We start from the raw sequence: 56,435 nt of genomic DNA on the forward strand, positions 1-56,435 counted from the left end.
CGAGTGCGTCGACGAGCGCGGGCTGCCAGGGCTCAACGCGGCGCTGACGTTCGGCGCGGAGTCGCTGCGCACTCCCTCGGGCACTGTCGGTGCGCTGCAGGCCGACCTGCCCGCGCTGCGCCCCGCCGACCTGTCCGCCGCCATCGAGGAGGCCGGCGGGCGGCGCGCCTTCTGCGCGGACCGGCAGGGCACCGGGACCACACTGCTGCTCGCCGCGCGCGGCGAGCAGCTCGACCCGCGTTTCGGACCGGGTTCGGCCGGCGCGCACGCGGCCACCGGCGCGGTCCGCGTCGGCGCGTCCCGCCCGTCGCTGCGCTGCGATGTGGACACCGGACACGATCTCGGCGTCGCCGCCGAACTCGGTCTTGGTGTGGCCACGGGAAAGTTCACCGGCTCGTTCGACCTGCGGTGCACCACGTCGCCATAAATGCTGGACAATGGCACTGTGAGCACCGAGACCAGCCCTGAGCAGTCGTCCGAGCCGGAGCAGGCGGAGCACGTGCCGGAAACCCGCCCGGTGCCGTCCTCGCCACCCGCCGTGACACCGGCCGAGGCGATCACGGACCTGCCGGACGACCGGTACCTCAACCGGGAGCTGTCCTGGCTGGACTTCAACGCCAGGGTGCTCGCACTCGCGGAGGACGCGTCGCAGCCGCTGCTGGAGCGCGCGAAGTTCCTGGCGATCTTCGCGTCCAACCTCGACGAGTTCTACATGGTGCGGGTCGCGGGGCTGAAGCGGCGCGACGAAACCGGCCTTTCCGTGCGCAGCGCGGACGGCCTGACCCCGAGGGAACAGCTCGCCTACATCGCCAAGCGCAACCAGGAGCTCGTCGCGCAGCACGCGAGCGCGTGGGAGAAGCGGCTGCGGCCTGCGCTCGCCGAACAGAACATCCGGATCGCGGGCTGGGCCGACCTGACCGACGACCAGCGGGAGCGGCTCGCCAGGTACTTCCGCGAGCAGATCTTCCCCGTGCTCACCCCGCTCGCGGTCGACCCGGCGCACCCGTTCCCCTACATCTCCGGGTTGTCGCTGAACCTCGCGGTGACCGTGCGGGACCCGAACGGCGGCGGCGAACGGTTCGCCCGCGTCAAGGTGCCGGACAACGTGTCCCGGCTCGTGCCGGTCGACCTGAGGCGCGAGGAGCGCAGCGCGCTGTTCCTGCCACTGGAGACGCTGATCGCGGCACACCTCGACAACCTCTTCGCGGGCATGCAGGTCACCGAGGTGCACGCCTTCCGCGTCACCCGCAACGCCGACCTGGAGGTCGAGGAGGACCAGGACGAGGACCTGTTGAAGGCACTCGAACGTGAGCTGGCGCAGCGCCGGTTCGGCCCGCCGGTGCGGCTCGAGGTCGCCGACGACATGAGCGAGCACATGATGGAGCTCCTGCTGCGGGAGCTGGAGGTCGACCCGCACGACGTGGTCGTCGTGCCAGGGCTGCTGGACCTGTCGTGCCTGTGGCAGCTCCACGGTGTCGATCGGACAGACCTCAAGGACCCGCCGTTCGTGCCGGCGACGCACCCCGCGTTCGGTGAGCGGGAGACGCCCAAGAGCGTGTTCGCGACGCTGCGCGAGGGCGACGTGCTGGTGCACCACCCGTACGACTCGTTCTCCACGAGCGTGCAACGGTTCATCGAGCAGGCCGCCGCGGATCCACGCGTGCTCGCGATCAAACAGACGCTGTACCGGACCTCCGGCGACTCCCCCATCGTCGAGGCGCTCATCGACGCGGCCGAGGCAGGCAAGCAGGTCGTGGCGCTGGTGGAGATCAAGGCGCGGTTCGACGAGCAGGCGAACATCAAGTGGGCGCGGGCGCTGGAGAAGGCGGGCGTGCACGTCGTGTACGGCATGGTGGGGTTGAAGACCCACTGCAAGACCGCGCTGGTGGTGCGGCAGGAGGGGTCGGTGATCAGGCGTTACTGCCACATCGGCACCGGCAACTACAACCCGAAGACCGCGCGCCTGTACGAGGACGTCGGCCTGCTGACGGCGGAACCGTCGATCGGCGCGGACCTCACGGACCTGTTCAACGTGCTGACCGGGTACGCGCGGCAGGACACATACCGCTCGCTGATGGTGGCGCCCTACGGGATCCGGCGCGGCATCGTGGACCTGATCGAGCGGGAGACCGAGCACCTGCGGGCGGGCCGCCCGGCCGGGATCCGCGTGAAAATCAACAGCCTGGTGGACGAGCAGGTCATCGACGCGCTGTACCGGGCGTCGCAGACCGGGGTGCGGGTCGACATCGTCGTGCGCGGCATCTGCGCGCTGAAGCCGGGCATCGAGGGGCTGTCGGACAACATCCGCGTCCGGTCGATCCTGGGGCGGTTCCTCGAGCACTCCAGGGTGTTCCACTTCCTCGGCTCGGACGAGCACTGGTTCGGCAGCGCGGACCTGATGCACCGCAACCTGGACCGGCGCGTCGAGGTGCAGGTGCGGATCACCGACCCGAAGCTCACCGCGCAGCTGGACGGCATGTTCGAGTCCGCACTGGACCCCGCGACCCGCTGCTGGGTCCTCGAGCAGAACGGCGACTGGACCGCGTCACCGGCGGAAGGATCGTCCGTGAGAGACCACCAGGCGCAGATGCTCGCCCGGCACCGTGCGCTTGGCTAGTCGCATGCCGGGAAACGTGGCCGCGGCGGGCGCCGTCGTGTGGCGACCGCGGGACGGGGCCGTCGAGGTCGCGCTGGTGCACCGGCTGCGGTACGACGACTGGACGCTCCCCAAGGGAAAGCTCGAAGCCGGTGAGTCCGTGCGGGCCGCCGCGTACCGGGAGGTGCGGGAGGAGACCGGTGCGCGGGTGTCGCTGGGCCGGTTCCTGGGCCGCACGCGGTACCGCGTGGGGACCGACCACAAGGTGGTGGACTACTTCGCCGCCCGCTACCTCGACGGTGCGTTCGTGCCTTCGGAGGAAGTGGCGGAGCTGCGGTGGATGCCGGTGGCGGACGCGGCCGGGCAGCTGTCCCACGACCGCGACCGCCCGGTCCTGGCGGCGTTCTCCGCGCTGCCTGCCGACCTGACCACGTTGTTGCTGGTGCGGCACGCGAAGGCGGGCAGCAGGGCGCAGTGGGAGGACGCGGACGAGCTGCGCCCGCTGTCCCGCAACGGGGAGAAGCAGTTGCCGCCGCTGCGCGCGCTGGCGGCGATGTACGGGGCGGAACGGGTGCACTCGGCACCGCTGGTGCGGTGTGTGGAGACGGTGCGGCCGATGGCGGTCGACGCCGGTGTGCCCGTGGTGGAGGAGGAACTGCTGACGGAGCGGAAGTACGAGGGCATGGCGGAGGCCGCGCGGGACCGCCTCGCGGAGATCGCGGCGGCGGGCGGGGTTTCCGTGTTGTGCAGCCAGGGCGGGGTCATCCCGGACCTGGTGTCGCGCGTCGCGGCCGGATCAGGGCTGGCCGTGCCCCGGCGGGTGGAAAGCAAGAAGGGCAGCGTATGGGCCCTCTTCTTTACCGGAACCCGCCTCGTGGCCGCGGACTACATCCGGGTCCCGTAAATCCACCCCAAGCAACGCTTTCGCACACCTGTCCGATGTGGCCAAACCGTTTCCCCCTCCGCGAGTCCCCCTTTCAGAACCCGCGAGTCCCCGGTTCAGAACCCGCGAGTCCCCGGTTCAGAACCCGCGAGTTCCCCTTTCGGGACCCGTGAGTTCCCCTTTCGGGACCCATGAGTCGCCGTTTCGAGATCGTCACGAACGGGTTCCGAAAGGGCTACGTCGAACCGTTCTGTTCCCGCCCCGGAACGGCGAACCAGGCGGCCGAACGGGGTGATTCGCGCTCTCGCACGCGACGGGACCGACGGGGGTGCCGCCGCCACACGCGGCGCGAAAGTCCTGCTCACGCCCACCTCAGGGCGTTCAAGCGATCCTGTGTGTCCGGTCCGGAACGGCCGAAGGCCGCCACCCACGGATGGGCGGCGGCCTTCGGCTTCTTGCTCTGTCGTTACTTCTTCTTCGCGGCGGTGGTCCGCTTGGCGGCCGTGGTCTTCTTCGCGGCAGTCGCCTTCGCCGGGGTCGCCTTGGCAGCCGTGGTCCGCTTGGCAGCCGTCGCCTTGGCCGGAGCGGCCTTCTTGGCGGTGGTGGCCTTCGCGGTCGACTTGGCAGCCGTCGCCTTCGCAGGCGCCTTGGCCGTCGTCTTGGCGGCGGCGGCGCGAGTGGCCGGCTTGGCGGCGGCGGTCCGCGTGCTGCGCGTGGTGGTGGCAGCGGCGCGGGACGCCGGGCGGGAAGCCGCGGTACGCGTGGTGGCAGCAGCGCTACGCGCGGTGGACGCCGCGGCGGTCTTGCGCGGTGCGGCCACCTTCGGCAGCTTCTTCGCGCCGCTCACCACGTCCTTGAAGGTCGTGCCGGCACGGAAGGCAGGCACGTTGGTCTTCTTGACCTTCACCGTCTCACCCGTGCGCGGGTTGCGCGCGGTCCGAGCGGCGCGGGCACGCTTCTCGAACACACCGAAGCCGGTGATGTTCACCTTCTCGCCCTTGTTGACCGTGCGGACGATCACATCGACGAGACCATCGACCGCAGCGCCTGCGGCCTTCTTGTCGCCGAGGCGATCCGAGAGCGCCTCGATGAGTTGGGCCTTGTTCACCCTTCAGTCCTCCGTTGACCACAGTTGCGTTCTCGGCCAAACCGGCCGACTTCTGGCCACCGTATGCCTAACTCGGCACAATTTCCACGCGACTCGCCCATTTTCCCCATCCGGGGGGTCGGATTTCGTTGCGTGGCTGCTTATTCGACGGCCTCAGGACGGGAGTGTAGAGGTGGTCGGCTTCCACGGTTCCCTTGACTCCTCGAAAGACCCGATCTCCCCTTCGTGCCGCAGCGTGAGGGCGATGTCGTCGAGCCCTTCCAGCAGGCGCCAGCGGGTGTAGTCGTCGATCTGGAACGGGGCCGTGAAGTCCTTGGCGCGCACCGTCTTGTCCCGCAGATCGACGGTCACCTCGGTGCCCGGCTCGTTCTCCAGGAGCTTCCACAGCAGCTCCACGTCCGCCTGTTCGCACTCGGCCGCGACCAGCCCCTGCTTGCCGGCGTTGCCGCGGAAGATGTCCGCGAACCGGGAGGAGACCACCGCCCGGAACCCGTAGTCGGACAAGGCCCAGACGGCGTGCTCCCTGGAGGACCCGGTGCCGAAGTCCGGCCCGGCCACCAGGACGCTGCCGGCCCGGAAGGGTTCCAGGTTGAGCACGAACTGGTCGTCCTGGCGCCAGGCTGAGAACAGACCGTCCTCGAAACCGGTCCGGCTCACCCGCTTGAGGTACACGGCGGGGATGATCTGGTCGGTGTCCACGTTGGACCTGCGCAGCGGCACCCCGACCCCGGTGTGCGTGATGAACGGTTCCATCGTCGTTTGCCCCTTTCAGGCCAGGTCTTCGGGCGAGGAGAGGGTGCCGCGGACCGCCGTGGCGGCGGCGACGAGCGGCGAGACCAGGTGGGTCCGCCCGCCCTTGCCCTGCCGTCCCTCGAAGTTGCGGTTCGATGTGGACGCGCTGCGTTCACCGGGCTTGAGCTGGTCGGGGTTCATGCCAAGGCACATGGAGCAACCGGCCTGCCGCCACTCGGCCCCCGCGTCGAGGAAGACCTGGTGCAGACCCTCGGACTCGGCGGCCGCGCGCACCCGCATCGACCCCGGCACCACGAGCATCCGCACGCTGTCGGCGACCTTGCGGCCCCGCAACACGTCCGCGGCGGCCCGCAGGTCCTCGATCCGGCCGTTGGTGCACGAGCCGAGGAAGACCGTGTCGACGTGGATGTCGCGCAGCGGCGTGCCCGGCTCCAGGTCCATGTACGAGAGCGCCTTCTCCGCGGCGAACCGCTCGTTCTCGTCGCCGATCGCCGCCGGGTCGGGCACCCGCCCGGAAAGCGGGAGGCCCTGACCGGGGTTGGTGCCCCACGTCACGTAGGGGGTCAGCGCGCTCGCGTCGATGCGCACCTCGGCGTCGAACTCCGCGTCGTCGTCGGTGCGCAGCGCGCGCCACGCCCGCACCGCGGCGTCCCACAGCTCCCCCTCCGGCGCGTGCGGGCGGTCCTTCAGGTAGGCGAACGTGGTCTCGTCCGGTGCGATCATCCCGGCGCGGGCGCCTGCCTCGATGGACATGTTGCACACGGTCATCCGCGCTTCCATCGACAGCTTCTCGATCGCCGCGCCCCGGTACTCGAGCACGTAGCCCTGCCCGCCGCCGGTGCCGATCCTCGCGATGACCGCGAGGATCACGTCCTTCGCGGTGACGCCGGGGCGCAGTTCCCCGTCCACGGTGATCGCCATCGTCCTGAAGGGCCGCAGCGGCAGCGTCTGGGTGGCGAGCACGTGCTCGACCTCCGAGGTGCCGATGCCGAACGCCAGCGCGCCGAACGCGCCGTGGGTGGAGGTGTGGCTGTCACCGCACACCACCGTCGTCCCCGGCTGCGTCAGGCCGAGCTGCGGGCCCACGACGTGCACGATGCCCTGCTCCGCGTCGCCCATCGGGTGCAGCCGGACGCCGAACTCCGCGCAGTTCTTGCGGAGTGTGTCGACCTGCGTGCGGGACACCGGGTCCGCGATCGGCAGGTCGATGTCGATCGTCGGGACGTTGTGGTCCTCCGTGGCGATGGTGAGATCGGGCCTGCGCACGCGACGACCGGACAGCCGCAGACCGTCGAACGCCTGCGGGCTCGTCACCTCGTGGACGAGGTGGAGGTCGATGTACAGCAGGTCCGGCTCCGCGCCGCTGCCCCGCCGTACGACGTGTTGATCCCATACCTTCTCGGCAAGCGTCTTTCCCATGCCTTCTCACCCATCGAGTTCACAAGTTGGGTTCCCACGTTCTGAAATACTGGACATCCCATATAGCGGGAACATAATATCGAGACGTGGGACAGCATAGCGGCATCGGCGTACTGGACAAGGCAATGGCGGTCCTGCAGGCGGTCGCCAAGGAGCCTTGTGGACTGGCCGAACTCTGCACGCGCACCGGCCTCCCCCGCGCGACCGCGCACCGGCTCGCGGTGGGCCTGGAGGTGCATCGCTTGCTGCGCAGAGGAAGCGACGGCCGGTGGCGGCCGGGTGCCGCACTGGCCGAACTGGCGGGCGGCGCGGTGGACCCGTTGCTGGACGCGGCGAGCAGCGTCCTGCCGAGGCTCCGCGACCGCACGGGCGAGAGCGTGCAGCTCTACCGCCGCGACGGCGTGCACCGGATCTGCATCTCCACCGCGGAGCCGCCGAGTGGCCTGCGCGACACCGTTCCCGTCGGCGCCAGGCTCCCGATGACCGCGGGCTCCGGCGCGAAGGTCCTTGCGGCGTGGACGGACCCGGCCACCCAGCGCGCGCTGCTCGCGGAGGCGGTGTTCGGCGAGCGCGCGCTGCTCGAGGTGCGGCGGCGCGGCTGGGCGCAGAGCGTGGCGGAGCGGGAACCAGGCGTGGCAAGCGTGTCCGCGCCGGTACGCGACGCGGCGGGCCAGGTCGTGGCCGCGGTGTCGGTGTCCGGTCCCATCGACCGCATGGGCAGGCGCCCCGGCGCGCGCTGGGCCGCCGACCTCCTCGCCGCCGCGGACGCGCTGCAGACCCGCCTCTAGATCGTCCACACCGATCATCTCCAGTGGACGGTCCGGCGCCGCGCTGCGCGACCGTCCGGGCACGGTACGCGACGTACCGCCCGTTCTTTCGTCAAGCAGCAAGAGTCTCTGTTGGTGGTTCGTCCTCGCCGCCGGGCAGGTCTCGGGGTGGCAGGGAACCCCTTGTGATGGGCTTGCGCCACCATCGGGGTTGCGAAGGGCTCGGCGTTGACGAAGAACGTCACGACGGGGCGGAACCCGGGGAACTCCTCGGCCCCGCTGCGCGGGCCAGGGCGCGTAGCGCCCTGGCTTTGGCGGGACATCAGCGACGTCTTGGACCGTGGCCCAGGCTCCGCGGGGCAGACCGCAAGACCAGTGCTACTGCTGGCGGCGGGCGAAGGCGGGGGCGTGTTCCGGGCGGAAGCCGCGGCCGACGACGTAGGCCGGGATCCGGCGCAGCTTCGGGAAGCGGGTCAGCATCCGTATCGGCAGTGGGAGCTTCGTAGCGCGGGCGATCTCGATCTCGCCCGCAAGGGCAGGCTTGAGCACCCGCGCGTGCAGGAACCGCTGCCCGCCCTGTGTGATGACCGTCGGCAGGAACCTGCGGCGCTGCACCTTCGCCAGGTCGCCGGTCGCCACCGTGCCCTCGCGAAGAGGTGTGGCCAACAGGGTGGCCGCCGCGACCGCGTCCTGGACCGCCAGATTGATACCGACGCCACCGACGGGTGACATCGCGTGTGCGGCGTCACCGATGCACAGCAGGCCCTCGGTGTACCAGCGGGTGAGCCGGTCGACGCGGACGTCGAGGAGCTTCACGTCGTCCCAGGAGGACACCGCGTCCACCCGGTCGGTCAGCCACGGCGCCACCGCCGCGATGCTCTCGACCATCGCCGACACCGGCACGGTGCGCTCCTGCGCGTCGGTGCCCTTGCGGATCAACACCGCGGTCTGCCAGTAGTCGTTGCGGTCCAACATGACCACCGCGCGCTGTCTGCTCATCACGCCGACGCCGCCGCGGGGGTCGTCGTCGTGCCTCGGCAGCCGGAACCACCAGACGTCCAGTGGTGTCGGGTAGTCCCTGACCTTCATGCCCGCCGCGGAGCGCAGCACCGAGCGGCGGCCGTCGGCCGCGACGGTGAGGTCCGCGAGGATCCGGCCGGTCTCGCCGGCCGCCGTGCGGTACTCGACGCCTGCCACCCGTCCGTGTTCCCGTACGAGGTCGACAGCCTCGGTCTCCATGCGGAGCGTGAACCCCGGTTCCTGCTTCGCCGCGTCCGCCAGCAGGTCCAGCAGGTCCCACTGCGGCACCATCGCGATGTAGTTGTGCTTGCCGGGCAGCTGGGTGAAGTCGCCGAACTGCACCATCCCCCGCGGTGTCGGCAGCTGCGCCTGCTCCAGCTTGCTGTACGGCAGCTTCGCGAACTCCTCCCCCAGCCCGAGTTCGTCGAGCAGGTCGAGTGTCGTCGGGTGGACGGTGTCGCCCCGGAAGTCGCGCAGGAAGTCGGCGTGCTTCTCCAGCACGGTCACCGCGATGCCCGCGCGGGCGAGCAGGAGGCCCAGCACCATCCCCGCGGGGCCGCCACCGACGACCAGGCACGTGGTCCGTTCGGTCTTCGTCATGACCCCTCCCAGCTCAATTCATCTCATGTTGAATAACTTCAGGATGCACCCGTCGGCACCGGACGTCAAGGCGGATACGCTGATCGGGCCATGGCTACCGCAAACGCCGAGGTCCGTGTCCGCTTCTGCCCGTCACCGACAGGCACGCCGCACGTTGGCCTGATCCGCACCGTCCTGTTCAACTGGGCCTTCGCCCGCCACCACGGCGGCAAGCTGGTGTTCCGCATCGAGGACACCGACGCCGCGCGCGACAGCGAGGAGAGCTACCACGCGCTGCTGGACGCGTTGCGGTGGCTGAACATCGACTGGGACGAGGGCCCCGAGGCCGGCGGCCCCGACGGCCCGTACCGCCAGAGCGAGCGCGGCGACATCTACCGCGACGTCGCACGCAGGCTCCTCGATGCGGGCGAGCTGTACGAGTCCTTCTCCTCCAACGAAGAGGTGGAGGCGCGGCGCAGGACCGCGGAACAGGACCCCAAGCTCGGCTACGACAACGCCGACCGCGACCTGACCGGCGAACAGAAGGCCGCGTTCCGTGCGCAGGGCCGCGAACCGGTGCTGCGCCTGCGGATGCCCGACCACGACATCGCGTTCGAGGATCTGGTGCGCGGCGAGATCGTGTTCAAGGTCGGCAGCGTGCCCGATCCGGTGCTGGTGCGCGCCAACGGCGCCCCGCTGTACACGCTCACCAACCCGGTCGACGACGCGCTGATGCGCATCACCCACGTGCTGCGTGGTGAGGACCTGCTCCCGTCGACGCCGAGGCAGATCGCGTTGTACGAAGCGCTGCGGCGGATCGGCGTCGCCTCGTTCACGCCCGCGTTCGGACACCTGCCGCTGGTGCGCGGCGACGGCAACAAGAAGCTGTCGAAGCGCGACCCGGAGTCGAACCTCTTCCACCACCGCGAGCGTGGCTTCGTGCCGGAGGGCATGCTGAACTACCTCGCGCTGCTCGGCTGGTCGATCGCCGAGGACCGGGACATCTTCACGATGGACGAGATGATCGCCGCGTTCGACATCTCGAAGGTCAACGCGAACTCGGCGCGCTTCGACGCGAAGAAGGCGGAGTCGATCAACGGCGAGCACATCCGCCGGCTGGCGCCCGAGGTCTTCGTCGAGCGCGTCATTCCCCACCTGGTGTCCGCGAAGCTCCTACCGGAGAATCCGTCGAGTGCCGAACTGGACGCGCTGCGCGCCATTTCCCCACTGGTCCAGGAACGTGTCACCGTGCTGTCCGAGGTGGTGACGATGGTCCGGTTCCTCTTCCTTCCGGAAGAGGAGTTCGCGGTGGAACCGGAGTCGGCGGCGAAGGCACTCGGCCCTGCGGCGGCACCGGTGCTCGAGGCGAGTATCACCGCGCTCGACGGTGTCGCGGAGTGGTCGACGGCCGCGATCGAGGAGGCGCTGAAGGCTGCGCTGATCGACGGGCTGGGCCTCAAACCACGCAAGGCGTTCGCACCGGTGCGGGTCGCGGCCACGGGCCGGACGGTGTCCCCGCCGCTGTACGAGTCGCTCGAACTGCTCGGCCGCGATCGGTCACTCTCGAGGTTGCGTGCGGCACTTACCGACACTCCGGTAACGCCAGGGTGATGAACAGCGATACAGCCTAATCGTCGCTGACTCGGACCTCACTGACTTAATCGAGTCAGAGTCCACACAATCACCTTTATAGCCGAATCGAAGGGTGCCCCGGGCGGCCTAATCTCTGCTGATGACCTTTGGGCTCGTGCCGTTTCCTGCTGCCTCCGACCGCCACGCGACCGGACTGGTGGCCGGGCACGAGCCACCGAGGATCCAGGCAGTGTGCCTGGACATCGACGACACGCTGGTCGATTTCACGAGCTCCGCCCGGCGCGCCCTTTTCGATCTCATCGGCCGCGACGACATGTGGCCCTGCTGGCAGCGCACCACCGACGAGCACGTGGCCAGGGTGGTGGCGGGCGAACTGTCCTACGACGCCATGCACCGGGCGCGCACGAAGGCGTTCTTCGCCGACCTCGGCGCGCTGCTCGACGACGACCTCGTCGCGACCCTCGAGGAACGGCGCCGCACCCAGCTGTGGACGACGTGGCAGCTCTTCTCCGACGCGATCCCGTGCCTCGACTGGCTGCGCGCCGCCGGCTTCAAGCTCGCCGCCGTCACCAACGCCTCCGGTGACCACCAGCGCGCCAAGCTCGCGGGCCTCGGCATCGCCCGGTTCTTCGACACCCTCGTCATCGCGGGCGAACTGGGCGCCGCGAAACCCGATCCGGTGATTTTCCACACAGCCTGCGCACGGATGGGTGTCAGCCCCGCCGAGACCGTCCACGTGGGCGACCTCCTCGACACCGACGCCGTCGGCGCACGGGACGCGGGACTGCACGGCGTGTGGCTGGCCAGGACACCCGCCCGCCCGGCGGCCGAACCAGGCGTCCAGACCATCGAGACCCTCGCCGACCTGCCGGAACTGCTGGTCAGCGAGTACCGGACCCCCGACCTGACCGCAACAGCCGGGGCCGATTTCCGATGCCGGGAGGGCGTGGTCTAACATCTTCTCCGGTGCTGGTCGAGCGGCCGCGAGGCCACGGACGACCAGCAGCAATGGGGTATGGTGTAATTGGCAGCACGACTGATTCTGGTTCAGTTAGTCTAGGTTCGAGTCCTGGTACCCCAGCAGAGAGAACAAAATCGCTTCTGATAGAGTTCCCTCTGGTTCAAGGCCCCGTCGTCTAGCGGCCTAGGACGCCGCCCTCTCAAGGCGGTAGCGCGGGTTCAAATCCCGTCGGGGCTACATAGGTTGACCGGGTCGTTTCCATTGGAAGCGGCCCGGTCTTCTGTTTGTGGCATGGGTTCGTGTCATAGCGGACTCAGGGAGCGATTTACTGCGACATATCGGTTCGTGTTTCCCGTTGTTGTTGATCAGAGACAGATATATCGCGGCACGTCCCTGGGCGAAAACGTGACTTGTTCGCCCGTGAGCACGACCTGTCGACGCTCTCTCCCAACAACGCTGAGGGCAATTCCCAGCCGGAACGCAGGTCTTCGTCGAATCGGCCGCAGGAATGCCGACCGGTCCGTCGTGTGGTTCCCTTTGTCAGTCCGTCAGACGGTGCCGGGCCTTGGTTAGGTAGTGGTCCACCAGCGTGGTGTTGGGCTGGCCGGTGCGTAGTTCCTTGGCTCGTTCCAGCAGGTGGAGCGCGACCGCGGCCGCGTCCCGGCTCGACAGTGCGACGGGGCGTCCGTCGCGCTGCAGGCCCGCCATGCGGGCGTCCTCCACCGCGGTCGAGCCGAGGTGCTGGAGGCAGCGTGCCTCGCCGATGTCCTCGCCGACGCGGGCGAACATCGTGCGGGCGCGCTGCCAGCAGCGGACCGCGTCGGCGAGGTGGCCGCGCTTGGCGTGGGCGATGCCCTGCAGCTCGACGCTGTGTGCCTCGCCGCCCGCGTCACGGGCGTCCCTGGCGACCTTCTCCGCCTCCCGCAGGCAGTCCAGCGCGTCGTCGACGTGGTCGTCGAGGATGGCGAGCCCGCCGAGGGTGACCAGCCGTGCCGCGTGCCCGGGCAGGGCGGGGCCCGCGGCGCGGAGCTTCGTCAGCTCGGCCGTCGCCGCGGCGACGGCTTCGGGCTCCACCGTCTTGTTCGCGGTGGTGAGCAGTGCACGTTCGACCTGTACGCGTGCGTCCAGCTCGGCACGGAGGCGGTCCTCGGTGGACTTCGCGTCGGATGCGGCGATGTCCAGCCACGGGCCCGCCTCGCCGAACCGCTCCGCCAGCCGGTGCGCGGCGGCGATCCGGCACGCGGCGAGCGCGGCGACATCGTCGCGCTTCACACGCCGAGCGAGGCGGTGCATACCGTCGTTGACCTCCAGCAGGCCGCGTGACTGCTGTTCACGCGTGTACCAGAAGTCCAGCCCGTCCGCGATGGCGCACAGGTCGGCGAAGGTGCGGCTCAGCAGTTCGTGGTCGTGGAAGTGGTCCTCGGTGAACAGTGGCAGCAGTGAGGGCTCCGAGTCGCGGAACCAGGCCCCGGCGGCCGCGGCGTCGACCTCCAGCCTGGTCGCCCACTCCACGACGAAGCCCGCGAAGTAACGCACCAGCGCGGGCACCGCGGCCATGGTCACGGAGCGCCGTCGCTCCGGTGGGCTCGTGCGCACGATCGGCCCGCGGATCTCCTGGGGGAGCCGGTACCGCCCACCCGCGTGTCGCACCAGTTTGCGCAGGCGCAGTTCCTCCAGCGGGGCGATCACCTCGCCGGTGACCGGCATCCCGGTGCCCGCGTCGAGGATCGCGGCGACCGCGCCCCGGGTCAGGCCCGTGACCGGCAGCTCGGCCAGAGCGTGCAGCAACCACGCCGCCTCCTCCGTCAGGCCCTCCTGCAGGTTGGCGAGTGTCACCGTCCACACGTGCTCCAGTGGGCCGGTCACCCGGCCTCCCGCACGCAGCTCCTCGATGACGTCTTCCACCGGCTTCTCGGCCGTCTCCGCACCACTGAGCCGCTTGATCTGCCGCGCGAGCACCTTCACCGCGCCGGGCCGCCCGACACACGCGAGCAACAACTCGTCGACGGGATCGTCGGTCACCGTCCCGCGCGCCCGATGGAACAGGTCCTTGATCCGCTGCCGCGCAGCGGGTTCGGGCACGGCCAGCTCCGTGTCCCAGATCTCGCGCAGATGCCTGGGCGCGAGCTCGTGCACATGAACGGTGCGCTCCGGGTCGGCGTCGCCGACCGCCGTCTCGCCGGCGACCACCAGGCGGTGCGGGCCGTCGGCGGGCCACTCCTGGAGCAGCCACGCCACCTGTTCCGGCGTGGACACGTTGTCCAGGAACAAGGTCGCGCCCTTTCCGGGAAGCTTGGCGAGCAGTTCGGCCGCGGCCCTGGCGAGCACCTCACCGGTGCCGTCGGACGGCTCGTCGACGCCGAACGCGACCACGATCCGCCCCGCGGTCGCGGCCGCGTCGTACGGTTCGCTGGTCGACCTGCTCCGCAGGTCGAAACGGTGGGTCCGGTCCTGGGCACTGCCGCGCCGGTCGATCAGCCCCTGCGTCACCTGTTCCGCGACCGCGGAGGTGCCGATGTCCCGGACCCCGGCCAGCACGACCGCGCCCGTCCGCACCACCTGGTCACTCGCCTTCTCGACCTCGTCGCCCCTACCGCAGAACAGCTTCTCCGGCCTGCGCCAGACCGGCGGCGTGCTCGGCAGCGGCATGCGCTCCTCGCGCTCCCCCGGCCGCGACGGCGAGCGGTGGAGCACCGCCAGCACCAGCCACCCGATGCCCGCCGCCACGACGACGACGGTGGTGATCGTCAGCAGCCGAGGCCCGAACGTCCTGCCGAACCACGACTCGTCCACCCGGTTGCCGAGTATCCCGGAGCTCAGGGTGGCCACGAACCAGCAGACCGCGCCGAACAGCCCGAGTTTGACGCGGTTGACAAACTTCGGCTCGTCTCTGCCCATCGTGTCTACCCGACCGTCCTGCCGGTCAGGCCGGCGACCACGGTCCGCCACGTGCCGAGCAGGAGCACCACGGGGATGAGCGCGGACAGGACGGCGCCTGCCGCGACCGTGCCCGCCGAGGTGGCGAACTGGCGCGCCTCACCCCACAGCAGCAGCGCGAGCGGGCTGTCGGCGGGCCCGCCGATCAGGAAGCCGACGATGAAGTCGTTCCACACCAGCACGAACTCGAGCACGCTCACCGCGACCAGCGCCGGCCGGTAGCGGCCGCGCCGCCACACCGCGTCCAGCGCCGGCCGCGTGTCGGTGACCGTCCTCGGCGCCGCCGCGAACGCCGCGCGCAGCACCAGCGTCGCGAACGGCAGCCCCGCCGCCGCGTGCACGAGCGAGATCAGTGCCGGGGTCCCGGCGAGCAGGTTGCTGAGCGGACCCGCGTACATCTGCACCGGCGCCACCGCGAGCACGCCGAGCAGCACCGTCAGCGCACCGGCGGTTCGGTGCGGCAGCCGCCAGGTCAGCAGGTAGGCGGCGGGGACAGCGCACGCCACCACGAGCACGGTGGCGGGCACCGCGATGGACAGGCTCCTCGTGAGCGCGGGCCACAGCCAGGTGTCGGCGACGGAGGCGAACGAGGCGAACCCGAACCCGTCCAGCCGCCACCAGCCACCGGTGCCCGCCGCGGCGGGCGTGTGCAGCGCGGTGCCGACGAGCACCACCAACGGCAGTGTCCACATCAGGCACACGAGCACGCCGATCCCGCGGCTCCACCACCGAGTGCGCGGCGAAACGGGCTCCGGCATCGGCACCGCCACGGGCTGGGTGCCCCGCCCCACCCACCGCGTGCCGAACAGGCTCAGCGCGCCCACGACCGCGAACAGCAGCACCGCGAGTGCCGCCGGTCCGCCGGTCTCGGTCGATCCCGTCGTCATCCGCCACCAGAGCAGCCCGATGACGTCGACGTCGTCGGAGATCGAGGCGGGCGCCGCGATCAGCACCAGGTCGAACACCCTGATGGCGGCCACCAGCACGGTCAGTACGACGATCGCGCTCACCGGACCGACGCGCGGCAGGCGCAGTTTCCCGAACCGGCGGCCGAGGCCGGTGTTGGCGTCGAGACCCGCGCGGAACAGCACGACGACGAACCCCAGCCAGGACCAGGCGAACGCGGACCCGAGCACCCACCAGATCAGGTCGGGGCCAAGCCAGGTGATCCCGCCGACGAGCGCACTCGCCGTGCCCCGTTCCCGGTTCGGGTCGAAGATCATCCGGAACACCGCGCCGGAGACCATCGCGGACACCCCGAACGGCAGGATCATGAGGTAGAGCAGTACCCGCCACAGCGTGCTGACCACTCGGCTGAGGACCGCGATCGCATACCCGGCGACGAGCAGCACGGCCCCGATCACCACCCACAGCACGCTGTGCCAGATCGACCGCAGCGCGTCGGGGTCGGTGAGGATGTCGACGAAGTTGCCCACGCCCCACGGCGCGGACAGCGCCAGCACCAGCGTCCATGCCATCGGCGTCATCAGCAGGACCAGCAGCACGACCGCGGGCAGGCCGAGCAGGTAGTTCCAGCCGCCACGCGTTCCGGGTGACCGGAGACCGCCCGCCACCCCGCGCCCGGAGACCTCCAGCCACAGGCCGCCGTCGACCCGGATGTCCGGGCTCACTCCCCGGCCCCCGCCATGGCCGAGGACGCTGCCGTGGCCGCGGCGGCCGGCTCGGTGCCCGCGGCGAGCGCACGCAGCAGGTCCTGCAGCACCTTCTGCAGCATGGCACCGAGCGGCACCTTGTCGGTCAGGCCGAAGTGCAGTTCATGGGTGGTGAGCTGTCGCGCCAGCACCCGCAGGGCCGGGCTGTAGTCGCCAAGGCCGGTGCCGGGGTTGGCCGCGATGAACCCGCCGGTGTCCCTGATCCACGGCACGGGCGCGGCGGGGTCGGCCAGGTGACGGAGGACGTTCTCCGCCTCCTCGCTCGCCGGCGCGGTCAGCACCAGCAGGTCACCGGAGACCACCAGCCGTCTCCCGAGGCCGGGTGCGGCCGGGAAGGCGAACGTGCCGACGTCGTCGTCGAGCACGTCGAACGCGCGGATCACGGACTCCGCGAAGTCCGGCGCGGGAACCATCGCCGCCCGGTGGTACCGGAACACCTCGAGGACGGCTTCCGGGTACTGCGCGACCAGCGCCCGCTCCGCGCCCCCCGCGAGCACCCTCCGGCCGCCCCACATCCGCGCCACCTGCGCGAACGCGGTCCGCACGTCCGCGCTGCCCCACGCGCCACGTTCCCCCGCCACGAGCGCGGCGTAGACGCCGTCGAACTGGCGGAGCAGCACGTTCTCGAAGAACCGCGCGAGGAACCAGCCGTCGGCGCCGCCGAGCGCGAGCGCGGCCGTCCCGGTCCGCTCGACGATCCGCTCGTTCAGCTCCAGCCACTCGGCCCATGTCGTGGGCGGGGCCAGCCCGTGCTCGGCGAAGAACCGCTTGCGGTACCAGACGATCGACGAGTGGCCGACCTTGAACGGCAGCGCGTAGTGCCTGCCGTCCCGCGACGGCAGCTGCCCGCTCCAGAACCCGTCGTAGCCCCGGTCCCACACCTCCGGCGGCAGCGGCGCCAGCGATTCCAGTTTGCCGCTGACCAGTTTCGGCTTCGGCAACGCGACGATGTCCGGCCGCCCGGCGACGTTGGCGCCGAACGCGGCGTCGATGTCGTCGCCGAGCGGCACAAGCTGGCAGTCATCCAGGCGCGGCCCCAGCACCCGCTGGAACGCCGCGAGCTCGGTCGCGCTCCAGCTCACGGCCACCCGGACGAACCCACCGAGCCCCAGCGGACGGTAGACGCCCGCGCACCCGGCGGCGGCTCCGGCCAACGGGCCGACGACAGCGGCGCGCAGCAGCGCACGCCTGCGAAACCCTCGCGACGGCATGACTCCCCAGTTGAGACGTGACAGACCTCTCACGCAGAGTGTATCCCGGATCTTGACACACCCTCCCCAGGGTCACTAAAGGCACGCAAGGCAGGAACGCGTCATCACGATCGTCCGCTGTCCGCGAAGATGCCCTGAAAGGCGCGTTCAGGGCGCTCAGCGCCCTGAACGGCCCATTCATGGCACTCGTACGCCGTGGTGGCGCTGGTCACACGCTGCCCGTACCACTCCCGACCCGGTCCCCATGAGACGGTGGCCCGCGGGGCGGGCACTCCCGTCACCAGCGAGGAGAGGAGCACGTGTGTCAGGTCTGAACGAGAAGCTGGGCGAGATCTACGCCGAGGTGCTGCGGCGCAACCCGGGCGAGACCGAGTTCCACCAGGCTGTGCGCGAAGTGCTCGAATCCCTCGGCCCGGTGATCACCAAGCATCCGGAGTACACCGACAGCGCGGTCATCCGGCGGCTGTGCGAACCGGAGCGGCAGATCATCTTCCGGGTGCCGTGGGTCGACGACACCGGCACCGTGCGGATCAACCGCGGCTTCCGGGTGGAGTTCAACTCCGCGCTCGGTCCCTACAAGGGCGGTCTGCGCTTCCACCCGAGCGTCTACCTCGGCATCGTGAAGTTCCTCGGCTTCGAGCAGATCTTCAAGAACGCGCTCACCGGGCTGCCCATCGGCGGCGGCAAGGGCGGCTCGGACTTCGACCCGAAGGGTTGCTCCGACGGCGAGATCATGCGGTTCTGCCAGGCACTGATGACCGAGCTGTACCGGCATCTCGGTGAGTACACCGACGTGCCGGCCGGCGACATCGGCGTCGGCGGGCGGGAGATCGGCTACCTGTTCGGCCAGTACAAGCGGATCACCAACCGCTACGAGTCCGGCGTGCTCACCGGCAAGGGCCTGGCGTGGGGTGGGTCGCAGGTACGCACCGAGGCCACCGGTTACGGCACCGTCTTCTTCGTCGAGGAGATCCTCAAGACCCGCCACGACTCGTTCGAGGGCAAGCAGGTCGTCGTGTCCGGCTCGGGCAACGTTGCCGTCTACGCGATCGAGAAGGTCCAGCAACTCGGCGGCACCGTCGTCGCGTGCTCGGACTCCGCCGGGTACGTGGTCGACGAGAAGGGCATCGACCTCGACCTGCTCAAGGAGATCAAGGAGGTGCGCCGCGCCCGCATCGACACCTACCCCGGGGAACGCCGAGGTGCCGCCCGGTACATCCCGGGCCGTCCGGTGTGGGAGGTCCCCTGCGACATCGCCCTCCCGTGCGCGACGCAGAACGAGCTGGACGGCGCCGGTGCGGCCACGCTGATCGCGAACGGCTGCACCGTCGTGGCCGAGGGCGCCAACATGCCCTGCACACCGGAGGCCGTCCGGCTGTTCACCGACGCCGGTGTGACCTTCGCCCCTGGCAAGGCCGCCAACGCGGGTGGCGTGGCGACCAGCGCACTGGAAATGCAGCAGAACGCATCCCGCGACACCTGGACCTTCGACCACACCGAACAGCGCTTGGCCGAGATCATGCACAGCATCCACGATCGCTGCCTGGCCACCGCCGACGAGTACGGCGCCCCCGGCAACTACGTCACCGGTGCCAACATCGCCGGCTTCACCCACGTCGCCGACGCGATGCTCGCGCTCGGCGTCATCTAGTCGGCCGGAACGCGGTGTGACCGCGAACCAACTCCCCTGATCCGCTACCGCACAACCAGAACCTCTGTGGCAGCAACGAATCCGGCTTGTCGAACCAGGCGAGGTCGCCGTACCCGGCCTGGGGGTCAAGCACGAGCGCGGTCAGGGAGAACCGTTGCCGGGGAAGGTGACCCGGACGGTGGTGCCCTGCCCTGGCGTCGAGGTGACGCCGACGGTGCCGCCGTGTGCGGTCACGATCGCCTCGACGATGGCCAGGCCCAGACCCGACGAGCCACCGCTGTCGCGACTGCGGCTCGGGTCGGCGCGGTAGAAGCGTTCGAAGACGTGCGGCAGGTGCTCCGGCGCGATCCCGTCACCGTCGTCGCGTACCGCGATCGCCACCTCCCCGTTCCGGGAGCCGACGGTGACCGTGACCGGTGTGCCGGGCCGGGTGTGCCCCACCGCGTTGCCCACGAGGTTGCGCAGCACCTGCTGGATGCGCGGGCCGTCCCCGTCGACGACCGCTTCCGCCACCCCTTCCAGGGTGATCGCCCGGTCGGCACTGACGACCCTGGCGTCCTCCACCACCTCCCCGGCCAGCGCCACCACGTCCACCGGCTCGCGGTTCAGCGCACGGGCCGCGTCGAGGTGGGCCAGCAGCGCCAGTTCGTCGACGAGCAGCCGCATCCGGCCCACCTCGGCCTGCATCCGTGCCATCGCGTGGTCGAGCTGGCCGGGGTCGCGCAGGCCGCCCTGGACGTACAGGTCGATCCAGCCGTGCAGGGTCGCGAGCGGCGTGCGCAGCTCGTGGCCGGCGTCGGCGACGAAGCTGCGCAGCCGGTCCTGGGCGCGTCGCTGAGCGTCGAACGCCTGCTTGACCGCGGTGGCGACCGCGGCTTCCGGCCCGGCGAGCAACGCGATGCGGATCAGCCGCCACCGGGAGGACCGCTTCACCGCGGCACCGGCCGCAGGCTGTACCCGAAGCCGCGCACGGTGTGTACCAGTGACGGCCCGCCGAAGTCGATCTTGCGGCGCAGGTTGGAGACGAACCGCTCGACCACGCCCCCGTCGCCGCCGAAGTCGTACTGCCAGACGTGGTCGAGGATCTGCGCCTTGGACACCACCCGCCCGGAGTTGACCAACAGGTAGCGCAGCAGCCGGAACTCGGTCGGGGACAGCTCGACCGGCCGCCCACCCCTGGTCACCACATGCCGGGCCTCGTCCATCTCCAGGTCGTCGCAGCGCAACACGCCCTCCGGCACCGTCGGCGGCACGCGCCGGGAACGCCGCAGCAGCGCCTCCAACCGGGCGGCGACCTCCACCACGTCGAACGGTTTGGTGAGGTAGTCGTCGCCGCCCATGCGCAGCCCGCGCACCCGGTCGTCCAACTCGTCGCGGGCGGTCAGGAACATCACCGGCACACCGACGTCCCGTGAGCGCAGCAGGTGCAGCAGGTCGAACCCGTTGGTGCCGGGCAACATCACGTCCAGCACGATCGCGTCGGGCAGGCGCGCCTCGATCGCGGCCAGCGCGGCAGGCACGCTGCCGACCGCCTCGACCTCGAAACCCGCGAACCTCAGCGCGGACAGCAACAGCTCCCGCAGGCCCGGGTCGTCGTCCACCACCAGAATGCGGTCCACGTCCCCATCACACCATCCGCACGGGGCAGGCCGATGCCCCGCCGCGCCGGGGAGCGCGCGAAGCTGACGGTTCGCTGATGATTGCCTGACAGTCGCGCTCCGCGGATGGTGTCCCCGGCCGGCTGCTCCTAGCGTTTTCCCCGGCACATCGACACACAGATCGGGAAACGAATGTCTGGTCCCACCCGTCGTGGATTCATCGCCGGTACCGCAGCGCTGGGAGGTGCGGCGCTGACCGGAGGTCCGGCGACCGCGGACGTGACGGTGGCGGAAGGCGTAGGCGAGCCGGCCGTGATCCTGCCGGATGACGCTCGCTATGCGGACCTCGTGTTGCGCCGCACGAGCGAGCGGTTCTTCCCGCGTCCCGACTTCTTCCGGCTGCCCACCACGACCGAGCAGGTCGTGCGGGCGGTAACCGGCGCTGTCCGTGCGGGCAGGCGGGTCACCGTCCGCAGTGGCGGGCACTGTTACGAGAACTTCGTCGGCGACGGCGCAGAGGTGATCATCGACATGTCCGCGATGCGGCAGGTCACGTTCGACCGGCGCCGCAACGCGTTCGTGATCGAGCCGGGCGCCACCCTGTGGGACGTGTTCGAGCGGCTCTATCTCGGCTGGGGTGTCACGATCCCCGGCGGCCAGTGTGGCGGCGTGGCCGCGGGCGGGCACATCCAGGGCGGCGGCTACGGTCCTTTGTCCCGGCAGTTCGGTTCGGTGGTGGACTACCTGTACGCCGTGGAAGTCGTCGTGGTGGACCGTTCGGGCCGGGCGCGGGCGGTGGTCGCGACCCGGGAGCCAGGCGACGAGAACCGGGACCTGTGGTGGGCGCACACCGGGGGCGGGGGCGGGAACTTCGGCGTGGTCACCCGGTACTGGCTGCGCACGCCAGGCGCCACCGGCAACGATCCGGCCCGCCTCCTGCCGAGGCCACCCGCCGTGACACTCGGCTCGACGATCGCGTGGAGTTGGCGAGACGTCACCGAGGAGTCGTTCCACCGCCTGCTGCGCAACTACGGCGAATGGCACGAGCGCAACAGCGCGCCCGGCTCCCGCTACGCCAGCCTCTTCAGCCCGCTGCTGATCACCCGGCGCAACACGGGTGCCGACCCCGGCGCGTTCGCCATGGTGACCACAATGGACGGAAACCTGCCCGACGCCGACCGGCTGCTGCGCGACTACCTCGCGGCGGTCACCGAGGGCGTCCCCGGATCGATCACGGTACGACCGCCCCACCGGCTGCCGTGGCTGGCGGCGGTGAAGGCCGGGTCACTGAGCCAGACCGACGAATCCGGGATGTTCAAAGCGAAAGCGGCCTACCTGCGGAAGCGGTTCACCGACGAGCAGATCAGGACCGCCTACACCTACCTGACCAGCACGGACCACGACAACGAGCGCGCACTGCTGCTGTTGGTGTCCTACGGCGGCAAGGTCAACACCGTGGCGCCGGACGCGACCGCCCTGTCCCAGCGGGACAGCGTCATGAAGGTGATCTACACGGTCACCTGGACCGACCCGGACGGCGAGCAGGCGAACCTGGACTGGATCCGGCGCTGGTACAGCGCGATGTACCAGGACACCGGCGGCGTGCCGGTCCCGAACAGCGTGAACGACGGCTCCTACATCAACTACCCGGACATCGACACCACCGATCCGAAGTGGAACGAGTCCGGAGTCCCGTGGCACGCCCTGTATTACAAGGAGAACTACCGGAAGCTTCAGCAGGCGAAGGCACGCTGGGACCCGCGTGACGTGTTCCACCACGCCATGTCGGTCGAACTGCCGCACCGGACGACCGCGATCTCTCCGGCATCGAACAACTGAGGGCGGATGCCGCGGATGCCCGCCGTCCGCTGAGTGCGGACACGTCATCGACGACCACGTCGGGGCAGGTCGATTCGCAGGAGAGCCAACGTGATGAGCGGTATGGCCATGCCGGTTCGGCGCGTCTAGGATGAGCAGTACGTGGTTGCCCGGTCACGACCAGTTCATGCGGGCGTGCGCCGTGGCGGCCCACTCCTGAACGCACCGGGCACGTTTGCCCCATCGGGTGTCGAAAAGGAGCACGATGATGCGCAGAAGCGGCCGGCGACCGACGTCGGGCGGTGTGGCCATACTGATCGCGGCGTTGATGCTGTTCCTGTTGCCGGGTGGAACTGTTTCCGCGGCCCCGGCTCCGGCAAACGGGCCATCGTGGCAGGAAGCTTCGCCGAGTTCGACCGGCATCGTGCCGGACGTGACGGGGTGGGACGTCAGCAGCGCGGTTGCCGCGGTCCAGGCCGCCGGCTTCGTCGCCAGAACTTCTCCGGGGTTCGTCGACTGCGGGCCCCCGTACGTGCAACTGCAGAATCCCGGTGGTGGGGCATCTGCGGTACTCGGATCGACCGTCACTCTGCGAGTCAACCGGCAACCCGGCCCCGGACAACCGTGTCCGTAGGGAGTCGTGACACCGACGTGCTTCGACGACTCGTCGACCGTCTCGTTGTCCGCACGTAACACGGAGCGGCGACGCACGATGTAGGTGATGAACCCTGTGGCGCTGTCGGACCCCCGACCTGATGGCGCCGCAGGGTTCGTCGTGTCGGGCTCCGCGCGGCACAGCGCGCTTTCGCCGCCATCCGCGGCATGACGCCGAACGGTACCTGAGCCCGGACCGCTGTCACGGAGGTCGCCGTCTCGCCGGGGCTCACGTTTCTCCGCGTGCGAGTTGGGCTTTCGTGAGTGGCGGGCGATGATTCCCGGGTGGGTCCGGGCGGGTGCCCGGACGGAAGTGGAGGGCGGCGATGGCGGCCGTGAGGTGCGCCCGGCGGGTGGTCAGCCAGGACCAGGTCGTCCGCGGCGGCTGCCGGTTCTTCCTCGACCACGGCATGGTCGACATGGACCGGCTGGCGGCGAGCCTGGCCGTCAGCCGGGCCACGCTCTACCGCGTCGCGCACAGCCGCGACCGGCTGCTGGGTGAGGTGCTGTGGCGGTTCGCGGAGCGGCTGCTGGCGCGGGCCCGGCAGCGGCGCAGGCACGCGGGTGCCGACGGTGTTCTCGAGGTCACCCGGTCCTTCGTCGGGCAGGTGCGCTCCGCCGTGCCGTTCCACGCCTTCCTGCACCGCGAGCCGGACACCGCGGCGCGAGTGTTGTTCACCGCGTCGAGCGTGGTGCACCGGCGGGTCGTGGCGGCGCAGCGGGAGATCCTGCGGGAGGCCCACGGCGACCGGCCGTGGTCGCCGGACGCGCTCGACCAGACCGCCTACCTGTACGTGCGGATCGTCGAGTCCGGGCTGTACGCGGAGCTGCTCGGCGCCGCGGCGCCCGACCCCGAACTGGTGGAACGGGCCGCGCTGGCGGTCCTGCGGCCACCTTGCTGAGACGGCGGTCTCACGCTTTCCCCTGTGCTGGCACGGATCGTGGTGTGCCGGTTACGTTCGGCGTGCCCTTCCCCCATCGCAGCGGGAGTCACCATGTCGATCTCCACGTGGGGTCGTGCCGGGCTGGTCGCCGTCGTCCTCGGCCTGCTCGTCCCGACCACCCTGCCCGCGTCCGCCGAGCCCGGCAGGCGCGGCACCGCCGACGTGCCCGCTGTCGTCGGCCCGCTGCCCGGCACCGTGCCCGGTGACCCCCTCGCCGAACGGATCGAGGACACCTACCCGTTCTTCTCCACCCCGGTCGACCTGGCCGCCAGGGGTTACGTCGAGGAGGAGTTCCACGTCTCCGGCCTGGCCGACGGCTGGGCGGTCGACGGGACCCCGGTGGCCACCGACGTCGCGTACACGACGCGTGTCGTCGTGCGGCGGCCCGCCCGCGCCCGCGACTTCAGCGGGACGGCACTCGTCGAGTGGCAGAACGTCACGGCCGGGTACGACCTGGACGCGCTCTGGAACGCGGACTCGGTGACCCGTGCCGGGCACGCGTGGGTCGGTGTGTCGGCCCAGCGGGTCGGCGTCGACCAGCTCCGCACGTGGAGCCCCGCGCGCTACGGCGGGCTCGACGTGACCGGCGGCGGCCGCTTCCCGGCCGACGAGCTGTCCTACGACATCTTCACGCAGGCGGGCCGTGCCGTCGACAACGGCGCGGTGATGGGCGGGCTGCGCCCGAGGACCGTGCTGGCGATCGGCGCCTCCCAGTCCGCGGGCCGGATGACGGTGCTGTACGACAACGTCCTGCCGCAGATGCGGCCGGTGTTCGACGGCTACGCGTTCGTGGTCGGCTCCGCACCCACCCGCGCCGGCACCGAACCCGTCTTGCAGCTGTTGTCCGAGACCGACGTCCGCACCGCGCGCCGACCGGCCGACACCGACGGGTTCCGCCGCTGGGAGGTCGCGGGCACGGCCCACTCCGGCCACGAGGGACAGGTCTACCGCGCCCCGATCTCCGAACGCGACCTCGGTGGCGCACCCCAGTACAACTGCGACCAGCCGCCGTTCAGCCGCGTTCCCATGCACCACGTCACCGCCGCCGGGTACGAGCACCTGCGGCGGTGGGCCGAGCGCGGGACACCGCCGCCGACGGCCCCGCCGCTGGAGTTCGAGGCGGACGGTGTCACCAAGAAGCGCGACGAGCTGGGCCTCGCCGTGGGTGGCATCCGCCTGTCCCAGGTCGCCGCACCGACCGCGCTCAACACCGGTGACAACAGCGGCGAGACGTTCTGCCGCCTGTTCGGCACCCACGTGCCGTTCGACCAGCAGACCCTCGCGCGGCTCTACCCCGGCCACGCCGCCTACGTGCGGCAGGTCGTCGCCGCCGACGTGGCCGCCGTCCGCGCCGGGTACCTGCTGCCCGCCGACGCGAAGCGGAACCTGGCGGACACCAGGGGCCGCACGCCGGTGATCTTCGTGCACGGGCAGCAGGGCTCGGCGCACCAGTGGCAGTCGACCGCGAAACGCCTCTCCGCCAACGGCTACGACGAGGACCTGCTGTACGCCTACGAGTACGACACGACCGTCCCCACCAACGACCAGGCCGTCGCGGGACTCGACACGTTCGTCGCGGACGTCCGCGCCCGCACCGGCGCGTCCACAGTGGACATCGTCGCGCACTCGCGTGGCACCACGGTCATGCACTCCTACCTGGCCACGCCCGCGCGAGCGGCACTGGTGCGCAGGTACGTCAACGTCGACGGCCGCTCCAGCGCCACCCTGCCCGGCGGGGTGCCGACGCTCGCGTTGTGGGGCAGCCTGCAACCCGGCGGCGGCATCGGCGGCGCGACCAACGTCCGCCTGCCGCACCTGGGCCACACCGAGACGGCCACGGCGGCGGAGAGCTTCGCGCACATCCACCGGTTCCTGCGCGACCTGCCACCCGTGACGACCGAGGTGACACCCGAACCACCCGGCCTGGTCGAGATCGCGGGCCGCGCGGTGTCGTTCCCGCAGAACAGCGGGATCGCGGGCCGCCTGCAGGTGTGGGAGCTCGACGGCCGCACCGGCGCGCGCCGCGGCCGCCCCGTCCACGACGTGCGCACCGGGCAGGACGGCGCGTTCGGACCGCTGAAGGTCAACGGCCGCAAGCACTACGAGCTGGTGCTGCTGCGTGGAGGAGAGCAGACCTACCACTACTACTTCGAGCGGTTCGAACGCAGCGACCGGTTCCTGCGGTTGCAGGTCTCCGGCCCTGGCGGCATCGCCGACCACGTCGACAAGTGCCCAACGCACACGGCCGTCACCGTTCTGCGTGGCCGCGAGTGGTGGTCGGACCAGGCCGACAACGACCGCCTGGAGTTCGACGGCGTCAACGTCCTCGACCCGGCCGTCGCACCACGCGCACGGCAGGTGCTGGCCGCGTTCGCCTTCGACGACGGCTGCGACCAGACCTCCGCCCTCGGTGCCGCGCTGCCCCCGTTCAACGCGCTGCCGTTCCTGACCGCGGTGGACGCCTACCTGCCGGCCCAGCCTGCCTCGTCCGTCCAGGTCACCGAGACGGTGCGCGGTGCCGACGGCCGGTCCCGCACGATCGCCGTGCCGAACTGGCCGTCGGACGGGCACTCGGTGACCGTGCAGTTCAAGGACTACCTGGACCGGACGTTCAGCACGAGGTGACGGTCAGCGTGATCAGCCGGTCACGTTGTCGCAAACCTCCCTGGTGAGCGTCGTGATCGTGTGATGATGCGGGTCATGCGATGGGTGACGGCGACGGTCCTGGTGTGTGTGCTCGCAGGATGCTCCACGTCGGTGACCGGCGCCGCGGTCGGTGACAGCGCAGCGACGACCACGACCGAGACCACCGAGACCACCGAGACCACCACGACGACGACAACGACCACCACGACTGAACACACGCCGTTGCCCCCGCCGCCGACGTCCGTCGACCAGAACGCCGCCCAGCGGTACTGCGCCGGAACGATCACGGGTGCGCTCGCCAAGCCGATGAACGTGGTCGTCGTGGCCACCGCGGGTGGGCGGGTGAACTGCGAGGAGGCGTCCGCGGTACTGGTCCACTACTACGAGGAGCGACCCGAGCCCGATCCCGCTTCCGCCCCCATCGAGGTGGACGGGTACGCGTGCAACCAGGTTCCGGAGCCCGACCTGCCGCAGGTCATCTGCGCCGACGACGTCTCGCTGTTCTACTCGATGTGGGTGCAGGGCGGCTGACGTGGCCTCGGCGACCGGCGGCGGTCACGGCGTCACCGCGATCCCCTCGGGGCCCTGGCCGACGGGGACCGTCGCCACCGGCGTGATGGTGGCCGTGTCGATCACCGACATCGTGTTGGCGGCGTTGTTGGTGATGTAGACGAAGCCCTCGTCGGTCGAGGTGGCCGCACCCTCCGGGCGCTGTTGCACCGGGACCGTCGCGCTGACGACAGCGGACTCGCCGTGGATGACGGACACGGCGTCGGAACCGGTGTTGGCCACGTACACGACGTCCTGCGGGGTGACCGACAGCCCGATGGGTGCCTGGCCGACGGGCACCGTGGCCACCGGCACGGCGAGCGGGGCGGCGATGACGGTGACGCTGTCGTCGCCGGTGTTGGCCACGTAGAGCCGTTCCCCGCCGGGACCGACCGCGATCCCCGCCGGGAAGCGACCGACGGGGATCGTGCCGGCCACCGTGTTCGTGGTCGCGTCGATGACGGTCACGGAGCTCGCGCCGTTGTTGGTGACGTATACCCGCGTCCCGTCCGGGCTGACCACGGGGGTGTGCGGGGACCGGCCGACCGCGATGTCGGCCACCGGCTGCTGGGTGGCGACCTCGATCACGGTCACGGTGTCGGCGCCGTAGTTGGTGACGTAGGCGTGCGTGGCGGTGGCGTCGACGCCGTACGGGTCCGCGCCGACCGGCACGGTGGCCGTCACCTCATGGGTCAGCGCGTCGATGACCGAGACCGAGTCGGCCCGTTCGTTGGTGACGTAGACCAGGTCCCCGTCGGGGGTGCCGCCGACTCCCACCGGTCCGTCGCCGACCGGCACGGTCGCCGTCACCTCCGCCAGTTCGGTGTCGTAGACGGTGACGTCGTCCGAATCCGTGTTGGCCACGAACACCTGGAGACGAGGCGGGTAGGCATCGGCGGCCGCGGGAACGAGCGGACCCACAGTGAGCACGACCAGCAGCGCCGACAAGGTGACATGACACCATCCCGGTGAACGGGAGGCCCACTGAGAGTTGGACGCGCGCCTCCTCAATAGAGCAGGCATCGATTTCTCCTCTGCCACGAGATGAGCTGCGAAACGCACAGAAAGACCAGTTGACGGCGTTGTGGGGTCGGCTGTAGCCGTCCCCGATCGAGCCCGGAGCGCTGTGAGGCGTCCGGACGTGCCGAACCTGATATCACCCTAACGGCCTAGTCACCGGTGCCACTGTGTCAAAAGCACTGTTCAGACGCCTCAGGTGATCTTGCCCGACGAAAGTGTGACGCTCCCGAACGTTGCGTAGCACCGCGGACCGCGGCGGCAGCCCGTGGCCCGGGAACTGGATCAACCGATCGTGCCCGTCCCGTTCGGACTGTTACGTCTCGATGACGCTGCGTGCAGGACCCACATACGGCGGTGACGTCTCGGCCGTCGCGCCCGACGGCCAGGTGGTCCGCGCCCGGCCGGAACGCGGTCGTCGCGGGCCGGATCAGGTTCCCGCGACCCGTGCCAGCGCGCGTTCGGCGGCCAGTCGCTGGGCGATCGCGCCCCGGACGTGCGGGACGTCGCGGATACCGATGTCCGAGGACTGCACCGTGTGCTGCCGGGACCAGCGACGGTAGGTGGCGGCGACCCGGTCCACCCAGACACCCGGCCACCGCGTGGAGAACGCGGCCAGCAGCACGGCGTCGGTGGAGCGGGCCACGGCGGGCCAGCCGCCGTGTGCGAGGAGGTGCGGGCGCCGGTAGACGGTGATCGACGCAGGGAACGGGAAGTCGTCGGTGCGCACGAAGGTGTCGGCGATGGTGCCCGGCTCGACCCGGCCCGGCGGGTAGACGTCCGGTTTCACCCAGGTGCTCCCGTCGGGGTTGCGCCACCGCATCCGCGCACACGACCACGCCACCGCCGGGTCGTCGGTGAGGGGCTCGACGAGCGCGGTCAGCCCGTCCGGCTCGTAGTAGTCGTCGTGGTCCATCCCCGCGACCAGATCGCCGCGAGCGCGGGCCACCGCCGTGTTGCGGGTCGCCGCGCCGCCGATCTGCACGCCGAGCGCGTCGTAGCGGATCCGTGGGTCATCGGGCAGCGACTCGCGCACGCCAGGCTGTGTCCCGTCCTCCTGGACCAGCCACTCCCACTCCCAGCCCGGCGGCAGCACCTGGCTCTCCAGCGAACGCCACAGCGCCTCGATGTGGATCGCGTTGTGCGCCTGCGTCGGCGTGATGATCGAGACCAAAGGCACCGGGCCACCCTGCCACGTGCCCGCCAGGACCACCAGGCTGACCATCTCGCCGCGAACCGGCGTTGCCGGTCACCAGCGCGACACGGTAGCGCCCGTATTGTCCGGTCTTGTCGGTCCGTGCCACCATTCCGTACGCGAGTTCTCGCGTTCGGTGCTACGGAAGGGATCTCTGTTGTTCAAGCGAATGCTCTCCGCCTTCGGGGTGGGCGGGCCGTCGGTCGATACCGTGCTGGACTCGGCTACCGCCTCCGCCGGGGAGGTGATCCGGGGGCAGGTCAAGATCCAGGGCGGCTCGAACGACGCCGTCATCGACCAGGTGGTGCTCTCGCTCGTGACCCGGGTGGAGGTCGAGCACGGCGGCGGCGAGGCACACGGCACCGGGGAGTTCTTCCGGCTCGTCGTGCAGCGGGATGTCCGGGTGCCCGCCGGTGAGCGCCTCGACATCCCCTTCCAGCTCTCGCTGCCGTGGGAGACGCCGGTGACCGCGGTCGGCGACGTCGCGCTGCCGGGCATGGTCGTCGGTGTGCGCACCGAACTGGTGATCAAGGGCGCGCCGGACAAGGGCGACCTCGACCCCGTGCTGGTGCGGCCGCTGCCGTCGCAGGACCGGGTGCTCGAGGCGTTCGGGGAGCTGGGCGCGACGTTCCGCTCCGCCGACGTCGAGATCGGCCGGATCGCGGCCGTGCCGCAGGAACTCGGCTTCTACCAGGAGATCGAGTTCTTCCCGCCGCCGCAGTTCGCCGGGCGGCTCAACCAGGTCGAGCTGACCTTCGTCACCAGCCACTCCGACCTGTGGGTCGTGCTCGAGGCCGACAAGCGCGGCGGGCTGCTGCGGGCTGGCGGCGACTCGTTCGGCCGGTTCCACATGTCCCACGAGGAGGCCGAGCAGGCCGACTGGACCTCGATCATCGGCGGCTGGCTCGCCGACGTCGCCGACCGCGCGCCGCGGGGCAACCCGGCCTTCGGCGGCGGCCACCACGGCCACCACGGGCACCACGGCCACGGCCGCCGTGGGCCCGGCATGGGCGCCGTGGTCGGTGGCGCCGCCGCCGGTCTCGTCGGCGGGATGATCATCGGCGACATGATGGACGGCGAGCTGTTCGACGGCGGCGAGGACTTCGGCGGCGGCGAGGAATAGGCCTTTCGTGCGGCGGCCTCTCGGGGGCCGCCGCACGTCCCGCCTCCTCGTCGGCCTACGTCCGGCCACAGACGAGGAGCACCAGTTCCTGTGCCGGCCGGGTCACCGGCTCGCCGTCGCCGTTGCTCCAGTCGAGGTCGGTCGCCACCAGGCGTTTCCCGGTGAGGTCGACGCCGAAGAACGCGGCCCGGTCCGGCACGATGGTGTCGAGCACGATCCGCAGGCGGTCGAGCGGCACCTGCCTGCCCAGCCCGAGCGCGACGGTGATGTCGAGACCGTGGATGACGTCGTGGCACAGCGCGCCGGTGAACCCGTCCGGCTGCCACGGGTGGCGGGCGTTGTCCCGCACCGCGGCGGTCAGCTCGGTGCTGGTGAGCTGCCCGGCGTCGAGGCGGGCCAGCTCGTCGGCGGCCCGGTTGAGCTCGTCGGCGTCCTCGGCCCGCAGGAACTCGGCGTCGGGGTGGCGGTAGGGCGCCGTCATGTGCGCCACCACCTCGCGGACCCGCCAGCCTTCGCACAGGCTGGGCGCGTCCCACGCCTTCGCGGGCAGCCCGACCAGGATCTCGGCCAGCTCGAGACGCTCGGCGGCGATGACGTCACGGATGTCGGTCATGGGTGGTCCCTCTCGTCGATGGTCTCCTCACCCCACCGACGGACGAGGACCGCCCGGATCGACCTCAGCACTCGATGACGTTCACGGCGAGTCCGCCGCGTGCCGTCTCCTTGTACTTGACCTTCATGTCGGCGCCGGTCTCCCGCATGGTCTTGATGACCTTGTCGAGCGTGACGACGTGGGTGCCGTCGCCACGCAGCGCCATGCGCGCGGCGTTGATGGCCTTCACCGACGCCATCGCGTTGCGCTCGATGCACGGGATCTGCACCAGCCCGCCGACGGGGTCGCAGGTGAGGCCGAGGTTGTGCTCCATGCCGATCTCGGCGGCGTTCTCGACCTGCTCCGGTGTGCCGCCGAGCACCTCGCACAGCGCACCGGCGGCCATCGAGCAGGCGGAACCGACCTCGCCCTGGCATCCCACCTCGGCACCGGAGATCGACGCGGTCTCCTTGTAGATCACGCCGATCGCCCCGGCGGTGAGCAGGAACCGGACCACGCCCTCGTCGGTCGCGCCGGGCACGAACCGCGCGTAGTAGTGCAGGACGGCGGGGATGATGCCCGCGGCGCCGTTGGTCGGCGCGGTGACGACCCGGCCACCGGACGCGTTCTCCTCGTTCACGGCCAGCGCGAACAGGTTCACCCAGTCCATGACCCGCAGCGGGTCGGTGGAGAACGGGTCGGACGAGAGGTGCTCGTACATCTCGCGGGCGCGGCGCCGGACCTTCAGGCCGCCGGGCAGGGTCCCGTCCTGGGTGTGACCGCGGCGGACGCACTCCTGCATGACGTCCCAGATGTGGGTGAGCCCGGCGTGGACGTCGGTGACCGACCGCCACGCGGTCTCGTTGGCGAGCATGATCTCGCTGACGGGCAGCCCCGTGCGGCGGCAGTGGGCGAGCAGCTCGGCGCCGGTGCGGAACGGGTGGGCGACCTCGGTGTCGTCGACCTTGATCCGGTCCGCGCCCTGGGCGGCCTCGTCGACGACGAAGCCGCCGCCGACCGAGTAGTACGTGCGGGCCCGCAGCGACCGGCCCGCGGTGTCGAACGCCTCGAACGTCATGCCGTTGGGGTGGAACGGCAGGCTGCGGCGCCGGTGCAGCACCAGCGCCCCGTCACCGAACGCGATCTCGTGCGTGCCGAGGAGCCGGAGCCGCCCGGTGACCCGGATCCGCTCGACCCGCTCGTGCACGGCGTCGGTGTCGACGGTCTCCGGCTGCTCCCCTTCGAGTCCGAGCAGTACGGCGGGCCCGCTGCCGTGCCCGTGGCCGGTGGCGCCGAGCGAACCGAACAGCTCGGCCTTCACGGTGTGCGCCGAGGTCAGCAGCCCGTCGTCGGCGAGCCCGGTGACGAACGTGCGAGCGGCCCGCATCGGTCCGACCGTGTGCGAGCTGGAGGGCCCGATCCCGATCGAGAACAGGTCGAACACACTGATCGCCATTGAACCTCCGTGGAAACCGCCGCTACCAGTTCATGGTAGGTCGGGTTTCCCGGGGTGACGTCGCCGGACCGGCCGGCCGCCTGCGCGAGCCGGCCGGTCCGCCCCCGAACCCATCCGCGTGCCCACCTGTCGTACCGCCCCGCCGCCCCCTCGGCAACTCGAAGGTCCGGCCGGTGACCGAGCGTCAGCGAGTGGTGCGACGAGGCGGCCGCGGGCAGCTCATGCCAGTGCTTCCGCCGCCACCCCGGCCGCCGCGGCCAGTGCCGCGTTGTCGTACTCGGCGCCCTCGACCTCCTTGGTGGTCAGCACCGCGATGACGATCGGTGTGCCGTCCGGGGTCCAGGTGACCGCGACGTCGTTGGCCGAGCCGTAGGCGCCGCTGCCCGTCTTGTCCGCCGTCCTCCAGTCGGCTGGCAGGCCCGCGCGGATCCGCTCGTCACCCGTGGTGTTCGCGAGCAGCCAGTTCGTCAGCTGCTCCCGTTCCGGCTCGGCCAGCACGTCGCCCACCACCAGCGACCGGTAGCCCTCGCCGATCGCCGCCGGGGTGGTCGTGTCGCGGTCGTCGCCCGGGATCGCGGTGTTCAGCTCGGTCTCCCACCGGTCGAGCCGTGTCCGCTGGTCCTTGATGTCCCGCGCGAACGCCGTGATCGCCGCCGGGCCGCCGAGCAGGCGCAGCAGCAGGTTCCCCGCCGTGTTGTCCGACCGCGTGATGGCCGCCTCGCACAGCTGCGCGACGGTCATCCCGGTGGCCACCCGCGCGCTCGTCACCGGCGAGTACTCCACCAGGTCGGCCTCGGTGTACTGGACGACGGTGGCGAAGAAGTCCGACGCGATCGGGTGCCGGTGCAGCAGCGCGGCCGCCGCGTAGGGCTTGAACGTCGACATCATCGCGAACGGCTCGTCCTCCCGGTAGGACAACGTCGCTCCGGTGTGGACGTTCACGGCGTACACGCCGAGCCGGATGGCGTACCGCGCCTCGATCTCGCGCAGCGGTCCCGGATCGGCGACCAGGCTGGCCGACGTGGTCCGCGACGGTGGCGACGCGGTGCCCGCGGGTGCCGCCGAGCAGCCGGCCACCAATGCCACGCCGAGCAGAGCCGCGAGCACGGCTCTCCGTGTTTTTCCCATGCGTTCCTCCCTGTGTGATCACCACGAAGGAAGCACAGCCCGCACGGCGCACGCCAATAGAACACCCGCCGACAGCCGATATTCTTTTGGAATCACCGCAGGTCAGAAGCTTGGGAAGTCACCATCTCCCCGACCGCAACTCGGTCACGGCGAGCCGCGCGCACTCGCCGATCGCGGCGTCGGCAGCGGGCAGGAACGCGTCCGCTCGTGCCGCGAACGTGAACACCGCGACCGCGATCGGCGTCTCCCCGGGGAACGTGACGACCGCGACCTCGTTGCGGATCGCGCCGATCGTGCCGGTCTTGCCCGCCACCGTCACCCCCGCGTACGGGAACCCGGCCCGCACCCGGTGCGGCCACACCTGCAACCCGAGCAGCCGCCGCATGAACGCGCACCGCCGCGCGTCCACGACGGCGTCGGTCCAGATCAGCGTGAGCAGCCGCGTCATCTCCCGGGCGGTCGTGGCGCTGGCGAACGCCGGGTCGTAGGCGCTGACGGTGAGGGCGGCGTCGTTGTCGGCGAGCAACGCGAACGCCTCGGCCGCCGACGCAGCACCGGTGTCCCGCACGAGCGCCGCCTCGACGTCCGCGGGCCCGCCGACGACCTTCGTCCTCGGCAGCCCGCACCCGGCCAGCACCGACCGCACCGCGTCGAGCCCGACCTCGCCGAGGATCACGTCCGCGGCCGCGTTGTCCGAGACCGCGATCATCGACGCCGCGAGGTCCCGCCACGACAACGTGACCGGGTCGAGGAACGCCGCGACCCCGGTCGGCCCCGGCGAGCTCGAACCAGGGTGCACCCGGACCGGCGCGGCCGGGTCGAACGTCCCGTCCGCGAACCGGCCGCACAGCGCGACGAGCAGCGGCAGCTTGTACACCGACGCCATCACCACCAGCTCGTCGGCGCCGACGTCGACCTCCCGCCCCGGCACGTCGGTGACCGGCGCCGCGTGCACCCACCCGGTCGCGCCCGCCTGCCGCAGCGTGTCGCGGACGCGCTGCTCAACGGAGGGCATGCCGGTCCCCCGCGAGCCCGTCCTCGACCGCGGCACGCAACTCCGGTTCGGTGCGCCACACCAGCCGCACCCGCAGGAAGAACTCGTCCCCGCCGAGCGCGACGCGGTCCACCCCCGGCGCACGCAGCCCCTGGTCGGCCGTGAGCCCGAACGCGGTACCCGACGCGACGGCGGCGACCACGTCCCGGTCGGTCGGCGCGGCCACCAGCACCGGGTCGATCCCCTTGGCCCGTAAGGAATCCACGAGCAGGTCACACGCCGCCGTGTTGTGGTGCCGCGGCGGCGCGGCCAGCGCGAGGTCCCGCAGGTGCGCGAAGCGCTGGACGGCCCGGCCCGAGGGCACGAGGAAGTCGGTGGGCAGCTTCACCACGCCGCCGCACTCCAACGGGTGCACGAGCGCGGGATGGTGCACCACCGCACAGTCCAGCTGCCCGGCGACGACCGCCCCGACCAGCTCCACACTGGACCCGGCGGTGGTGGTCGCCAGCGCCCCGGCCCGCCGCACCCCGTCGACGACGGCCGCGACGTGCCACGCGGACAGCTGCGGCACCACCCCGATCCGCAGCTCGGCGCGCGCCTCCCGGTGCCGCTGCGCGTCCTCGGCGAACCGCTCCGCGTCGGCGAGCAACATGGCGGCCCTTGGCAGCAGCTCCGTCCCCGCCGACGTCAGGCCGACACCACGCGCGGTGCGGGTGAGCAGTGTGACGCCGAGCCGGTCCTCCAGCCGCCGGATGCCCTGGGACAGCGGCGGTTGCGTCATGCCGAGCCGGTCGGCGGCATGCCCGAAGTGCCCCTCCTCGGCGACGGCCACGAAGAAGCGGAGATGTCGAAGCAGATCCACCCGACCATGAAAGCAGGAGGCACCGACGAACACGGGACCGTGGCAAGACCCACGCCGTGAGCACGGACGCGCTGTCCCGAAAGCGTCGTTCGGGGCATCGCTTCGCGGCAGGCGTCGGAACACCGCCCGACGCTAGGAACTGGAACACGTTTCAGCTAGCCTCGAACCATGATTGCCACGGTGGTGTGGGGCACGGGCAACGTCGGCCGTGCCGCCATTCGCGCGGTCGACGCCCATCCCGCGCTGAAACTGACAGCCGTCATCGTGCACGACGACGCCAAGGCGGGGCGCGACGCCGGCCTCGTCGCCGGTCTCGGTCACGAACTCGGAGTCCGCGCCACCAAAGACATCGACGGCGTGCTCGCCGCCAGCCCGGGAGCCGTCGTGTACGCGGCGTCCGGCGACGTCCGGTTCGACGACGCGCTCGCCGACATCGTCCGCGCCATCCGCGCGGGCGCCGTGGTCGTCACGCCGTCGCTCTACCCGCTCTACGACCAGCGCAACGCACCACCCGAATTACGAGAACCCGTTCTAGCCGCGATCCGGGACGGTGGCGGCGCCCTGTTCGTCTCCGGTGTCGACCCGGGCTGGGGCAACGACGTCCTGCCGCTGCTGATCTCCGGGCTCGGCACCCGCGTCGACGTGGTGCGCTGCCAGGAGATCTTCGACTACTCCACCTACGAGCAGCCCGACTCCGTCCGCTACCTCGTCGGCATGGGCCAGCCCATGGACTACGAGCCGCCGATGCTGCTGCCCATGGTGCCGACGATGGTGTGGGGCGGCCAGATCCGCCTCATGGCCCGCGCGCTCGGCGTGAAACTGGACGAACTCCGCGAAACCATGGACCGCCGCCCGCTCGGGACGACCGTCACGACCAGGACCATGGGCGAGTTCGCCGAAGGCACGCAGGGCGCGGTCCGCTTCGAGGTGCAGGGCATCGTCGACGGCGAACCCCGCATCGTCATCGAGCACGTGACCCGCATCCACCCCTCCTGCGCACCGGACTGGCCGCAACCACCGAGCGGCGCCGGTGCGCACCGCGTCGTCATCGAGGGCAGGCCGCGCATCGAGGTCACCGTCGAGGCGACCGACGAGGGCGAGAACCGGTCCGCGGGCGGCAACGCCACCGCCGTCGGCCGTCTGGTGAACGCGATCGACTGGCTCGCCGACGCGGAACCCGGCCTGTACGACGCGCTCGACGTCCCGCTCCGCCCCGGCCGACTGGAGAGGAAGTAGCCATGCACGTCGACATCCCCGACGGGAAGGACCCGATCGCGTACGTGTGGGGCGAGATGGTGCCGGGCATCGGCACCGCGGCGGCGAACTTCTCGCTGTCCGTCTACGCCAACACCACGCTGGGGCTACGCGAGTTCGAGGCCGCGCGCCTGCGGATCGCGCAGCTCAACGGGTGCCTGTTCTGCCAGGACTGGCGCACCGAACGGGACGGGCAGAAGGTCGAGCCCGAGTTCGCGGCGGCGGTGGAGCAGTGGCGCACCACCGATGCGTTCGACGACCGCACACGGCTGGCCGCCGAGTACGCCGAGCGGTACGCCACCGACCACCACGGCATCGACGAGGAGTTCTGGTCGCGGATGACCGCGCACTACAGCCAGAAGGAGATCGTGGAGCTGTCCATGAGCATCGGCTCGTGGCTGGCGTTCGGCAGGCTCAACCGGGTGCTCGGCCTGGACACCCGGTGCGCCCTGCCGGTCACAGGTCCTCCGCGATGATCCGTTCGATGTTCCGCTCCGCCAGCGCGGTGATCGTGACGAACGGGTTCACGCTGGCGTTGCCGGGGATCAGCGCACCGTCCATGACGTACAGCCCGGGGTAGCCGTGGAGGCGGCCGTGGTTGTCGGTCGCCTTGTTCAGCACCGCGCCGCCAAGCGGGTGGTAGGTGAGGTGGTCACCCCAGATCTTGTACGTGCCGAACAGGTCGGTGCGGTAGATCGTCCCCTCCTTGGCGTTGATCTTGTCGAAGATGGTCTTGGCCATGTCGATCGAGGGCTGCTTCCACGCCGTCTGCCAGCTCAGGTCCACCCGGTTCGCCGCGGCGTTCCACGTGAACCGCGCGCGGTTCGGGTTCTTCGTGATGGACAGGTAGAACGACGCCCACGTCTCGATCCCGGTGGGCAGCGGCGCCACCTCCGCGAACGCGCCGCCCGCGGCCCAGTTGTCGATGCCCGCGGTCGGGATCGACGTCTGCACGGTGCCGGTCGGGTCCCAGAGGTGGTTGGCGCGCCCGCACATGACGTTGCCGTTGTCGCCCCAGCCCTTGCCGATCTCACTGTTCAGGTTCGGCAGCGCGCCGGTGGCCTTCAGCTTGGTGAGCAGCTTGCTGGTGCCGACACTGCCGGCGGCGAAGAACACCCGGTCGGCGGTGACGGTCTTGGTGGCGGTGACCGTCCCGCTCGTGTCGAGTTGCTCCACCACGACGGCGTACCGGTTGCCGGCCCGCGTGACGGACGTGACCCGGTGCAGCGGCGTGATCTGGACGCGCCCGGTCGCACGGGCCCGCGCGAGGTAGGTCTTCGGCAACGACTTCTTGCCGTGGTTGTTGCCGTACAGGATCTCCCCGGCCACCGCCGACTGCGGCGCGGTCCCGGCGGCCTCCTGCTTCATGTAGTTCATGTCGTACACGTTGGGCACGAGCGTGAACGCGAAACCGGACCGCTGCGCGTGTTTGCGGCCAACCCGCGCGTACTGGTAGCAGTCGACGCTCTCCCACCAGGACTGGTCGACGTGGTTGACCCCCAGCTCCGCGTTGGCCCTCGGGTAGTACACGTCGTACATCTCGGCCGGGTCGACCGACGGCAGCACCGCACCGAAGTTCTCCCGCCTCGGGGTCACCGCCATGCCACCGTTGACGAGCGATCCCCCACCGATCCCCCGTCCCTGGTAGACGAGGATGCCCGCGAACTCCTCGGCGTCGAGAATGCCCGCGTGCCGGGGCACGTCCTTGTCGATCGGGAAGCCGAGGAAGTTGCTGAGTGGCTGCTTGGTCCTGGTGCGCAACCAGTAGGAGCGGTAGTCGGGGGTCCTCGTGTTGGGGAAGATCTTGCCGTCACTGCCCGGTGTCTCCCACGCCTGCCCCATCTCGAGCATGTGGACGTCCACACCGGCCTGGGCAAGCCGCAGGGCGGTGACGGACCCGCCGTACCCGGTGCCGATCACGAGGACCGGAACATGTGCCCCGTCCCCGATGGCGGCAGCCGCACGCCCAGCCAGGGCAGCCGTAGCAATAATAGAACTCGTTCCAGCGATGAACATTCGCCGCGAGACCCGACCAGAACCCTTGTCAGACACCGTTGTCTTCATGACGCGAGCCACCTCACCTACGCAGGGATTAGAACAAGTTATACTCACGCGGGAAGATCAAGTCACTACGTACGCCGGAGTAACCCGCCCGAACAGGCCCTGACTGGGGAAGACACCTTCGGGACATCGCGGGCAGCGCGGCATACTCACCGGATGCCTGTGGAGTTCCCCGAGCCCACCGCCCCGGCATCGTCACGTGCCGAGGTGTTTCTCCGGTACCTCGACTACCTTCGTTCCCGGGTCGTCGACAAGGTCGAGGCTCTCCCCGACGACGCTCTTGGGTACGCACGAACCTTCGGTTCTGCGTCTACTCCTCGGCGTCAATGCAGCTTCTCCACCGCTTGTAGCGCCGCCTCCCACGGGTAGCCCGGTAGCTTCTGCTCACCCTCGCCAGGCGGGTTCGGCACGAACCCACCGTCGCCCAGGAGCACATCAACGCCAGCGTCTCGCAGCTCTCGAACGCTGCGGAGGAACGCCGGGTGGGCCGCAAGAGCGGTGTTCACGAACGGCAGGATCGCCAGCGGCAAACCCAGCCCGACGGCTTCGTTGAGTACGCCAAGTGCCAAGTTGTCCGAGATCCCGGCCGCCAGCTTGTTGATGGTGTTGGCGCTGGCTCCGCCAACGATCATGGCATCGGCGGGAGGCAGGGCATCGGCTGCGCCGGGCTGCTTGTAGTCACTGCGCACGGGGTAGCCGGTCTGCGCCGCCAAGGCGGCCTGGTCGATGAACCGGGTGGCCATCGGCGTCGCGACGACACACACGGTCCACCCTGCGTCCTGCGCCAGACCGACCAACCTGCTGACATCACGAGCAGCCAGCGTGGCGCAGGTGACCACATGGAGCACCCGCTGTGGTTGCGCGACGTTCATACGGTGACTCCGACGGCTCTGGCCACGCTGACCAAGGCGGCCGACGGCCGAGTACCTCGGGGACAGCTGCTCACCAGATCGTCGATCAGCCGGCGGGTCATCTGGCGGCAGCGGACCTCGTCGGGAGCGCATTGATCCGCATCGAGCAGACGCGAAGCAGCTTCGTCGCGCTTGCCCGCCTGTAGGTAGCCGCGGGCGACGTCCAGCAGATGGCTGGCGCGTCGTTCCTTGGGCAGACTCATCAGTTCGACCTGGGAGATGCTGGTGGCGGCCTCGGTCACTCGGCCGCCGCTCTGCATGTCAGCCAGCGCGGATACTTCATGGACTCGCACGTTGGTGGTGCCGAACGAGCTCCACAGCACATTGGAGCCGGTGCCCAACTTGTTGGCGACGGCCAGCGCCTCGGATTGCAGGTCTCGAACGTCCGCCGCTTGGTGCAGCTGAGCGGCGGCGATGCTGCCCTTGAGCATCAACATGCCGTAGGCCGACATGAACGCGGTATCGGCTTGCCTGAGATGAGGTGCCAGGCGGTCCGCCGCGGCGCGCACCATCGTCACGGCGTCGCTGCCGCGGTAGGTGTCGATCAAGGCGTGGGCCACCCATCGGGCGGCACTGCCGATCAGGGTCAGGTTCTCGGTCTGCTCGGCAAGCTGGATGCCTCGGTCGGCTGCGACCCAGCCGAGCTGGGCGTCGCCGAGTTTGAAGGCTGTCGCCGCGGTCAGCTGATATGTCCAGGCCAGCCACGCTTGCGCGCTGCGTCGGTCATCGCCACCCAGTTGCCAGACGGCGGCTTGGGCCTGGCGGATGAGGTCGGGAAGCAGCTGGCCGATGGCCTGGTAGTTCGACACCTGGAAGGCCATCCAGCCGTAGCGCACCGAGCGCTCCAGCTGGGACAGGTTCGGCTCCGGCAGGACGTCGCCGTTCGGACGGAAGACGTTGGTGATGGCGTCATAGCGACGCAGCACCGAGCGGATGGCGGCGATGTCGCCTTCATCGGGGCAGCGGCGCCGACGGTCGGCTTCGTCAGGGTCGATGAGCACCTGCAAGGGGATGTCCAGCACGTGAGCAATTTGGCGCAGGACGCTCAGACGGTCGAGCTGCCGATCACCATTCTTGATCTTGTCGACCCAACTGACCGATTTGCCAAGGCGGTCGGCGAAGATCTGCCGGGTCAGGCCGCGTCGACGCATCCAGTACAGCACGACATCGGCCACGTGGCGACGACGCAGTAGCTCGTCGTGGTCATCGGCGCTGGTCACGACCTTGATCACTCCACGGTTGTCGGCTCGGTCCGCAAAGACAGCGTAAACCGCCGACGTGCCGAGACAACGCATATGACCGGACAGTTTGTACAGCCTTTGTCACTGAGAGCGGCATAACTTCGCGATCACGGCATCCAGCGTCGGTGTTTCCCGGCGCCCAACCTTCAGGGGAACGCCCTAAAGGCTCCATGGTGGCCGAGCTGGCGCTGGAAGGCCCCACCCATCGCAACCGACGTCAGAAAAGGAATGTGCAACCGGTGGCACTCGACCTGTTCTCGCCAATCAAGGTGGTCAGCTGGGCCAGCGCCCATGGCAGCTGCCCGATGCGCTACACGATCAACGGCGGTGACGAGATGGTCATCATCTTCGGCAGCGGTACCAACGAGTTCGAATTCGCCTTCGACGTTGATGCGCTTCGAGCGTTGGTGCAACTTGGCACCGAAGCTCTGACCGAGATGGACTCCCGTGCCGAAGCGACGAGCAGCGAGCAGTCATGACCATGGACAAGCTCGTGGTGTTCCTGCTCGTGACCTCGCCGTTCCTGGGGTTCGTCGCGTGGGCAACTTGGTGGTTGGCGACCGACAGTTTGAGCGCCCGACGACGAGCGTGGGCGGTCGACGGTCCTGCCAAGCCCACGCAAAACGGCGGAAGCAACGATGAGCGGAGCCACTGTGGGCAAGCATCGGCGGCGTGAGGCTGAGCTGCTGCTGGCGGTGCAACAGTACGAGCAGCTGATCATCGCCTTGCAGGCACACCGACCAGGCACACGATCGGGGCTGTGCATGGTCTGCGGGGTGGGCTGGCCGTGCATTGCAGTCGGGCTGCCGTTGTCCACAGCCGTGTGAGCGGTGGTCTGCGCTGAGCGACACTCACCAAGCCACTCAGTCGATGAGGAAGACGTGGTGGGGCGGGTGGGGCTCGAACCCACGGCCAAGGGATTATGAGTCCCCTGCTCTAACCGACTGAGCTACCGCCCCCAGTAACGGTGTGCGGAAAGGTTACTTGCTGGCGAAAGAGAGCCATTCGTCGACCTCGGCCAGGAGTGTCTTCTTCAGTGGTTCGGGGGCTGCCGACGTGCGGATGCCGCCGGCGGCGACGGTGGCCAGCTCGGTGTCGGTGAGGCCGAGGGAGTTCCGGCAGATCTCGTACTGTCCGGCGAGGCCGACCCCGAACAGCAGCGGGTCGTCGGTCGACAGGGCGACGGGCACCCCGGCCGACAGGAACGCGCGCACGGGCACGGTGGACAGTTCGTGCACTCCGAACGGCGGGTACGACGTCGGGCAGATCTCCACCCCCACCTGCCGTTCGGCCAGCAGCGACAGCACCCGCGGGTCGGCGACGGCTGACGTCCCGTGTCCGATCCGCGCCGCCTCCAGGGACTCGACGCAGGACCGCACGTGCGATGCGGGCGTGTAGAAACCCGAATGCGGCGCCCCCAGCAACCCGGCGTCGGCCGTCACCCGGAAGGCCGGGGCGAAGTCGGCCACCTCCACGCCGCGTTCGTCGTTGGACAGCCCGAAGCCGACGACTCCGTGTGCCGCGTACCGGGCGGCGAGGCGGGCCAGTGTCACCGCGTGCGACGGTGGGCGCTGCCAGCTCGACGCCACCAGCACGCCGACCGGGATGGGTGCGGCGGCGGCACCGGCGAGCACCACCTCCAGCGCCGCCTCGAGTCCGCCGAAGACCGGTGCGTACGAGGTGGGGTCGACCTGGATCTCCATCCACCGGCAGCCGTCGGCGGCGTCGTCGGCCGCGGCCTCGGCGATCACGCGTGCGATGTCGGCCGGGGTGCGGAGGGTGGCGCGGGACGCGTCGTAGCGGTCCTGGAACGCCGCCCATGTTCCGGCGCCGTCGGCGAGTGGCGGGGGCACCGTGACGCGGTGGCGGCCGGCCAGCTCGAGGAGCGTGGCCGGCCGCATCGCACCCGTCAGGTGCAGGTGGAGCTGCGCCTTCGGCAGCCCCCGCAGATCACGACTGGGTGTAGGCAGGTTCACGCCGGCCGTTGTTCTGCTGGGCCGTCGCCTTGTGCCGGTTTCCGAGGCCGGTCTTCTCGCCCACCTTCGCACGGGCGATGCCCGCGGCGCCCTGCACGGCGGGGTGGTCGGCGATCTTGCGGTAGGTCCGCATGATCTGGTCGTATCGGCCGCGGCCTGCCTTCGCGCCCAGTACGTACCCGACCGCGGCGCCCAGGATGAACGCCTTCATGTGTCCTCGCCTCCCATGGCTCGACCTGCTGGTTTCCCCACCATCTTCCCCCACCGGGGCCCTGAACGCCGGGTGGCGGGAAACCCGGTTCCAGCCATGCGCTAGAGTTACCTCTCGCCGGACCGGGTCCGGTAGGCGATCCTCCATAGCTCAATTGGCAGAGCATTCGACTGTTAATCGAAGGGTTGCTGGTTCGAGTCCAGCTGGAGGAGCTTTCGCCCCAGGCCATGCGCCTGGGGCTTTTTCATGCCCACCGCCCGGCCCCCGACGAGGTCGTCGCCGCTTCGCGGGACCTCGTCGGGGCGTTGTGTGCGAGGTCATACCGTCGAGCAGCTCAACGGCGAACAGCGATCACCTGGTACTCCACGTCCGGTCCCGGCGTGGTGTTGAACCGCGCGTTCGGCAGGTACAGCCGGTTGCCGAAGGCCGCGACCGTGGTCGGGACGTCGAACCGCTCGTCGGTCAGCGTCGTCCTCAGGACCGCGCGGGTCGCGGCGCGGTCCAGGTGCAGCACTGCGACCGTGTTCAGCCGGTTCTGCACCACGTACAGGGTGCGGCCGGACAGCAGCAGGCCGTCACCGTTCGTGAGCGGGTAGTCCAGCGCCACCTGGGTGGACCGGCCGTCGAACGCGACCCGGAACAGCTTGCCGGTGTTCGACTGCACCACCAGCAGCGCCTTGCCATCCGGCGTCGGGGCGATGCCGTTGGCGTTGATCCCCTCGCCGTACACCAGGTCGCCGGTGATCGGGACCGTCGTGACCGTCCCGCGTTCGAGCCGGTACAGCTGCTGGTTCGTCGAGTCGGTGAACCACGCCGCGCCGCCGACCAGCGCCACGTCGTTCACGAACGCGGCCGCGGTGGTCAGCTGGTACGCGGCCAACACCCGGCCGGTGCGCGTGTCGATCACCCGAGCGTTCCCGGCGACACCACCGGCGACGTACAGGCGGCCCCTTCCGTCGGTCTTGAGCCCCACCGACGGCGTGCCGGGCCCCTCGCTGACGACGCGGCCGCGGCCGGTCCGCAGGTCGGCGCGGTAGATCGAGCCGTCGGCGAGCGATCCGAAGTAGGCCACCGGACCGGGGCCGATCGCGATCCCTTCCGGCCGGAAACCGTCCGGCAGGTCGATCGTCGTGGGGAAGACCGGGGACGCGGCCGCCACCGCGGGCGAGAACACGAGCAGGGCGGCCAGTACAACTCCAACGCGTCGAAACATCGAAACGTCCTCTGCGTGAGTAGACAGGGTCAACCCAACCTACGCACGCCGGACGCGGCGGGTTCAGCCGACAGGCGGAGGACGTCCATGGCCGCCTGCGACAGGACGGCACGCATCTCCTCCTCGGTGAACTCGTCCTCGTCCTGGTAGGTCGTCGAGGACAGCACCGCGCCGAGCACCTCCATCGCGGCGACGGCCCGCAGCCGGTCCGCGGTCGTCGGCGCGGGGCCCGCGAACCACGCGACAAGCCGCTTCCCGAGGCCCACCATGTCGTCCCACAGCTCGCCGAGGACCACGGCCACACCGGCGGCGTCCCGCTGGAAGATGCCCGCCACCGAACGGTTTCTGAGGAACACGTCGAGACACCGGCCCACCACGTGGCGCACGTTCTCCGGGGTGTGTTCGAGCCGGGCGGTGTCGTCGACGATCGTCCGCCAGCCCGTGATCACCGGCTCCACCACTGCCAGCAACAGCGACTGTTTCGACGAGTAGTGGTAGTACAGCGACGCCTTCGTCAGCCCGACACGTTCGGCGATCTCCCGCAGGCTTGTCTGCTCGAACCCCTTGTTCGAGAACAGCTCCAGGGCAACCGCACGAATCGTCTCGCGGGTGTCCCCGTCCATCCGCGTTCCTCCTCAGCAGTTTCTCAGCCCGCTCACGTTAGCGTTCGCCCCGCCTGGACCCTCACACGATCTTACCTACCGGGCGGCAGGTAGACTCGCCGCTTGTCGGGGAGGGCGGCATCTCACAGGGGAGGAAAGATGTTCGAACGACTGGGACGTCTGGTCGTGCACAATCCGTGGAAGGTCATCGCGGGCTGGGTGCTGGTCACCATCGCGATCGTGGCGTTCGCGCCGACGCTCGCCGACGTCACCACCCGTGACCAGGCCAACTTCCTGCCTGCCGACTACGAGTCGGTGCAGGCCGGTGAGCTGGCCGAACAGTCCTTCGGGCGGGCCGACCAGGCCAGCGCGACGATCGTGGTCAAACGGCAGGACAGCCAGACGCTGACCGACGCGGACCGGACGGCGATCGGCGACCTCGGCGAGGACCTCGACGGCGCGGGCATCGACCGGGTCACGGCCGTGCTCACCGGCGACCAGTTCCTGGCCCCGAACAAGAAGGTCCAGCTGGTTACCGTCGGGCTCGAGGGCCTGGGGGACGACCCGGAGCTCGTCGAGGCGGTCAAGGAGATCCGCGAACGGGCGACGGACGCGCTGGGCGGCACGGACCTGGAGTACGCGGTCACCGGTGACGTCGCGATGTTCGCCGACAACGCCGACGCGTTCGACACCGCGCTGGTGATCGTCGGCGCGGCCACGATCGTGCTGATCATCGGTCTGCTGCTGGTGATCTACCGGAGCCCGGTCGCGGCGCTGCTGCCGATCGTCACGGTCGGGCTGGTGAGCGCCATCGCGCCGGGGCTGGTCGCGTGGCTCGCGCAGGCGTTCGACTTCCAGGTCGACCAGTCGGTGCAGATCGTGATGACGATCGTGTTGTACGGCGTCGGCACCGACTACATCGTGTTCCTGCTGTTCCGCTACCGCGAGCGGCTGCGGGCCGGCGACGACCCGAAGACCGCGCTCGTGGCGGCGCTGGCGCGGGTCGGCGAGGTCATCACCTCCGCCGCCGCGGCCATCGTCATCGCGTTCATGGCGTTGCTGCTCGCGGTGTTCGGCGCGTTCACCAGCTTCGGGCCGGGCCTGTCGATCGCGGTCGTGGTGATGGCGATCGCGGCGGTCACGCTGGTCCCGGCGGTCGTGTCCCTGGTGGGCCCCAAGGTCTTCTGGCCGTCGAAGTCCTGGCAGCGCACGCCGAAGGGCACACTGTTCCAGCGCCTCGGCAAGTTCACCGGCCGCCGTCCCGGGGTCGTCGCGGTCGCGTCCGGTGGCGTGATGGTGGTGCTGGCGCTGGGCATGTTCGGGTTCAACACCGACTACGACCAGACCGGTCAGCTGCCGGGCGACACCGAGTCGGCGCGGGGCCTCGAGTTCATGGCGACCGGGTTCCCGGCCGGTGCGCTGAACCCGACGTCGGTGTATGTGAAGGCCGACAGCGGCACGCTCGACGAGCAGGCGCTCGCGACCTACGCGCAGGAGCTGCAGGAGGTGCCCGGCGTCGGTGGGGTGATGCCGGGGCCGACCGGGCAGCCCGCCACGCTCAGCGAGGACGGGAACGTCGCCAGGATCGACCTGCTGCTGGACTCCAGCCCGTACGCGAACTCCTCGCTCGACCTGGTGGACGGGCCGCTGCGGGACGTGGCGCACTCGCGGGCCCCGGCGGGCACCACCGCGAAGGTCGGCGGCCTGACCTCGGCGTTCGCCGACATCCGGGACGCGAACAACCGGGACCTGTGGGTCATCTTCCCGGTCGCGGGTGTGCTGATCGCGCTGGTGCTCGGTCTGCTGCTGCGCAGCCTCGTCGCGCCGCTGTACCTGATGCTGGCGGTGGTCGTCGGGTTCTTCTCGACGATGGGCGCGACCGTGCTGGTGTTCCAGGGCATCGGTGACCGGCCGGGCGTGTCGTTCATGCTGCCGATGCTCGTGTACCTGTTCGTGGTCGCGATCGGCACGGACTACAACATCCTGATGATCGCGAGACTGCGCGAGGAGGCCAAACTCGGCAACGACCCGCGCAAGGCCGCGGACCTCGCGGTCGAGCACGGCGGCCCGTCGGTCGGCGCGGCGGGCGTGATCCTCGCGGGCACGTTCGCGTCGATGCTGCTGGCCGGTGTCTCGTTCCTGATGGAGATGGGTTTCGCGGTGTCGGTCGGCATCCTGATCGCGGCGTTCGTGATGTCGATGTTCCTGGTGCCGAGCCTCACCGCACTGCTCGGCCACGCGGCGTGGTGGCCAGGCCACGGCGACCGGGCGACGGTCCCGCCGCCGGGGGAACGTGACCGGGTCACGGTCGGCTAGGCGCACTGCCGTGACGGGCACCTTCGGCGAAGGTGCCCGTCACGGCGTCCGGGCGACCACGAAGACGCGGCGGAACGGGAACCATGTCGTGCCGTCCGCGCGCCGCGGGTACTCGGCACGCAGCACGGGTGCCAGCTCGGCGCGGAACTGCGCCCAGTCCACATCGGACAAGGCAGTCCTGATCGGCCGCAGCGCCGTGCCCGTCACCCACTCCAGCACGGGATCGGCACCGGTCAACCGCTGCAGGTAGGTGGTCTCCCACGCGTCGACCGCGCAACCGGCGTCCGACAGCAGGCTCGCGTACCCCTCGGGGTCGAGCACGGCGTCGTCCTCACGCAGTACGAGCGGCTCGAGACGGTCCCGCCACCGCGGCGACGCGGCCAGCTCACGCACCCGCACGTGGGACGGCGCGCCGAAGTTGCCCGGCACCTGGAACGCGAGCCACGCCCGCCGCGGCAGCTGTTTCACCCAGCGCGCCAGCAGTTCCCCGTGTCCCGGCACCCACTGCAGCACCGCGTTCGACACCACCACGTCGGTGTCCGCAGCGGGCTGCCAGTCCCGCACGTCGAGCACGGACGCGTCGATCCCCCGTTCCAGGGCGGCCGCCACCATCTCCGCCGACGAGTCCGACGCCTCGATCCGCGCCGACGGCCACCGCGCGGCGAGTGTGGCGGTCAGGTTGCCCGGCCCGCAGCCGAGGTCGACGACCCGGCGCGGAGCCGCCGCGGCGACCCGGCCGACGAGGTCGAAGAACGGCCGCGAGCGGTGGTCTGCGAAGGCCAGGTACTCCACGGGATCCCACACAGCGCCTCCCAGCAAACCGTACATCCGTACTGTTTACTGTAGCGCTTCCCGGATCTTGACGGCCACCTCCGCGGCGACCGTCCGCACGGCATCGGGGTCCGTGCCGGGATCGGCCCTGACCTGCAGCACGATGCCGTCCCGGCCGGGCACCTTGCGCTGCACGAACCACGCTCCCCCGCCCGGCAGCTCCCGGTGGTGGCGCGACCTGATCGACTCGGTCACCCGCCGGTGCACGGCGTGCGGCAGCTTGCCAGGGTCGACCAGCGGATACCGGCGCGGCGTCCGGTCGGTCAGCAGGACCGCGTCCCCGGCCTCCCCCGTCTCGTCGGCCTCGATCACGACCAGCACGCCCTCGCCCCACGTGACCTTGCTGAGCAGGTGCCAGCCGATGCGGCGTGGCCCGGCGTCCGACGGCACCCACAGACCCAGCGTGGTCACCACGAGGTGCCCGCCGCCACGGACCTCCGCGGTGACGACGACATTCTCGTCCTTCTCGAGCGTGCCGGTGAAGCCCGACGGCGTGCCGTCGCCGATCACCTTGTCGAGCAGCTTTCGCAGGACACTCATGCGATTCCTCCCGCGGCCTGCTCCCCCAGCGCCTTGTAGTACTGCTCGAGCGCGACGAGGTCGCCCCACAACGCGCGCGCCTCGTCCGGTTCCTCGATCGGCGACAGGCGCTGCAGCCGCGACTTGATGTCGGCGATCTGCCCGGCCAGCAGCTGTCGCTGGAGCGCGGCGAGCATGCCGGCCGCGTACCGCTCGATCGCGTTCTGCCTGGTGGGGATGGCCTCCACGGCCAGCTCGGTGACCAGCGCGCGGCCGACCGCCGACTCGCAGCACTTCACCACGGCGTCGATCAGCTCCGCGCCCGCGAGCCCGCTCGCCGTGCCGCCCGCCTGCAACACCGCGCGGTGCAGCTCGGCGTACGCGGGGTGCGCGAACACCTCCTGCGGCAGCTGGTCGTACATGGGACCGGCGAACGCGGGCTCCTGCAGCGCGAGCTTGATCACCTCGCGCTGGACGTGCAGCCGCGGGTCACGCGGGTTCGGCCGGGGCGGCCCGTCGACATCGACCGCGAGCGCGCCCTGCCCGGGGTCCACCGGCCTGGCCGCCCGCCGCGCCGGTGCCTGCGTGCCACCGGCGGACTCGCGGACCCGCCGCACGACCGTCGCCGTGTCCTCCCAGCCGACCCAGCCCGCGAGCTGGCGCGCGTACTCGTCCCGCAGCGCCACCTCCTTGATCCGCGCCACCATCGGCACGGTCCGCCGCAGCGCCTCGACCCGGCCCTCCGCGTTGTCCAGGTTGTGCTCGGACAGCTCGGTCTTGATCGCGAACTCGAACAGCGGCCTTCGCCTGGCGACCAGGTCGCGCACCGCGACGTCGCCCTTGGACTGCCGCAGCTCGCACGGGTCCTGCCCGTCCGGCGCGATCGCGATGAACGTCTGCGCGGCGAACTTCTGGTCCTCGTCGAACGCCTTGCGGGCCGCCTTCTGGCCTGCCTCGTCGCCGTCGAAGGTGTAGATCACCTCGCCGCGGAACGCGTCGTCGTCCATGAGGAGCCTGCGCAGCACCGTGATGTGCTCGGTGCCGAACGCGGTCCCGCAGGACGCGACGGCCGTGAGCACACCGGCGAGGTGCATGGCCATCACGTCCGTGTAGCCCTCGACCACCACCACCTGGTGGCGCCGCGCGATCTCCCGCTTCGCGAGGTCGAGCCCGAACAGCACCTGCGACTTCTTGTAGATCGGGCTCTCCGCGGTGTTCAGGTACTTCGCCTGGATCTGGTCGTCGTCGTACAGCCGCCGCGCGCCGAAGCCGACGACGTCGCCGCCGAGGTCCCTGATCGGCCACAGCAGACGGCGGTGGAACCGGTCGATCGGGCCCTGCCTGCCCTCGCGGGACAGGCCACCCTTGATCAGCTCCTGCATCTCGAACCCGCGGCCCAGCAGGTGCTTGGTGAGCTTGTCCCAGCCCGCGGGCGCGTAGCCGCAGCCGAACGTCGTCGCAGCGGCCTGGTCGAACCCGCGCTCGGCGAGGAACTCGCGGGCCTTGACCGCCTCAGGCGTCGCGAGCTGTTCGGTGTAGAACTCCGCGGCCGCGCGGTGCGCGTCGACCAGCCTCGTCCTGGTGCCCTTGTCGCGCTGGCGGGTCGGCGGACCGCCTTCGTAGGTCAGCTGTATGCCGCTGCGCTCGGCGAGCCGCTCGACCGCCTCGACGAAGCTCAGGTGGTCGATCTTCATGAGGAAGGCGATGACGTCGCCGCCCTCGCCGCAGCCGAAGCAGTGGAAAGTGCCGTGGGTGGACCGCACGTTGAACGAGGGCGTCTTCTCGTCGTGGAACGGGCACAGGCCCTTCAGCGCGCCGCCGCCCGCCCGCCGCAGCGACACGTACTCGCCGACGATGTCGTCGATCCGATTGCGGTCGCGGACCGCGGCGATGTCGCTTTCCCGGATCCGTCCTGCCACGTTGTCCGAGTCTAGGCGTCCCCGCGGTCAGTAGGATGGCGGGTGTGACGGTCAGCGACGATGTCCTCGCGAAGGAGTTCTCGGCACACCGCGCGCACCTGATCGGCGTCGCCTACCGGTTGACCAGCACCGTCTCCGACGCCGAGGACGCCGTCCAGGAGGCGTGGCTGCGGCTGGCCGGTCTCGACGACGCCCGGCGCGCCGGGATCCGGGACCTCCGCGGCTGGCTCACGACCGTCGTCGGCCGCATCTGCCTCGACCGTTTGCGTTCGGCCGCCGCCCAGCGCGAGCGGTACGTCGGCCCGTGGCTGCCGGAACCGATCGTCACCCTGTACGGCGCGCAGCCCGGCGACGATCCACTGGAGACAGTCGTGCGGGACGAGGAGGTGCGGATGGCCGCGCTCGTCGTGCTGGACAACCTGTCGCCGGAACAGCGGGTCGCGTTCGTGCTGCACGACGCGTTCTCCGTGCCGTTCTCGGAGATCGCGACGATCCTCGGCGTCACGGAGGCGACCGCCCGCCAGCACGCCTCGCGCGGCAGGCGCGCGGTGACGGAGGCGGAACGGCCGGACCCCACCGACCTCGGCGCGCAACGCGAGATCGTCGAACAGCTGCTCGCCGCGATCCTGTCCGGCGACCTCGACGGTGTCGTCGGACTGCTGCACCCCGACGCCGTACTCGTCGGCGACAGCAACGGCAAGGCCCGCACGTCCCGCCGCCGTATGGTCGGCTCGGACAAGATCAGCCGCTTCCTGTTCGGCCTCGCCGAGATGTACGGCCCGCACCGCATCGCCCGCGGCGAACTGGTGCTGGTCAACGGCGACATCGGCATGGCGATCCCGGACATGCCGGAAGAGGGCGAGCTGCGGGCGCTCGACCGCAGGGTCGTCACCTTCGACGTCCGCGACGGGCAGATCAGCCGGATCTACGACGTCTGCAACCCGGACAAGCTCACGCACCTGCGGATCTGACGTCGGCGTCGGGAAGACGGCAGGCGTCGCCGGAGCTGAAGCCCTGGTCGCGGATGCCGAGCGCGCCGTACGTCCGCGCCCGCATGTTCTCCAGGCCGATCTGGTAGGTCAGCTCGACGACCGCCTCGTCGCCGAACTCCTCCCGCAGCCGTTCGACCTGCTCGTCGGTGACGCTCACCGGCGTCGTCGTCATCGCGTCGGCGTAGGCGACGGCCAGCCGCTCCTGCCGCGTGTAGGCCGGCGAGGTCAGGTAGTCGTCGATGTGCTTGAGCCGCTCGACGTCCAGGCCCTCGTGCTTCTGCAGCATCGTGCCGAAATCCACGCACCAGGAACACCCGAGCCGCTGCGCGACCCGGAACACGGCCAGGTCCCGCACGTTCGTCGGCAGCTTCCTGCTCGCCTTCCCTGCGGCCACCTCGTGCCGCGCGGCGGCCATGAACAGCTTCCGGTGCCGGGCCAGCACCGAGAACGGCTCGGGCACGACCCCCAACCGCCGCTTCGCGATCCAGTAGCCGATCCGGACCACCAACCCCGCGTCCTTCGTGGCCACCCCTGGGATTCTTGGCATTGTCTCCTCCTCGTTCACGGGGTGGACGAGGAGACGCCGCCAGGTGTGACAGGCGCGAACGGATCACTCGGCCGGGTCGGTCACCCTGGCGAGGAAGTAGACGACCCCGGTCTCCCGGTGCCGGACCACCAGCAGGAACGGCCGGTCCACGTGCACCTCGACCGGTTGCCCCGTCGGCAGCGACATGAGCCGCATCATCACCGCCGTGGCCGCCGCGCCCTCCAGCCCCTGCTCGTCGAGCTTGAGCACCGACTCGTGCAACACGGCCTGCACGGCCAGCTCGCTCGCGGTGATGCCGCCGAGGTCCGCGTCCCTGGTGAAGACCGTCCGCACCCCGACCTCGTTGAGCGGTGGCGACAGCTCGGCCTGCATGCGCACGTCGACCTTCGGCAGCCGCAACTCGACCTGCTCGTGTCGTGGCGCGCCCAGCAGGCCGGCCAGCCGGTCGGCGTCCAGACCGGGCTCCTCGGTCGCGAGGTCGGTGTCCGGCAACAGCACGACCGCCTCGACCCCGCCGACGGCCGGCATGCTGACGACCTGCCACCCGTCGGTGGCCGCGTAGCCCAGCCGCGCGGACAGCTCCATGGTCGGCACGTCCTTGACACCGCCCGGGGTGTGGAACGGCAGCGGCGTCGTCGCGCCCTCCGCGAACCGGTGCTTCCACGCGCACTTCAGGTACAGCGCGTTGACCAGCGCCGACACCGTGTCCTCGCGGATCGCGTCGGACGGCAGCAGCTCGGGGATGAGGTCCCTGGTCGTCTTCGCGACGTCCAGGTTGATCATGTCGCGGGCCCGCAGCGGGTTCTCCCGGAACGGCGCCTCCCGCACCATGCCGCTCGACCAGCGCCCCAGCTCGTCCACATAGGACGCGTACACGTCGATCGACTCGTCCGCCCACAACGTGTTGGCGACCGCGATCACCGGCTCGTCCTCGTTGTCCCGGTGTGGTTCCAGCACACCGGCGCGGGTCAGCAACGCCCCCAGCCCGGCGAGGTCACCGGACTTCTCCCCCACCAGCAGGACGGCCAGCTCGTCACGGGTCAGGCCGCGCGCGCCCTGCGCGACCAGCCCGAGCGCGGACGCCACCGAGAACGGCGACCAGCACGCGTTGGCGGCCAGGTCCGGCGCGGTGACGCGATGCAGTGTGAGAGCGAACGCGAGGTGGCGCGTCACTGGCTCCCCTTACCGGCGCGGACGAACCGTGGATCGAAGTCAGCCATGTCCTCGAGTGTGCCACGTCACCACGACACTTTCCGCTCCGCCCGCGAGCGCCTCGTGCCAGCTGACCGCCTGCGCGTCGGTCAGCGACGCCACCTGGTCGATCACCACGCGTAACCGCTCCGCGTCCCCCGTGGCTTCCTCCCACGCCGGCACGAACGCGGGCTCCAGCGCGGTCGGCCCCCGGTCCCCCAGCAGCGCCACCAGCTCGGCCAGCCACTCCCGCTGCCGCGCCTGCAACGCGAGCCGCTTCAGGTCGCTCATCACGTACCGCAGCGCGACCGCCTTCAGCAGCGCCACCTCCGCCGCCACCCTCGGCGGCACGACGAGGTCGGCCGCGTACCTGGTCAGCGGGGCGTCGCCGTACTCGGTGCGGGTGGCGGTGACCGCCGCGGACACGAACCGGCCGACCAGTTCGCTGGTGAGCCGCTTCAACGCGACCTGCGAGGTGAGCGAGCCGTCGTAGCCCGACTCGCTCAGTGCCGCCATCACCGGCAACCGCAGCAGCTCGCAGCCCGCGTCCTCCAGCTCGGACACCGACTCCTTGCTGAAGTACTTCGCGGCGAGCTCAGCGACCGCCACCCGCTCGACCCGGTCGCCGAGGTCGCGGATCGCGATGCGCCCGGCACGTACCCCGTCCTCGACGTCGTGCACCGAGTAGGCGACGTCGTCCGCCCAGTCCATGACCTGCGCCTCGATGCAGCACCGGTCCGCGGGCGCACCGGCCCGCAGCCACTCGAACACCGGCAGGTCGTCCTCGTAGACGCCGAACTTGTCGGTGCCCGCCATGCGCGGCCACGGGTACTTCGTCGCGGCGTCGAGGGACGCCCTGGTCAGGTTGAGGCCGTGGCCCGCGATCTTGGGCTCCAGCCTGGTCAGGATCCGCAGCGTCTGCGCGTTGCCCTCGAAACCGCCGCACGCCTGGGACACCGCGTCGAGCGCGCGTTCCCCGTTGTGGCCGAACGGCGGGTGCCCGATGTCGTGCGCGAGCCCGGCCATCTCCACGAGGTCCGGGTCGCAGCCGAGGTCCTCCGCGATGCCGCGGCCGATCTGCGCGACCTCGAGCGAGTGGGTGAGCCGGGTGCGGGGCGCACCGCTGACCTCGGACCCCTCGCCGGGCCCGACGACCTGCGTCTTGCCCGCCAGCCGCCGGAGCGCCGCCGAGTGGAGCACGCGGGCGCGGTCCCGGGAGAAGCCGCTGCGCAGCGGCGAGAGCGAGCCGGGCAGCAGCGCCGCCTTCTCCGGTTCCGCGAACTGGCGCGCGATGTCGTGCTCGCCGTACCCCGTGGTCATGTGGGGAAGGTTACTTGTCCGCACCGACATTTCCAGGCACGCCGATGTTGTCGGCTGGCGCCTTCATCGCGCGGTAGTACAGGAGCGCGGCGGTCTCGTACAGGATGTAGCGGATCTGCGTCTGCCTGGTCTGGACGATCGGGCCGCTGTGCGTCGGCGAGGTCCACGCGTCGAGGCCGGCGTCGGCGGCCATCGTCCTGGCACGCAGCGAGTGCCAGGGATCGCTGACGATCACCACGCTCCGCCAGCCGCGGCCGCGGATCTCCTCTGCGGCGGCCTCGATGCTGCCGAGCGTGTCGTTGCCCTCGCCGACGGGGATGACGTGGTCCTCGGGCACACCGTGCTCGGTGAGCCAGCGGACGCCCGCGGTGGCCTCCGTGTAGGTGTCGCCGGGCTGGTTGCCGCCGGTGGTGAGGATATAGGGGGCGACGCCCTGGTCGTAGAGGTCCTTCGCGTGCCGCAACCGGGCTTCGAGCACCTTCGACGGGGTGCCCGCGTACTGGGCCGCGCCGAGGACGAGCACCACGTCGGCGGCCGTCCGGTCGTCGTCGCGGGCGACCTGCCAGACCCGGAACCCGGTGCCGCCGACGACGAGCGCACCGACCAGGAACACACCGAGGAAGAGGCGCCCCAGGAACCGGCGCACGGATCTCGGTTCGTCGTGGCTCACTCCGGCCATCCTTCCAGACATGGTAGGTAAAACGTCGAATGCTACCCGCGAACCCTGACGCGGGCGGGGTGTCGGAGGTTGCTCACCGCCGAGTTGTCCACAGCCGGGGCGGTTGTCCACATGACGATCTTGAGCGGCGGCGGAGGTCGGTGGCGTCGGGTTTGCTTGCGCCGTGAACGAGAACCGCGCACTCCTCGACCTCGACGCCATTCCACGCGTCTTCGACCACCTCGTGGCACCGGCCACCGAGCTGATCGCGCTGGGCCTCAGCGGCCGCGCGATCCACGAACGCTGCCAGGAGGGCGGCCCGTGGCAGCGGCTGGAATCAGGGCTGGTGCTGCTCACGAACCAGCCGCCGAGCAGAACCCAGCGCATCCACGCCGCGCTGACCGTAGCGGGCCCGGGGGCCGTGCTGACCGGGGTGGACGCGCTGCGGCTGCACGAGATGGCGGCCGCGAGGCTGGAGGGCCCCGTGCACCTGCTCGTACCGCCGCGCCGACAACCCAGGCTGGTGGACGGCGTGCTGTTCGAACGCACCCACCAGCTTCCGGAACCACTGCACCTGGCCGGCTTCCCGGTGGCCCCGCTGCCGAGAGCGGCGATCGACACCTGTCGCCGCGCCAAGGCCGCCGAGCACGTCCGCGCGCTGCTGGGTGAGGCGATCTCCCGGGGCAGGATCACCCCGGCGACCCTCCGCGACGAACTGGACCGGGCAGGCCCGAGGGGCACCGCTCTCCCCCGCCGCATGCTGGCCGAGATCGACGACAAGGTCCGCTCGGTGGCGCAGGGCTGGGCGAAACGCCTGGTGCAGCGGGCGGGCCTGCCCATGCCGGCCTGGCGGGTCCCGATCACCTCGGCCAACGGCTCGCACGTGGCGACCGCCGACGCGTGGTGGGACGAGGTAGGGCTGGCGTGGGAGGTCGACTCCTACGTG

Annotated in this window: 51 protein-coding genes and 4 tRNA genes (2 of these 55 only partly in view); 23 read left to right on the forward strand and 32 right to left on the reverse strand. The window is 70.5% G+C overall.

Annotated features, from left to right (window positions below; translation table 11 throughout):
- The 3 genes in view from cofC to ACFPCV_RS23565 are tightly spaced (at most 4 nt apart) and all read left to right on the forward strand, a layout consistent with a single transcriptional unit that may run on beyond the window.
- Positions 1-427: the 3' portion of a 2-phospho-L-lactate guanylyltransferase gene (cofC, locus tag ACFPCV_RS23555; RefSeq protein WP_378058463.1), read on the forward strand. Its footprint begins 215 nt before the window's first position; the window shows 427 of its 642 coding nt (coding positions 216-642); its start codon lies off the left edge, out of view; the stop codon is at positions 425-427.
- Positions 428-2,617 (forward strand): RNA degradosome polyphosphate kinase, encoded by a 2,190-nt coding sequence (locus tag ACFPCV_RS23560; RefSeq protein WP_378058464.1) that lies wholly within the window; start codon positions 428-430, stop codon positions 2,615-2,617.
- Between the two features lie 4 nt (positions 2,618-2,621).
- Positions 2,622-3,500 (forward strand): NUDIX hydrolase, encoded by an 879-nt coding sequence (locus ACFPCV_RS23565; protein WP_378058465.1) that lies wholly within the window; start codon positions 2,622-2,624, stop codon positions 3,498-3,500.
- Positions 3,501-3,945: 445 nt separating this feature from the next.
- Here the strand turns inward: ACFPCV_RS23565 and ACFPCV_RS23570 are convergent, their stop codons facing one another.
- The 3 genes from ACFPCV_RS23570 to leuC form a co-directional block, all read right to left on the reverse strand.
- Positions 3,946-4,587, reverse strand: coding sequence for an HU family DNA-binding protein (locus ACFPCV_RS23570; protein WP_378058466.1), 642 nt, complete (start codon positions 4,585-4,587; stop codon positions 3,946-3,948).
- A 153-nt stretch (positions 4,588-4,740) separates the two neighbouring features.
- Positions 4,741-5,340, reverse strand: a complete 600-nt coding sequence (leuD, locus tag ACFPCV_RS23575; protein ID WP_378058467.1) for a 3-isopropylmalate dehydratase small subunit — start codon at positions 5,338-5,340, stop codon at positions 4,741-4,743.
- Between the two features lie 15 nt (positions 5,341-5,355).
- A complete protein-coding gene (leuC, locus tag ACFPCV_RS23580; protein ID WP_378058468.1) occupies positions 5,356-6,759 on the reverse strand; it encodes a 3-isopropylmalate dehydratase large subunit in 1,404 nt (467 codons plus the stop codon).
- 86 nt (positions 6,760-6,845) lie between these two features.
- On the opposite strand from leuC, the gene ACFPCV_RS23585 reads away from it, so the two are divergent.
- Positions 6,846-7,547 (forward strand): IclR family transcriptional regulator, encoded by a 702-nt coding sequence (locus ACFPCV_RS23585; protein WP_378058469.1) that lies wholly within the window; start codon positions 6,846-6,848, stop codon positions 7,545-7,547.
- 357 nt (positions 7,548-7,904) lie between these two features.
- On the opposite strand, the gene ACFPCV_RS23590 is transcribed toward ACFPCV_RS23585, so the two are convergent.
- Positions 7,905-9,146, reverse strand: a complete 1,242-nt coding sequence (locus tag ACFPCV_RS23590; RefSeq protein ID WP_378058470.1) for an FAD-dependent oxidoreductase — start codon at positions 9,144-9,146, stop codon at positions 7,905-7,907.
- A gap of 90 nt (positions 9,147-9,236) precedes the next feature.
- On the opposite strand from ACFPCV_RS23590, the gene gltX reads away from it, so the two are divergent.
- From gltX to ACFPCV_RS23610, 4 genes are all read left to right on the forward strand, one after another.
- Complete coding sequence (gene gltX, locus ACFPCV_RS23595) at positions 9,237-10,736, forward strand: glutamate--tRNA ligase (RefSeq protein ID WP_378058471.1); 1,500 nt, start codon at positions 9,237-9,239, stop codon at positions 10,734-10,736.
- Between the two features lie 211 nt (positions 10,737-10,947).
- On the forward strand, positions 10,948-11,673 hold the full coding sequence (locus ACFPCV_RS23600; protein ID WP_378058741.1) for an HAD family hydrolase: 726 nt from the start codon (positions 10,948-10,950) through the stop codon (positions 11,671-11,673).
- Positions 11,674-11,727: 54 nt separating this feature from the next.
- Positions 11,728-11,799: transfer RNA gene (locus tag ACFPCV_RS23605), tRNA-Gln, on the forward strand.
- 44 nt (positions 11,800-11,843) lie between these two features.
- Positions 11,844-11,916, forward strand: a tRNA-Glu gene (locus ACFPCV_RS23610).
- A 303-nt stretch (positions 11,917-12,219) separates the two neighbouring features.
- Here the strand turns inward: ACFPCV_RS23610 and ACFPCV_RS23615 are convergent.
- From ACFPCV_RS23615 to ACFPCV_RS23625, 3 genes are read right to left on the reverse strand one after another with little or no spacing between them, the layout of a single operon-like run.
- A complete protein-coding gene (locus ACFPCV_RS23615) occupies positions 12,220-14,577 on the reverse strand; it encodes a hypothetical protein (protein ID WP_378058472.1) in 2,358 nt (785 codons plus the stop codon).
- 5 nt (positions 14,578-14,582) lie between these two features.
- Entirely contained in the window at positions 14,583-16,247 is a 1,665-nt protein-coding gene (locus ACFPCV_RS23620; protein ID WP_378058473.1) for a hypothetical protein, read from the reverse strand.
- Positions 16,244-17,500 carry an ABC transporter substrate-binding protein gene (locus ACFPCV_RS23625; protein ID WP_378058474.1) on the reverse strand — a complete coding sequence of 419 codons (1,257 nt, stop codon included), beginning with the start codon at positions 17,498-17,500 and terminating at the stop codon, positions 16,244-16,246. Before ACFPCV_RS23625 ends, ACFPCV_RS23620 begins: the two co-directional genes overlap by 4 nt.
- A 310-nt stretch (positions 17,501-17,810) precedes the next feature.
- On the opposite strand from ACFPCV_RS23625, the gene gdhA reads away from it, so the two are divergent.
- Positions 17,811-19,151: an NADP-specific glutamate dehydrogenase gene (gene gdhA, locus ACFPCV_RS23630; RefSeq protein WP_465251573.1), complete on the forward strand. Its 1,341-nt coding sequence runs from the start codon at positions 17,811-17,813 to the stop codon at positions 19,149-19,151.
- A 141-nt stretch (positions 19,152-19,292) separates the two neighbouring features.
- Here gdhA and ACFPCV_RS23635 read toward each other — a convergent pair whose 3' ends face one another.
- Positions 19,293-20,084, reverse strand: a complete 792-nt coding sequence (locus ACFPCV_RS23635; RefSeq protein ID WP_378058476.1) for a sensor histidine kinase — start codon at positions 20,082-20,084, stop codon at positions 19,293-19,295.
- Complete coding sequence (locus tag ACFPCV_RS23640) at positions 20,081-20,770, reverse strand: response regulator transcription factor (RefSeq protein ID WP_378058477.1); 690 nt, start codon at positions 20,768-20,770, stop codon at positions 20,081-20,083. Before ACFPCV_RS23640 ends, ACFPCV_RS23635 begins: the two co-directional genes overlap by 4 nt.
- A 171-nt stretch (positions 20,771-20,941) precedes the next feature.
- Between ACFPCV_RS23640 and ACFPCV_RS23645 the strand changes: the two genes are divergently transcribed.
- Complete coding sequence (locus tag ACFPCV_RS23645; protein WP_378058478.1) at positions 20,942-22,588, forward strand: FAD-binding oxidoreductase; 1,647 nt, start codon at positions 20,942-20,944, stop codon at positions 22,586-22,588.
- Between the two features lie 153 nt (positions 22,589-22,741).
- Here ACFPCV_RS23645 and ACFPCV_RS23650 read toward each other — a convergent pair whose 3' ends face one another.
- Positions 22,742-22,990, reverse strand: coding sequence for a hypothetical protein (locus ACFPCV_RS23650; RefSeq protein WP_378058756.1), 249 nt, complete (start codon positions 22,988-22,990; stop codon positions 22,742-22,744).
- Here ACFPCV_RS23650 and ACFPCV_RS23655 point away from each other — a divergent pair.
- From ACFPCV_RS23655 to ACFPCV_RS23670, 4 genes are all read left to right on the forward strand, one after another.
- Complete coding sequence (locus ACFPCV_RS23655) at positions 22,896-23,201, forward strand: PASTA domain-containing protein (protein WP_378058742.1); 306 nt, start codon at positions 22,896-22,898, stop codon at positions 23,199-23,201. The two genes, ACFPCV_RS23650 and ACFPCV_RS23655, sit on opposite strands and share 95 nt — an antisense overlap.
- A 346-nt stretch (positions 23,202-23,547) precedes the next feature.
- A complete protein-coding gene (locus ACFPCV_RS23660; protein WP_378058479.1) occupies positions 23,548-24,123 on the forward strand; it encodes a QsdR family transcriptional regulator in 576 nt (191 codons plus the stop codon).
- Between the two features lie 93 nt (positions 24,124-24,216).
- Complete coding sequence (locus tag ACFPCV_RS23665; RefSeq protein ID WP_378058480.1) at positions 24,217-26,790, forward strand: alpha/beta hydrolase domain-containing protein; 2,574 nt, start codon at positions 24,217-24,219, stop codon at positions 26,788-26,790.
- 75 nt (positions 26,791-26,865) lie between these two features.
- Positions 26,866-27,342: a hypothetical protein gene (locus ACFPCV_RS23670; protein ID WP_378058481.1), complete on the forward strand. Its 477-nt coding sequence runs from the start codon at positions 26,866-26,868 to the stop codon at positions 27,340-27,342.
- Positions 27,343-27,366: 24 nt separating this feature from the next.
- Here the strand turns inward: ACFPCV_RS23670 and ACFPCV_RS23675 are convergent, their stop codons facing one another.
- Complete coding sequence (locus tag ACFPCV_RS23675) at positions 27,367-28,308, reverse strand: beta-propeller fold lactonase family protein (protein WP_378058482.1); 942 nt, start codon at positions 28,306-28,308, stop codon at positions 27,367-27,369.
- Positions 28,309-28,807: 499 nt separating this feature from the next.
- Positions 28,808-29,602, reverse strand: a complete 795-nt coding sequence (locus ACFPCV_RS23680; protein WP_378058483.1) for a glycosyltransferase family 2 protein — start codon at positions 29,600-29,602, stop codon at positions 28,808-28,810.
- A gap of 127 nt (positions 29,603-29,729) precedes the next feature.
- Here ACFPCV_RS23680 and ACFPCV_RS23685 point away from each other — a divergent pair, with 127 nt between their 5' ends.
- Positions 29,730-30,695: a sporulation protein gene (locus tag ACFPCV_RS23685; protein ID WP_378058484.1), complete on the forward strand. Its 966-nt coding sequence runs from the start codon at positions 29,730-29,732 to the stop codon at positions 30,693-30,695.
- Positions 30,696-30,750: 55 nt separating this feature from the next.
- Here ACFPCV_RS23685 and ACFPCV_RS23690 read toward each other — a convergent pair whose 3' ends face one another.
- The 5 genes from ACFPCV_RS23690 to ACFPCV_RS23710 all read right to left on the reverse strand — a co-directional run bounded on the left by ACFPCV_RS23690 (position 30,751) and on the right by ACFPCV_RS23710 (position 35,727).
- Positions 30,751-31,308 (reverse strand): maleylpyruvate isomerase family mycothiol-dependent enzyme, encoded by a 558-nt coding sequence (locus tag ACFPCV_RS23690; protein ID WP_378058485.1) that lies wholly within the window; start codon positions 31,306-31,308, stop codon positions 30,751-30,753.
- Positions 31,309-31,372: 64 nt separating this feature from the next.
- Positions 31,373-32,743, reverse strand: a complete 1,371-nt coding sequence (locus ACFPCV_RS23695) for an L-serine ammonia-lyase (protein ID WP_378058486.1) — start codon at positions 32,741-32,743, stop codon at positions 31,373-31,375.
- Between the two features lie 219 nt (positions 32,744-32,962).
- Positions 32,963-33,871, reverse strand: coding sequence for a class A beta-lactamase (gene bla / locus ACFPCV_RS23700; protein ID WP_378058487.1), 909 nt, complete (start codon positions 33,869-33,871; stop codon positions 32,963-32,965).
- A gap of 118 nt (positions 33,872-33,989) precedes the next feature.
- Positions 33,990-34,886: a serine hydrolase gene (locus ACFPCV_RS23705; RefSeq protein ID WP_378058488.1), complete on the reverse strand. Its 897-nt coding sequence runs from the start codon at positions 34,884-34,886 to the stop codon at positions 33,990-33,992.
- On the reverse strand, positions 34,873-35,727 hold the full coding sequence (locus ACFPCV_RS23710; protein ID WP_378058489.1) for a LysR family transcriptional regulator: 855 nt from the start codon (positions 35,725-35,727) through the stop codon (positions 34,873-34,875). The genes ACFPCV_RS23705 and ACFPCV_RS23710 overlap by 14 nt, the downstream gene beginning before the upstream one ends.
- Positions 35,728-35,895: 168 nt before the next feature.
- On the opposite strand from ACFPCV_RS23710, the gene ACFPCV_RS23715 reads away from it, so the two are divergent.
- Together ACFPCV_RS23715 and ACFPCV_RS23720 are read left to right on the forward strand one after the other, a co-directional pair.
- Positions 35,896-36,963, forward strand: a complete 1,068-nt coding sequence (locus tag ACFPCV_RS23715) for an NAD(P)H-dependent amine dehydrogenase family protein (protein WP_378058490.1) — start codon at positions 35,896-35,898, stop codon at positions 36,961-36,963.
- Positions 36,964-36,965: 2 nt separating this feature from the next.
- Positions 36,966-37,457: a carboxymuconolactone decarboxylase family protein gene (locus ACFPCV_RS23720; protein ID WP_378058491.1), complete on the forward strand. Its 492-nt coding sequence runs from the start codon at positions 36,966-36,968 to the stop codon at positions 37,455-37,457.
- Here the strand turns inward: ACFPCV_RS23720 and ACFPCV_RS23725 are convergent.
- The 3 genes from ACFPCV_RS23725 to ACFPCV_RS23735 all read right to left on the reverse strand — a co-directional run bounded on the left by ACFPCV_RS23725 (position 37,438) and on the right by ACFPCV_RS23735 (position 41,185).
- Complete coding sequence (locus tag ACFPCV_RS23725) at positions 37,438-38,901, reverse strand: GMC oxidoreductase (protein WP_465251571.1); 1,464 nt, start codon at positions 38,899-38,901, stop codon at positions 37,438-37,440. The two genes, ACFPCV_RS23720 and ACFPCV_RS23725, sit on opposite strands and share 20 nt — an antisense overlap.
- 464 nt (positions 38,902-39,365) lie before the next feature.
- On the reverse strand, positions 39,366-39,914 hold the full coding sequence (locus tag ACFPCV_RS23730) for a flavoprotein (RefSeq protein ID WP_378058492.1): 549 nt from the start codon (positions 39,912-39,914) through the stop codon (positions 39,366-39,368).
- A complete protein-coding gene (locus ACFPCV_RS23735) occupies positions 39,911-41,185 on the reverse strand; it encodes a helix-turn-helix domain-containing protein (protein WP_378058493.1) in 1,275 nt (424 codons plus the stop codon). Before ACFPCV_RS23735 ends, ACFPCV_RS23730 begins: the two co-directional genes overlap by 4 nt.
- Positions 41,186-41,367: 182 nt before the next feature.
- Between ACFPCV_RS23735 and ACFPCV_RS23740 the strand changes: the two genes are divergently transcribed.
- Together ACFPCV_RS23740 and ACFPCV_RS23745 are read left to right on the forward strand one after the other, a co-directional pair.
- The gene (locus ACFPCV_RS23740; protein WP_378058494.1) at positions 41,368-41,673 is read left to right on the forward strand and encodes a hypothetical protein; all 306 of its coding nucleotides are present in this window, start codon (positions 41,368-41,370) and stop codon (positions 41,671-41,673) included.
- Positions 41,670-41,870: a hypothetical protein gene (locus ACFPCV_RS23745; protein ID WP_378058495.1), complete on the forward strand. Its 201-nt coding sequence runs from the start codon at positions 41,670-41,672 to the stop codon at positions 41,868-41,870. Before ACFPCV_RS23740 ends, ACFPCV_RS23745 begins: the two co-directional genes overlap by 4 nt.
- A gap of 206 nt (positions 41,871-42,076) precedes the next feature.
- Here the strand turns inward: ACFPCV_RS23745 and ACFPCV_RS23750 are convergent.
- The 3 genes from ACFPCV_RS23750 to ACFPCV_RS23760 form a co-directional block, all read right to left on the reverse strand.
- A tRNA-Ile gene (locus tag ACFPCV_RS23750) sits at positions 42,077-42,153 on the reverse strand.
- 21 nt (positions 42,154-42,174) lie between these two features.
- Positions 42,175-43,170, reverse strand: a complete 996-nt coding sequence (gene add, locus ACFPCV_RS23755) for an adenosine deaminase (RefSeq protein ID WP_378058496.1) — start codon at positions 43,168-43,170, stop codon at positions 42,175-42,177.
- The gene (locus ACFPCV_RS23760; protein ID WP_378058497.1) at positions 43,145-43,381 is read right to left on the reverse strand and encodes a hypothetical protein; all 237 of its coding nucleotides are present in this window, start codon (positions 43,379-43,381) and stop codon (positions 43,145-43,147) included. Before ACFPCV_RS23760 ends, add begins: the two co-directional genes overlap by 26 nt.
- A 139-nt stretch (positions 43,382-43,520) precedes the next feature.
- Between ACFPCV_RS23760 and ACFPCV_RS23765 the strand changes: the two genes are divergently transcribed.
- Positions 43,521-43,593, forward strand: a tRNA-Asn gene (locus ACFPCV_RS23765).
- Positions 43,594-43,715: 122 nt separating this feature from the next.
- Here the strand turns inward: ACFPCV_RS23765 and ACFPCV_RS23770 are convergent.
- Positions 43,716-44,594, reverse strand: a complete 879-nt coding sequence (locus tag ACFPCV_RS23770; protein ID WP_378058498.1) for an SMP-30/gluconolactonase/LRE family protein — start codon at positions 44,592-44,594, stop codon at positions 43,716-43,718.
- A gap of 29 nt (positions 44,595-44,623) precedes the next feature.
- Entirely contained in the window at positions 44,624-45,217 is a 594-nt protein-coding gene (locus ACFPCV_RS23775) for a TetR/AcrR family transcriptional regulator (protein ID WP_378058499.1), read from the reverse strand.
- A 138-nt stretch (positions 45,218-45,355) separates the two neighbouring features.
- Between ACFPCV_RS23775 and ACFPCV_RS23780 the strand changes: the two genes are divergently transcribed.
- Positions 45,356-47,512, forward strand: a complete 2,157-nt coding sequence (locus ACFPCV_RS23780) for an MMPL family transporter (RefSeq protein ID WP_378058500.1) — start codon at positions 45,356-45,358, stop codon at positions 47,510-47,512.
- 39 nt (positions 47,513-47,551) lie between these two features.
- Here ACFPCV_RS23780 and ACFPCV_RS23785 read toward each other — a convergent pair whose 3' ends face one another.
- Genes ACFPCV_RS23785 through dnaG form a run of 3 tightly spaced genes read right to left on the reverse strand, consistent with a single transcriptional unit; the run spans position 47,552 to position 50,781 of the window.
- The gene (locus ACFPCV_RS23785) at positions 47,552-48,316 is read right to left on the reverse strand and encodes a trans-aconitate 2-methyltransferase (protein ID WP_378058501.1); all 765 of its coding nucleotides are present in this window, start codon (positions 48,314-48,316) and stop codon (positions 47,552-47,554) included.
- Between the two features lie 33 nt (positions 48,317-48,349).
- Positions 48,350-48,883 carry a hypothetical protein gene (locus ACFPCV_RS23790; protein ID WP_378058502.1) on the reverse strand — a complete coding sequence of 178 codons (534 nt, stop codon included), beginning with the start codon at positions 48,881-48,883 and terminating at the stop codon, positions 48,350-48,352.
- Complete coding sequence (dnaG, locus tag ACFPCV_RS23795; protein ID WP_378058503.1) at positions 48,880-50,781, reverse strand: DNA primase; 1,902 nt, start codon at positions 50,779-50,781, stop codon at positions 48,880-48,882. The genes ACFPCV_RS23790 and dnaG overlap by 4 nt, the downstream gene beginning before the upstream one ends.
- A 35-nt stretch (positions 50,782-50,816) precedes the next feature.
- On the opposite strand from dnaG, the gene ACFPCV_RS23800 reads away from it, so the two are divergent.
- Positions 50,817-51,752 carry a sigma-70 family RNA polymerase sigma factor gene (locus tag ACFPCV_RS23800; RefSeq protein ID WP_378058504.1) on the forward strand — a complete coding sequence of 312 codons (936 nt, stop codon included), beginning with the start codon at positions 50,817-50,819 and terminating at the stop codon, positions 51,750-51,752.
- Here ACFPCV_RS23800 and ACFPCV_RS23805 read toward each other — a convergent pair.
- From ACFPCV_RS23805 to ACFPCV_RS23820, 4 genes are all read right to left on the reverse strand, one after another.
- Positions 51,733-52,320, reverse strand: coding sequence for a carboxymuconolactone decarboxylase family protein (locus ACFPCV_RS23805; RefSeq protein WP_378058505.1), 588 nt, complete (start codon positions 52,318-52,320; stop codon positions 51,733-51,735). The genes ACFPCV_RS23800 and ACFPCV_RS23805 overlap by 20 nt on opposite strands.
- A 63-nt stretch (positions 52,321-52,383) precedes the next feature.
- Positions 52,384-53,493, reverse strand: a complete 1,110-nt coding sequence (locus tag ACFPCV_RS23810) for a serpin family protein (RefSeq protein WP_378058506.1) — start codon at positions 53,491-53,493, stop codon at positions 52,384-52,386.
- A gap of 39 nt (positions 53,494-53,532) precedes the next feature.
- A complete protein-coding gene (locus ACFPCV_RS23815; RefSeq protein WP_378058507.1) occupies positions 53,533-54,831 on the reverse strand; it encodes a deoxyguanosinetriphosphate triphosphohydrolase in 1,299 nt (432 codons plus the stop codon).
- 10 nt (positions 54,832-54,841) lie between these two features.
- Positions 54,842-55,501 carry a YdcF family protein gene (locus ACFPCV_RS23820; RefSeq protein WP_378058508.1) on the reverse strand — a complete coding sequence of 220 codons (660 nt, stop codon included), beginning with the start codon at positions 55,499-55,501 and terminating at the stop codon, positions 54,842-54,844.
- Between the two features lie 172 nt (positions 55,502-55,673).
- Between ACFPCV_RS23820 and ACFPCV_RS23825 the strand changes: the two genes are divergently transcribed.
- Positions 55,674-56,435: the 5' portion of a hypothetical protein gene (locus ACFPCV_RS23825; protein WP_378058509.1), read on the forward strand. The gene runs 192 nt beyond the window's last position; only the first 762 of its 954 coding nucleotides appear in the window; it begins with the start codon at positions 55,674-55,676; its stop codon lies off the right edge, out of view.

Source organism: Actinophytocola glycyrrhizae (genome assembly GCF_042653545.1).
Taxonomy (GTDB): Bacteria; Actinomycetota; Actinomycetes; order Mycobacteriales; family Pseudonocardiaceae; genus Actinophytocola; species Actinophytocola glycyrrhizae.

Bases quoted from the DNA above. Each gene is read 5' to 3' on its own strand.
- ACFPCV_RS23560 (WP_378058464.1), top strand. From the start codon at position 428: ATGCTGGACAATGGCACTGTGAGCACCGAGACCAGCCCTGAGCAGTCG.
- ACFPCV_RS23565 (WP_378058465.1), top strand. From the start codon at position 2,622: ATGCCGGGAAACGTGGCCGCGGCGGGCGCCGTCGTGTGGCGACCGCGG.
- leuD (WP_378058467.1), bottom strand. From the start codon at position 5,340: ATGGAACCGTTCATCACGCACACCGGGGTCGGGGTGCCGCTGCGCAGG.
- leuC (WP_378058468.1), bottom strand. From the start codon at position 6,759: ATGGGAAAGACGCTTGCCGAGAAGGTATGGGATCAACACGTCGTACGG.
- ACFPCV_RS23590 (WP_378058470.1), bottom strand. From the start codon at position 9,146: ATGACGAAGACCGAACGGACCACGTGCCTGGTCGTCGGTGGCGGCCCC.
- gltX (WP_378058471.1), top strand. From the start codon at position 9,237: ATGGCTACCGCAAACGCCGAGGTCCGTGTCCGCTTCTGCCCGTCACCG.
- ACFPCV_RS23615 (WP_378058472.1), bottom strand. From the start codon at position 14,577: ATGGGCAGAGACGAGCCGAAGTTTGTCAACCGCGTCAAACTCGGGCTG.
- ACFPCV_RS23625 (WP_378058474.1), bottom strand. From the start codon at position 17,500: ATGCCGTCGCGAGGGTTTCGCAGGCGTGCGCTGCTGCGCGCCGCTGTC.
- ACFPCV_RS23645 (WP_378058478.1), top strand. From the start codon at position 20,942: ATGTCTGGTCCCACCCGTCGTGGATTCATCGCCGGTACCGCAGCGCTG.
- ACFPCV_RS23655 (WP_378058742.1), top strand. From the start codon at position 22,896: ATGCTGTTCCTGTTGCCGGGTGGAACTGTTTCCGCGGCCCCGGCTCCG.
- ACFPCV_RS23650 (WP_378058756.1), bottom strand. From the start codon at position 22,990: ATGCCGGTCGAACTCGGCGAAGCTTCCTGCCACGATGGCCCGTTTGCC.
- ACFPCV_RS23660 (WP_378058479.1), top strand. From the start codon at position 23,548: ATGGCGGCCGTGAGGTGCGCCCGGCGGGTGGTCAGCCAGGACCAGGTC.
- ACFPCV_RS23665 (WP_378058480.1), top strand. From the start codon at position 24,217: ATGTCGATCTCCACGTGGGGTCGTGCCGGGCTGGTCGCCGTCGTCCTC.
- ACFPCV_RS23670 (WP_378058481.1), top strand. From the start codon at position 26,866: ATGCGATGGGTGACGGCGACGGTCCTGGTGTGTGTGCTCGCAGGATGC.
- ACFPCV_RS23680 (WP_378058483.1), bottom strand. From the start codon at position 29,602: ATGGTCAGCCTGGTGGTCCTGGCGGGCACGTGGCAGGGTGGCCCGGTG.
- ACFPCV_RS23690 (WP_378058485.1), bottom strand. From the start codon at position 31,308: ATGACCGACATCCGTGACGTCATCGCCGCCGAGCGTCTCGAGCTGGCC.
- ACFPCV_RS23695 (WP_378058486.1), bottom strand. From the start codon at position 32,743: ATGGCGATCAGTGTGTTCGACCTGTTCTCGATCGGGATCGGGCCCTCC.
- bla (WP_378058487.1), bottom strand. From the start codon at position 33,871: ATGGGAAAAACACGGAGAGCCGTGCTCGCGGCTCTGCTCGGCGTGGCA.
- ACFPCV_RS23705 (WP_378058488.1), bottom strand. From the start codon at position 34,886: ATGCCCTCCGTTGAGCAGCGCGTCCGCGACACGCTGCGGCAGGCGGGC.
- ACFPCV_RS23715 (WP_378058490.1), top strand. From the start codon at position 35,896: ATGATTGCCACGGTGGTGTGGGGCACGGGCAACGTCGGCCGTGCCGCC.
- ACFPCV_RS23720 (WP_378058491.1), top strand. From the start codon at position 36,966: ATGCACGTCGACATCCCCGACGGGAAGGACCCGATCGCGTACGTGTGG.
- ACFPCV_RS23730 (WP_378058492.1), bottom strand. From the start codon at position 39,914: ATGAACGTCGCGCAACCACAGCGGGTGCTCCATGTGGTCACCTGCGCC.
- ACFPCV_RS23745 (WP_378058495.1), top strand. From the start codon at position 41,670: ATGACCATGGACAAGCTCGTGGTGTTCCTGCTCGTGACCTCGCCGTTC.
- ACFPCV_RS23760 (WP_378058497.1), bottom strand. From the start codon at position 43,381: ATGAAGGCGTTCATCCTGGGCGCCGCGGTCGGGTACGTACTGGGCGCG.
- ACFPCV_RS23770 (WP_378058498.1), bottom strand. From the start codon at position 44,594: ATGTTTCGACGCGTTGGAGTTGTACTGGCCGCCCTGCTCGTGTTCTCG.
- ACFPCV_RS23775 (WP_378058499.1), bottom strand. From the start codon at position 45,217: ATGGACGGGGACACCCGCGAGACGATTCGTGCGGTTGCCCTGGAGCTG.
- ACFPCV_RS23780 (WP_378058500.1), top strand. From the start codon at position 45,356: ATGTTCGAACGACTGGGACGTCTGGTCGTGCACAATCCGTGGAAGGTC.
- ACFPCV_RS23790 (WP_378058502.1), bottom strand. From the start codon at position 48,883: ATGAGTGTCCTGCGAAAGCTGCTCGACAAGGTGATCGGCGACGGCACG.
- ACFPCV_RS23800 (WP_378058504.1), top strand. From the start codon at position 50,817: ATGGCGGGTGTGACGGTCAGCGACGATGTCCTCGCGAAGGAGTTCTCG.
- ACFPCV_RS23805 (WP_378058505.1), bottom strand. From the start codon at position 52,320: ATGCCAAGAATCCCAGGGGTGGCCACGAAGGACGCGGGGTTGGTGGTC.
- ACFPCV_RS23815 (WP_378058507.1), bottom strand. From the start codon at position 54,831: ATGACCACGGGGTACGGCGAGCACGACATCGCGCGCCAGTTCGCGGAA.